At 71.7% G+C, this 57,361-nt stretch carries 51 protein-coding genes and 1 tRNA gene (1 of these 52 running past the window's edge); 20 read left to right on the top strand and 32 right to left on the bottom strand.

The annotated features are described in order from the left end of the window. The first annotated feature begins 447 nt into the window (after positions 1-447). Together EDF23_RS10630 and EDF23_RS10625 are read left to right on the top strand one after the other, a co-directional pair. Positions 448-1,014, top strand: coding sequence for a TIGR03086 family metal-binding protein (locus tag EDF23_RS10630; protein ID WP_123294035.1), 567 nt, complete (start codon positions 448-450; stop codon positions 1,012-1,014). Positions 1,015-1,160: 146 nt separating this feature from the next. Next, positions 1,161-2,087, top strand: coding sequence for an aldo/keto reductase (locus EDF23_RS10625; protein WP_243648899.1), 927 nt, complete (start codon positions 1,161-1,163; stop codon positions 2,085-2,087). Between the two features lie 94 nt (positions 2,088-2,181). Here the strand turns inward: EDF23_RS10625 and EDF23_RS10620 are convergent, their stop codons facing one another. Further along, positions 2,182-3,105 (bottom strand): oxygenase MpaB family protein, encoded by a 924-nt coding sequence (locus EDF23_RS10620; protein ID WP_123673206.1) that lies wholly within the window; start codon positions 3,103-3,105, stop codon positions 2,182-2,184. A gap of 126 nt (positions 3,106-3,231) precedes the next feature. Between EDF23_RS10620 and EDF23_RS10615 the strand changes: the two genes are divergently transcribed. Then, on the top strand, positions 3,232-4,917 hold the full coding sequence (locus tag EDF23_RS10615) for a long-chain-fatty-acid--CoA ligase (RefSeq protein WP_123294038.1): 1,686 nt from the start codon (positions 3,232-3,234) through the stop codon (positions 4,915-4,917). Positions 4,918-4,953: 36 nt separating this feature from the next. Here the strand turns inward: EDF23_RS10615 and EDF23_RS10610 are convergent, their stop codons facing one another. From EDF23_RS10610 to EDF23_RS10595, 4 genes are all read right to left on the bottom strand, one after another. Beyond that, positions 4,954-5,922, bottom strand: a complete 969-nt coding sequence (locus EDF23_RS10610) for an EamA family transporter (protein ID WP_131921627.1) — start codon at positions 5,920-5,922, stop codon at positions 4,954-4,956. Next, positions 5,919-7,820, bottom strand: coding sequence for an amino acid transporter (locus EDF23_RS10605; RefSeq protein ID WP_243648898.1), 1,902 nt, complete (start codon positions 7,818-7,820; stop codon positions 5,919-5,921). The genes EDF23_RS10610 and EDF23_RS10605 overlap by 4 nt, the downstream gene beginning before the upstream one ends. Before the next feature lie 203 nt (positions 7,821-8,023). Continuing rightward, positions 8,024-8,290: a hypothetical protein gene (locus EDF23_RS10600; protein ID WP_131921626.1), complete on the bottom strand. Its 267-nt coding sequence runs from the start codon at positions 8,288-8,290 to the stop codon at positions 8,024-8,026. 11 nt (positions 8,291-8,301) lie between these two features. Next, entirely contained in the window at positions 8,302-9,699 is a 1,398-nt protein-coding gene (locus EDF23_RS10595; protein ID WP_165901095.1) for a PspC domain-containing protein, read from the bottom strand. 114 nt (positions 9,700-9,813) lie between these two features. On the opposite strand from EDF23_RS10595, the gene EDF23_RS10590 reads away from it, so the two are divergent. Together EDF23_RS10590 and EDF23_RS10585 are read left to right on the top strand one after the other, a co-directional pair. Then, positions 9,814-11,070 carry an ATP-binding protein gene (locus tag EDF23_RS10590; RefSeq protein ID WP_131921624.1) on the top strand — a complete coding sequence of 419 codons (1,257 nt, stop codon included), beginning with the start codon at positions 9,814-9,816 and terminating at the stop codon, positions 11,068-11,070. Beyond that, positions 11,067-11,729, top strand: coding sequence for a response regulator transcription factor (locus EDF23_RS10585; protein ID WP_123294044.1), 663 nt, complete (start codon positions 11,067-11,069; stop codon positions 11,727-11,729). Before EDF23_RS10590 ends, EDF23_RS10585 begins: the two co-directional genes overlap by 4 nt. A 70-nt stretch (positions 11,730-11,799) precedes the next feature. Here the strand turns inward: EDF23_RS10585 and EDF23_RS10580 are convergent, their stop codons facing one another. The 9 genes from EDF23_RS10580 to EDF23_RS10540 form a co-directional block, all read right to left on the bottom strand. Then, positions 11,800-12,648 carry an ABC transporter permease gene (locus EDF23_RS10580; RefSeq protein ID WP_131921623.1) on the bottom strand — a complete coding sequence of 283 codons (849 nt, stop codon included), beginning with the start codon at positions 12,646-12,648 and terminating at the stop codon, positions 11,800-11,802. Further along, positions 12,645-13,646, bottom strand: coding sequence for an ATP-binding cassette domain-containing protein (locus EDF23_RS10575; protein ID WP_123294046.1), 1,002 nt, complete (start codon positions 13,644-13,646; stop codon positions 12,645-12,647). The genes EDF23_RS10580 and EDF23_RS10575 overlap by 4 nt, the downstream gene beginning before the upstream one ends. Positions 13,647-13,707: 61 nt before the next feature. Next, entirely contained in the window at positions 13,708-14,529 is an 822-nt protein-coding gene (locus tag EDF23_RS10570) for a hypothetical protein (protein ID WP_243648888.1), read from the bottom strand. 430 nt (positions 14,530-14,959) lie between these two features. Further along, positions 14,960-16,558 (bottom strand): inositol monophosphatase family protein, encoded by a 1,599-nt coding sequence (locus EDF23_RS10565; RefSeq protein WP_131921622.1) that lies wholly within the window; start codon positions 16,556-16,558, stop codon positions 14,960-14,962. Beyond that, entirely contained in the window at positions 16,555-17,631 is a 1,077-nt protein-coding gene (locus EDF23_RS10560) for an ABC transporter ATP-binding protein (protein ID WP_243648887.1), read from the bottom strand. Before EDF23_RS10560 ends, EDF23_RS10565 begins: the two co-directional genes overlap by 4 nt. A 26-nt stretch (positions 17,632-17,657) precedes the next feature. Continuing rightward, positions 17,658-18,470 carry an ABC transporter permease subunit gene (locus EDF23_RS10555; protein WP_123340755.1) on the bottom strand — a complete coding sequence of 271 codons (813 nt, stop codon included), beginning with the start codon at positions 18,468-18,470 and terminating at the stop codon, positions 17,658-17,660. Continuing rightward, positions 18,467-19,507 (bottom strand): ABC transporter permease subunit, encoded by a 1,041-nt coding sequence (locus EDF23_RS10550; protein WP_131845380.1) that lies wholly within the window; start codon positions 19,505-19,507, stop codon positions 18,467-18,469. Before EDF23_RS10550 ends, EDF23_RS10555 begins: the two co-directional genes overlap by 4 nt. Next, the gene (locus EDF23_RS10545; RefSeq protein ID WP_131921620.1) at positions 19,504-20,661 is read right to left on the bottom strand and encodes an extracellular solute-binding protein; all 1,158 of its coding nucleotides are present in this window, start codon (positions 20,659-20,661) and stop codon (positions 19,504-19,506) included. Before EDF23_RS10545 ends, EDF23_RS10550 begins: the two co-directional genes overlap by 4 nt. A 240-nt stretch (positions 20,662-20,901) precedes the next feature. Then, the gene (locus EDF23_RS10540) at positions 20,902-21,852 is read right to left on the bottom strand and encodes a hypothetical protein (RefSeq protein WP_131921619.1); all 951 of its coding nucleotides are present in this window, start codon (positions 21,850-21,852) and stop codon (positions 20,902-20,904) included. A gap of 121 nt (positions 21,853-21,973) precedes the next feature. Between EDF23_RS10540 and EDF23_RS10535 the strand changes: the two genes are divergently transcribed. Both EDF23_RS10535 and EDF23_RS10530 read left to right on the top strand, forming a co-directional pair. Continuing rightward, positions 21,974-22,396, top strand: coding sequence for a DUF3054 domain-containing protein (locus EDF23_RS10535; protein ID WP_235035981.1), 423 nt, complete (start codon positions 21,974-21,976; stop codon positions 22,394-22,396). An 11-nt stretch (positions 22,397-22,407) separates the two neighbouring features. After that, positions 22,408-23,421, top strand: coding sequence for a LacI family DNA-binding transcriptional regulator (locus EDF23_RS10530; RefSeq protein WP_131921617.1), 1,014 nt, complete (start codon positions 22,408-22,410; stop codon positions 23,419-23,421). Positions 23,422-23,532: 111 nt separating this feature from the next. On the opposite strand, the gene EDF23_RS10525 is transcribed toward EDF23_RS10530, so the two are convergent. After that, positions 23,533-24,186 (bottom strand): spermidine/putrescine ABC transporter substrate-binding protein, encoded by a 654-nt coding sequence (locus EDF23_RS10525; protein WP_123294054.1) that lies wholly within the window; start codon positions 24,184-24,186, stop codon positions 23,533-23,535. Between the two features lie 71 nt (positions 24,187-24,257). After that, complete coding sequence (locus EDF23_RS10520; RefSeq protein WP_123340804.1) at positions 24,258-25,202, bottom strand: DUF3097 domain-containing protein; 945 nt, start codon at positions 25,200-25,202, stop codon at positions 24,258-24,260. A gap of 78 nt (positions 25,203-25,280) precedes the next feature. On the opposite strand from EDF23_RS10520, the gene EDF23_RS10515 reads away from it, so the two are divergent. The 7 genes from EDF23_RS10515 to EDF23_RS10485 all read left to right on the top strand — a co-directional run bounded on the left by EDF23_RS10515 (position 25,281) and on the right by EDF23_RS10485 (position 33,529). Next, the gene (locus tag EDF23_RS10515; RefSeq protein WP_123673174.1) at positions 25,281-26,330 is read left to right on the top strand and encodes an alcohol dehydrogenase catalytic domain-containing protein; all 1,050 of its coding nucleotides are present in this window, start codon (positions 25,281-25,283) and stop codon (positions 26,328-26,330) included. Positions 26,331-26,467: 137 nt separating this feature from the next. Continuing rightward, positions 26,468-27,709 carry an ROK family transcriptional regulator gene (locus tag EDF23_RS10510; protein ID WP_131878402.1) on the top strand — a complete coding sequence of 414 codons (1,242 nt, stop codon included), beginning with the start codon at positions 26,468-26,470 and terminating at the stop codon, positions 27,707-27,709. A gap of 110 nt (positions 27,710-27,819) precedes the next feature. Beyond that, on the top strand, positions 27,820-29,178 hold the full coding sequence (locus tag EDF23_RS10505; RefSeq protein ID WP_243648886.1) for an extracellular solute-binding protein: 1,359 nt from the start codon (positions 27,820-27,822) through the stop codon (positions 29,176-29,178). Then, positions 29,178-30,221 carry a sugar ABC transporter permease gene (locus tag EDF23_RS10500; RefSeq protein ID WP_207895476.1) on the top strand — a complete coding sequence of 348 codons (1,044 nt, stop codon included), beginning with the start codon at positions 29,178-29,180 and terminating at the stop codon, positions 30,219-30,221. The genes EDF23_RS10505 and EDF23_RS10500 overlap by 1 nt, the downstream gene beginning before the upstream one ends. 25 nt (positions 30,222-30,246) lie before the next feature. Then, on the top strand, positions 30,247-31,137 hold the full coding sequence (locus EDF23_RS10495; protein WP_131921616.1) for a carbohydrate ABC transporter permease: 891 nt from the start codon (positions 30,247-30,249) through the stop codon (positions 31,135-31,137). Positions 31,138-31,145: 8 nt separating this feature from the next. Further along, positions 31,146-32,453: a 6-phospho-beta-glucosidase gene (locus EDF23_RS10490; RefSeq protein ID WP_131921615.1), complete on the top strand. Its 1,308-nt coding sequence runs from the start codon at positions 31,146-31,148 to the stop codon at positions 32,451-32,453. Then, entirely contained in the window at positions 32,441-33,529 is a 1,089-nt protein-coding gene (locus tag EDF23_RS10485) for a BadF/BadG/BcrA/BcrD ATPase family protein (RefSeq protein WP_243648885.1), read from the top strand. The genes EDF23_RS10490 and EDF23_RS10485 overlap by 13 nt, the downstream gene beginning before the upstream one ends. 186 nt (positions 33,530-33,715) lie before the next feature. Here the strand turns inward: EDF23_RS10485 and gap are convergent, their stop codons facing one another. Together gap and EDF23_RS10475 are read right to left on the bottom strand one after the other, a co-directional pair. Continuing rightward, on the bottom strand, positions 33,716-34,720 hold the full coding sequence (gene gap, locus EDF23_RS10480; protein ID WP_131921614.1) for a type I glyceraldehyde-3-phosphate dehydrogenase: 1,005 nt from the start codon (positions 34,718-34,720) through the stop codon (positions 33,716-33,718). Positions 34,721-34,831: 111 nt separating this feature from the next. Next, positions 34,832-35,782: a helix-turn-helix domain-containing protein gene (locus tag EDF23_RS10475; RefSeq protein WP_131921613.1), complete on the bottom strand. Its 951-nt coding sequence runs from the start codon at positions 35,780-35,782 to the stop codon at positions 34,832-34,834. A 93-nt stretch (positions 35,783-35,875) separates the two neighbouring features. Here EDF23_RS10475 and EDF23_RS10470 point away from each other — a divergent pair, with 93 nt between their 5' ends. Together EDF23_RS10470 and EDF23_RS10465 are read left to right on the top strand one after the other, a co-directional pair. Next, the gene (locus tag EDF23_RS10470) at positions 35,876-36,319 is read left to right on the top strand and encodes a prevent-host-death protein (RefSeq protein WP_131921612.1); all 444 of its coding nucleotides are present in this window, start codon (positions 35,876-35,878) and stop codon (positions 36,317-36,319) included. Then, the gene (locus tag EDF23_RS10465; RefSeq protein WP_185094268.1) at positions 36,312-36,758 is read left to right on the top strand and encodes a cytotoxic translational repressor of toxin-antitoxin stability system; all 447 of its coding nucleotides are present in this window, start codon (positions 36,312-36,314) and stop codon (positions 36,756-36,758) included. The genes EDF23_RS10470 and EDF23_RS10465 overlap by 8 nt, the downstream gene beginning before the upstream one ends. A 3-nt stretch (positions 36,759-36,761) precedes the next feature. On the opposite strand, the gene EDF23_RS10460 is transcribed toward EDF23_RS10465, so the two are convergent. The 9 genes from EDF23_RS10460 to mnmA form a co-directional block, all read right to left on the bottom strand. After that, complete coding sequence (locus tag EDF23_RS10460) at positions 36,762-37,484, bottom strand: methyltransferase domain-containing protein (RefSeq protein ID WP_131921611.1); 723 nt, start codon at positions 37,482-37,484, stop codon at positions 36,762-36,764. After that, positions 37,481-38,560, bottom strand: coding sequence for a 3-oxoacyl-[acyl-carrier-protein] synthase III C-terminal domain-containing protein (locus tag EDF23_RS10455; protein ID WP_131921610.1), 1,080 nt, complete (start codon positions 38,558-38,560; stop codon positions 37,481-37,483). Before EDF23_RS10455 ends, EDF23_RS10460 begins: the two co-directional genes overlap by 4 nt. Positions 38,561-38,693: 133 nt before the next feature. Further along, positions 38,694-40,199, bottom strand: coding sequence for an Asp-tRNA(Asn)/Glu-tRNA(Gln) amidotransferase subunit GatB (gene gatB, locus EDF23_RS10450; protein WP_123340738.1), 1,506 nt, complete (start codon positions 40,197-40,199; stop codon positions 38,694-38,696). Next, entirely contained in the window at positions 40,199-41,743 is a 1,545-nt protein-coding gene (gatA, locus tag EDF23_RS10445) for an Asp-tRNA(Asn)/Glu-tRNA(Gln) amidotransferase subunit GatA (protein ID WP_111085022.1), read from the bottom strand. Before gatA ends, gatB begins: the two co-directional genes overlap by 1 nt. Further along, positions 41,740-42,039 (bottom strand): Asp-tRNA(Asn)/Glu-tRNA(Gln) amidotransferase subunit GatC, encoded by a 300-nt coding sequence (gene gatC, locus EDF23_RS10440; protein ID WP_111085021.1) that lies wholly within the window; start codon positions 42,037-42,039, stop codon positions 41,740-41,742. The genes gatA and gatC overlap by 4 nt, the downstream gene beginning before the upstream one ends. Positions 42,040-42,184: 145 nt before the next feature. After that, positions 42,185-44,515: a transglycosylase domain-containing protein gene (locus tag EDF23_RS10435; RefSeq protein WP_131921609.1), complete on the bottom strand. Its 2,331-nt coding sequence runs from the start codon at positions 44,513-44,515 to the stop codon at positions 42,185-42,187. A 201-nt stretch (positions 44,516-44,716) separates the two neighbouring features. Beyond that, positions 44,717-46,084 carry an alpha/beta hydrolase gene (locus EDF23_RS10430; protein ID WP_131921608.1) on the bottom strand — a complete coding sequence of 456 codons (1,368 nt, stop codon included), beginning with the start codon at positions 46,082-46,084 and terminating at the stop codon, positions 44,717-44,719. Positions 46,085-46,266: 182 nt separating this feature from the next. Continuing rightward, positions 46,267-48,600 carry an NAD-dependent DNA ligase LigA gene (gene ligA, locus EDF23_RS10425; protein ID WP_131921607.1) on the bottom strand — a complete coding sequence of 778 codons (2,334 nt, stop codon included), beginning with the start codon at positions 48,598-48,600 and terminating at the stop codon, positions 46,267-46,269. A gap of 66 nt (positions 48,601-48,666) precedes the next feature. Next, on the bottom strand, positions 48,667-49,773 hold the full coding sequence (gene mnmA, locus EDF23_RS10420) for a tRNA 2-thiouridine(34) synthase MnmA (protein WP_131921606.1): 1,107 nt from the start codon (positions 49,771-49,773) through the stop codon (positions 48,667-48,669). Positions 49,774-49,829: 56 nt separating this feature from the next. Here mnmA and EDF23_RS10415 point away from each other — a divergent pair, with 56 nt between their 5' ends. From EDF23_RS10415 to EDF23_RS10405, 3 genes are all read left to right on the top strand, one after another. Beyond that, the gene (locus EDF23_RS10415; RefSeq protein WP_131921605.1) at positions 49,830-51,122 is read left to right on the top strand and encodes an MFS transporter; all 1,293 of its coding nucleotides are present in this window, start codon (positions 49,830-49,832) and stop codon (positions 51,120-51,122) included. A gap of 167 nt (positions 51,123-51,289) precedes the next feature. Then, a tRNA-Leu gene (locus EDF23_RS10410) sits at positions 51,290-51,370 on the top strand. Positions 51,371-51,488: 118 nt separating this feature from the next. Next, complete coding sequence (locus EDF23_RS10405) at positions 51,489-52,190, top strand: DedA family protein (protein WP_123294071.1); 702 nt, start codon at positions 51,489-51,491, stop codon at positions 52,188-52,190. A gap of 64 nt (positions 52,191-52,254) precedes the next feature. Here the strand turns inward: EDF23_RS10405 and rdgB are convergent, their stop codons facing one another. The 3 genes from rdgB to murI all read right to left on the bottom strand — a co-directional run bounded on the left by rdgB (position 52,255) and on the right by murI (position 54,487). Further along, positions 52,255-52,845 carry an RdgB/HAM1 family non-canonical purine NTP pyrophosphatase gene (gene rdgB, locus EDF23_RS10400; protein ID WP_131921604.1) on the bottom strand — a complete coding sequence of 197 codons (591 nt, stop codon included), beginning with the start codon at positions 52,843-52,845 and terminating at the stop codon, positions 52,255-52,257. Next, entirely contained in the window at positions 52,842-53,573 is a 732-nt protein-coding gene (rph, locus tag EDF23_RS10395; protein WP_111085013.1) for a ribonuclease PH, read from the bottom strand. The genes rdgB and rph overlap by 4 nt, the downstream gene beginning before the upstream one ends. A gap of 74 nt (positions 53,574-53,647) precedes the next feature. Continuing rightward, the gene (murI, locus tag EDF23_RS10390; RefSeq protein ID WP_123938935.1) at positions 53,648-54,487 is read right to left on the bottom strand and encodes a glutamate racemase; all 840 of its coding nucleotides are present in this window, start codon (positions 54,485-54,487) and stop codon (positions 53,648-53,650) included. Positions 54,488-54,603: 116 nt separating this feature from the next. On the opposite strand from murI, the gene EDF23_RS10385 reads away from it, so the two are divergent. Further along, entirely contained in the window at positions 54,604-55,893 is a 1,290-nt protein-coding gene (locus EDF23_RS10385; RefSeq protein ID WP_131845365.1) for a nicotinate phosphoribosyltransferase, read from the top strand. Positions 55,894-56,007: 114 nt separating this feature from the next. Here EDF23_RS10385 and EDF23_RS10380 read toward each other — a convergent pair whose 3' ends face one another. Both EDF23_RS10380 and EDF23_RS10375 read right to left on the bottom strand, forming a co-directional pair. Next, positions 56,008-56,268 (bottom strand): DUF3039 domain-containing protein, encoded by a 261-nt coding sequence (locus EDF23_RS10380; RefSeq protein ID WP_111033217.1) that lies wholly within the window; start codon positions 56,266-56,268, stop codon positions 56,008-56,010. Between the two features lie 61 nt (positions 56,269-56,329). Beyond that, on the bottom strand, positions 56,330-57,361 hold the 3' portion of the coding sequence (locus tag EDF23_RS10375) for an ABC transporter permease (protein WP_131921603.1). Its footprint extends 540 nt past the window's final position; only the last 1,032 of its 1,572 coding nucleotides appear in the window; the start codon falls outside the window, past its right edge; the stop codon is at positions 56,330-56,332.

Genomic DNA, 57,361 nt, shown 5'->3' with positions numbered 1-57,361 from the left:
CGCTTCGGGGGTGCGTCCGTGCCCGCCGCCCGCCGCTGCGACGCGCGCGGGTGCTCCATCGGGAGCGCAACCGGGCGAACGGGCGAAATACCGGCCTCATCTCGAACTCGACCCCGGCATTCCGCCCGCTCGCCCAGAAACCACGCGCTGGCACGCTCCTCCGGTGTCAGCGAGTGCAGTGCGCACCGACCCCGCGCGGGCGTGAACGGGCGGAAACGTCCGGTGAGCGCGCGCACGACCGCGGCATTTCGCCCGCTCGGCCGGGCTCCTCGGCGTAGCGTTGGGCAGCGGACAGGGGCACGCCCGCACGCACGGGAATCCGCACACCGGCCCCCGAGTTACAACGACACACGCACGACACGCACGACACGCACCACCCGCACCACCCGCACCACGCACCACCCGCACGAAGCACCGCACGCCAGCCCGACGAACAGGAGCACCACCATGGCCACCGACTGGATCGCGATGCAGGCCCTCGCGGCAGCCGAGTTCGGCCGCCGCGTCGCCGCCGTGACGGACTGGGACGCCGCCACCCCCGACTCCGAGTGGACCACCCGCGACCTCGTCACCCACGTGGTCGACGAGCAGCGCTGGATCCCGAAGCTCCTCACCGGGTGCGACTACGCCCAGGCCGAGGCGGACCTCGAGTCCATCGGCGACGACCTCGTGTCCGAGTGGCAGCGCTTCGCGACCGCGGCGACCGATGCCTGGCGGAACGCCCCGCAGGACACCCCCGTCCACCTCAGCACCGACGTCGTGCCAGCTGGCCAGTACCTCACCGAGCAGACCAGCGACATCACCATCCACACGTGGGACCTGGCGCGGGCGACCGGCACGGACGAGTCCCTGCCGGACGAGCTCGTGCAGGCGGTGTGGGAGTACTTCGAACCGCAGATCGAGGACCTCGCGGCCACCGGCTTGTACGCCGCCCCGGTCGACGTCGACCAGGACGCCCCACTCCAGGTCCGCCTGCTCGCCGTCACAGGCCGCGATGCCAAGGTGAGCGCATGACCAACGCAGCACCGAGCAACGCCGCACCAGGCAACGCAGCGACGAGCACCGCAGTACCAGGCAACGCAGCACCGAGCACCGCAGCGACGACCGACACCACCCGCCTCGGCGCCTCCGGCCTCGAGATCAGCACCGTGATCCTCGGCATGATGTCCTACGGCGCCCCCGACCGCGGCTCGCACGCGTGGAGCGTCGGCATCGACGAGGCCCGCCCCTTCGTCCGTCGCGCGTTCGACGCCGGCATCACCACCTTCGACACGGCGAACGTGTACTCCGACGGCTCCAGCGAGGAGATCACCGGCACGCTCCTCAAGGAGCTCGCCCCGCGCGAGGACGTCCAGGTCCTCACCAAGGTGTTCAACCGGATGCGCCCCGGTCGGAACGGCGCCGGGCTCTCCCGCGCCGCGATCATGCACGAGATCGACGCCTCGCTGACCCGACTCGGCACCGACTACGTCGACCTGTACCAGATCCACCGCTTCGACCCGGTGACCCCGATCGAGGAGACGATGGAGGCCCTGCACGACGTCGTCAAGGCCGGCAAAGCCCGCTACCTCGGCGCGAGCAGCATGTGGACGTGGCAGTTCGCGCAGATGCAGCACGTCGCCGACCTGCACGGTTGGACGCGCTTCGTCAGCATGCAGGACCAGTACAACCTGCTCGAACGCGAGGAAGAACGCGAGATGCACCCCTTCGCGCACGCGACCGGCGTCGGCGTGATCCCGTGGAGCCCCCTCGCCCGCGGCAAGGTCACCCGGCCGTGGGACGCCGAGGGCTCCGGTTCGCGCGCGAGCACCGACGAGTTCGGCAAGACGCTCTACCGCCAGGACGAGGACGCGAACCGCGCGATCGTGGGCGCCGTCGAGTCCATCGCGAGCGAACGCGGCGTGAGCATGGCGCAGATCGCCCTCGCCTGGGTCGCGGGCAAGCCCGCGGTGAGCGCGCCGATCGTCGGTGCGACGAAGGAGCACCACATCGACGACGCGGTCGCGGCCGCCGCGATCACGCTGACCGACGACGAGGTGACGCGACTCGAGTCCGCGTACACGCCCCGGGTGCCGTCCGGTTTCTGACGCACCCACGAGCGGACGGGAGGCCCGTGGCCAACTGGCCACGGGCCTCCCGTCCGTCTCCGGTCACGTCCACGACACGTGACACGCGGACGTTTCAGGCAACGGCGCCGCGCTCGCGCTCGAGGCGCGCGATGCGCACGAGCGCAGCGCGCTCGGTGCCCGTCTGGTTGCCGAGCACCCCACCGATCCCGTCGAGCACGAGTCCGGTCGCCCGGCCGACGGGCAGTTCGACGGGCCCGATCGCGGGGGCCCGCAGGCCGAGCATCGAGCGGTGGCGGGGGTCGAGCGTCGAGACGGCGCCCTGGAACAGCGCCTGGTAGCCGGGCCGCAGCATCAGCGCGAGCGGCGGGTTCTTGATGAACTTGACGACGTCGCGGGTGCGGGCCGTGACGGCCAGTTCGCCGCGGTCGAGGTACCCGTCCATCTGGGCGCGGAGCTCGGCCTCGGACTCCGGGGCGTCCTCGACGCGCATGAGCCGGCCGGCGGTGGCCCACTCGCGGACGTAGGCGTCGGCACCGCCGGGGATCGGACCGCCCCAGCGCTGCGCAGCGCGGAGGAACGCGTCGGTGAAGGCGAGGTGCACCCAGCGCGCCAGGTCGGGGTCGTTCGCCGCATAGTCGCGTGCGATGCCGTGGCCGTCGACGTACTGGCCGCGAACGCGCTCGTGCAGGCGCAGCACCCACTCGCTCGCACCACGGGCGGTCGCGGTGTCGCCGTGCGAGACCGTGTAGATCCACCGGATGGTGCCGGCGAGTCGGCCGAACGGGTCTTCGCGGTAGCGGGAGTGGTCGGCGACGCCGGCGAGAGCTCCCGGGTGCAGGGCCTGCACGAGGAGTGCGCGGACCCCGGCGACGATCGTCTGCTTGCCGCCGTGCACCGCCCACGTCGCGGAACCGGGGCCGAAGAAGCCGGCGTCGGTGCCGTCCTCGAGTTCGTCGATCCACTCCGGCTTGCTCGTCGCCCCACCGGTGAACGTGTCGTTGAGGCGGGAGCGGAAGGCGTCGGAGACGGAGGGCATGGCGTCATCGTCCGTCCGTCCCCTGGGAGCGCGCTCGGCTTCGTGCACCCCGATGGCGCCCGATGCCGCCCGATGCCGGCCGATGCTTCCCAGCGGGCGCCGGGGTGGCCCGCTAGGTTGGGACGCGTGAGCATCGACACGCCTCGTCCCTGGCTTGCCTCGTACGCCCCGGGGGTCCCGCACGACATCGAGGAACAGCACGGTTCCCTGATCGACCTGGTCGAGGAATCGGCGCGACGGTTCCCGGGCAGGGTCGCGCTCGAGTTCTTCAAGCGGACGACCAGCTACGCCGACCTGCAGGAGCAGATCCTCCGCGCGGCGAACGGTCTCCGCAAACTCGGCGTCGGTGCCGGCGACCGGGTGGCGATCGTGCTGCCGAACTGCCCGCAGCACATCGTGGCGTTCTACGCGGTCCTGCGCCTCGGCGCGATCGTGGTCGAGCACAACCCGCTGTACACGCCGCGCGAGCTCCGCCACCAGTTCGAGGACCACGGCGCCAAGGTCGCGATCGCCTGGGACAAGTCCGTCGCGACGCTGCAGGACTTCCCTGCCGACGTGAAGCTCGACGCGATCGTGTCGGTCGACCTGACCCGCGCGATGCCCCGCAGCACCCGGCTCGCCCTGGCCCTGCCGGTGGCGAAGGCCCGCGAGTCCCGCGCGAAGCTCACCACCGCGGTGCGTGGCACGACGAAGTGGGACGACCTGGTCGGCACCCGCAAGCTGTCGAAGCGGCACCCGCGCCCGTCGACGGACGACATCGCCCTGATCCAGTACACCTCGGGCACCACCGGCACGCCGAAGGGCGCGGTCCTCACGCACCGGAACCTGCTGGCCAACGCCGCGCAGGCCCGCGCCTGGGTGCCGCAGATCCGTCGGGGCGACAACGTCGTGTACGCGGTGCTGCCGATGTTCCACGCCTACGGCCTCACGCTGTGCCTGACCTTCGCGATGAGCATGGCCTCGCGGCTCGTGCTGTTCCCGACGTTCGACCCGGCGCTCGTGCTCACCGCGATCAAGAAGCACCCGCCGACGTTCCTGCCGGCCGTCCCGCCGATCTACGCCCGACTGCAGCACGCCGCCGACTCGGCGAAGGTCTCGCTCGAGGGCATCGAGATCGGCATCTCGGGGGCCATGCCGCTGTCGCAGGACATCGTCGAACCGTGGGAAGCCCGGACCGGCGGGTACCTGGTCGAGGGCTACGGGCTGTCCGAGTGCTCCCCCGTGCTGATGGCGAACCCGGTGTCCCCGGAGCGTCGCCTCGGCTCCATCGGGCTGCCGTTGTCCTCCACCGAGGCCCGCGTGGTCGACCCCGACGACAGCACGAAGGTGCTCGGCGTCGACGAACCCGGTGAACTGCAGGTCCGCGGGCCGCAGGTGTTCCGCGGCTACTGGGGCAAGGCCGAGGCCACGGACGAGGTCTTCACCCCCGACGGCTGGTTCCGCACCGGCGACATCGTGGCGATCGGCGCCGACGGCTACGTCCGGATCGTCGACCGTCTGAAGGAGCTCATCATCACGGGCGGCTTCAACGTGTCGCCGTCCGAGGTCGAGGACGCACTGCTCAAGCACCCGAGCGTCAAGGAGGTCGCGGTCGTCGGCATCACGCAGGGCGGCAACGAGCAGGTCGTCGCCGCCGTCGTGCCGAAGGACCCGTCCTCGTTCGACGCCGCGGCGCTGCGGGCGTGGGCGCGCGACCAGCTGGCGGCGTACAAGGTGCCGCGTCGCGTCGTCGTGGTCGAGGACCTGCCGCGCTCGATGATCGGCAAGGTGCTGCGGCGGAAGGTGCGGGACCAGATCCTCGCCGACGACTGACGGCTGACGACTGACGTCGTCAGTGCCCGACGCGCGTCAGCGCAGGCGTCGCCCCGGCACCGCGAGCACGGCGAGCCCGGCCACCACGAGCGCGATGCCGAGCCATCCCGTCGCGCCGAGGTGCTCCCCGACGACGAGCACGGCGAGCACCGCTGCGACCACGGGCTCGAGCAACGACACCAGGGTCGCGACCGAGGCACCGACGGACCGCAACCCCACGGCGTACAGCGAGTGCCCGAGGACCGTCGGCACCAGGGCCAGGTACAGGAACACCGGCCAGTTGCCGCCCTCGCCGACGTACGGTGCGCCGCCGAGGGCCACCAGCACGACGAGCGGCACGGCAGCGATGCCGAACACGGCGCCGACGAGCCCGCGGCCGTTCGGCAGCCCCGCCGCGACGGCTTCGACCCCGGGCCCGCCGGGCACCGACACCGCCCCGGCCGCCGCGTGCAGTCCCCGCGCCACCGCCCACGAGTACAGCGCGTACGTGAGTCCGGCGAGCAGTGCACTGGCGATCCCGAGCGCGAGCGCACCACCGCCGCCGTCGCGCTCCGACCGCGCCAGGGTCACGACGACCATTCCGGCCACGCTCACCAGCGTGGCGACGATCCACCTGCCGGTGACGGGCCTCCTGTCCGACACCCACTCGACGAGCCCGGCGAACACGGGTGACGATCCGATCGCGATGGTGGTGCCGAGGGCGACGCCCGCGTCGGCGAGGGCCGCGTAGAAGGCGACCGCGTAGACGACGAGCGCCCCTGCGCCGAGCAGCGCCCACCCCCGCGTGCGGCGTTCGGCGACGGCGCGGAGCGTGCCACGTCCGGCGACGGCGGCGAGCACGAGTCCACCGATCCCGAAGGTGACGGCGCCGAAGACGAAGGCGGGGACGCCCGGGGCGAAGTGCGTCGCGGTGCCGGTGGTCCCCCAGACCGCGGCGGCGACGACCACCGCGGCGAGCCCACCGGCGGGCGTCGGGACCCGGCGCGCGCTGGCGGGACCGGTCACGAGACGTGGATGGACGGCCGGCGGTGGACGTCCGGTTCGGCTTCGCGCAGGACCTCGCGCGTGACGGGCGCGACGTCACCGGCACCGGTGAACACGAACCGCAGGGCGTTCCGGATCGGGCTGCCCTCGTTCCACTCGAAGTAGATGCTCGGGACGACCCCGGCGGTGTCGCGGATCGCGAGCAGGGTCGAGGCGATGGTGTTCGGCACGTTGCCGGACCGGACCCGGAGCACACGGTGTCCGTGCACGACGTGCCCCTCGACCAGCAGGTCCTCTTCGAAGTCGGACGAGTCGGCGGGCAGCACCTCGAGGAACATCGTCGGGACGCGCGCCGGGATGCCGGAGTCGCGCCGTTCCTCGCGCCCCTTCGCACGGTACGCCTCGGCGGTGCCGGCACCCGGCTCGTTCGCGATGATGCAGACCGCGCTGAACTGGTCGGCGTCCGCCTCGACGAACTGCCGGGCCGTGGCGTCCAGCTCGATCGACGACGCGCGGAGCTCGAACGACCGGCGCACCCGCGAGACGAGCGACACCACGACGATGGCGATGATGAAGATCGCCGCGATCCGGACGCCGTCGGGCCGCTCGATGACGTTCGCAACCGTCGTGTAGACGAACACGACCGAGATGACGCCGAACGCGATGGTGCGCTTCTTCTGCTGCCGGCGACGAGCCGACAGGGTGACCGCGACCGCGGCGCTCGTGATCAGGACGAGCACGCCGGTGGCGTAGGCCCCGCCCTGGGCGTCGACGTTCGCCCGGAACACGATCGTGATCAGGAAGGCGATGAGCGTGAAGATGATGACGAGCGGCCGGGTCGCCCGCGCCCACTGCGGCGCCATGCCGTAGCGGGGCAGGAACCGCGGCACCAGGTTGAGCAGGCCGGCCATCGCGCTCGCGCCGGCGAACCACAGGATCGCGACCGTCGAGAAGTCGTAGATCGAGCCGAACACCCCACCGAGGTACTGGTGCGCCAGGAAGGCCAGGGCCCGCCCGTTCGCACCGCCGCCCGGCTGGAACTCGTGCTGCGGGATGAGGAACGTCGTCGCGATCGACGAGGTGATCAGGAACGAGCTCATGATCACGGCCGCGACGGTCAGGAGCCGCTTCGTGCCACGGATCCGACCCTCGGGCCGGGCACTCGTGTCGTCCGACGCGTCACCGCGCACCTGCGGCATCACCGCGACGCCGGTCTCGAACCCGGACAGGCCGAGCGCGAGCTTCGGGAACACGACGAGCGCGATGCCGACCATGACGAGGGGGTTGCTGTGCTGCGCGGTGAGCCCCGACCACCAGTCGCTGGCGACCATCGGGTGCTCGAAGACGTGCCAGAGCGCGACCACCACGACGACGGCGTTCAGCGCGAGGAACACCGCGACGAGGCCGACCGCGATGCCGATCGCCTCCTTGAAGCCGCGGAGGAACACGACGCCGAGCAACAACAGCAGCGCGAGGGTGAGCGGGACGGGGATCTCGGTGAACCAGTGCGGCGTGTACGGGTTCTCGGCGATGTGCGCCGTGGCGTCCGCCGCCGACAGCGTCATCGTGATCATGAAGTCGGTGACGGCGAACCCGAGCAGGACGAGCACCAGGAGCTTGCCGGCCCACCACGGCAGGAGCTTCTCGAGCATCATGATCGACCCGGCGCCGCGGAAGCTGTCGCTCGCGACCCGGCGGTACACCGGCAGCGCGCCGAACAGCGTGACGAGCACGAGCACGATCGTGGCGATCGGCGACAGCAGACCGGCGGCGAGCGCCGCGATCGCCGGCTGGTACCCGAGGGTCGAGAAGTAGTCGACGCCGGTCAGGCACATGACCCGCCACCACGGGTGGGTCTTCTCGACCTCGACCTGGTGCGGACCCTGGTGGGACGCCCCTTGGTGGGCGCCCTGCAGCATCCAGCGACGCAGTCGGGTGCTGCGGTCGAGGGGTGGCTCCGTGGCGTCGCGCTGGGCGGCCCGCTCGGCGTCTGTCGCGGTCACGTGGACGATGCTAAGCCGTCCGGGTGACGCACGCGCGCACCCGGGCGGCCCCTGTGGACAACCCGGTCCGGCTGCCGCCGGACAACCCGGTCCGGCTCCCGCCGGACAACCCGGTCCGGCTACCGCGCGGGCCGGGTGAACACCGCCACCAGCCCCGCCACCACCAGCAGGGCCCCGGCCGCCAGGCAGGCCGCCAGCAACAGGGTGGTCGGGTCGACCGAGAACACCGGGATCGCGCTCACGGCCATCGCGACCGCGAACACGAGCAGCACCACACCCCAGAAGATCGTGCCGAAGCGTGCACCACGGCGCGCCCGCGCGGGTTCCGGGGCCGGTACCGGCGCCGCAGGTGGGAACGTCTGGGTCGTCTCGTCGTCGTTCGTCATCGTCTCGTCCTTCACTCGTTGACGGTCAGCGCACGGGGCACGTCGGCGGCGCCCCCGAGGATCCACAGGTGCACGGTCGTCGTCCCGCCCGCGTCGGCACCGGCGGACCGTGCCGCCCGGTTCTCGACGGTGGTCGTGCTGAACAGCCCACCGCTGCCGTCGTCGCCATCGTCGCCGTCGGTGTCGACGCCGTACCCGACTCCGCTCACCTCGACCCGGACCGGCACGTCGGTCGGCAGCAGCACCTCGGCCCCGCCGGCGCCGAGCCACAGGTTCACGTCCCCGCCGGCGTCGGTCTCGTCGAGGCCGCGCAGGTCGAGGGTCGGCCCGCCGACGAGCATCGCGTAGTTCCGTTCCGACCCGGCGGCGACGCTGTCGACCCGCCAGGTGGTCCCGCCGATCAGCGAGACCTGCGTGCCGGCGGGCAGCACCCCGGTGACGACCAGGGCGACGACCCCGATCGTCGAGAACAGGCCGAGGGCACCGTCGTCGCGTCCCCGGATCCCGGCGACGATGGTCGCGATCGCCAGCACGGCGACCGCCGCGGCGATGCCGAGCACCGCCACCGGCCAGGCCTCCGCCTGCGCCCAGACCGCGACGCCGGCCCCGGCGACGAGCGCCAGCCCGAGCGACACGGCGACGTACGCCGCGCTCGACCGTCGCTCGGCGCGGGTCGCGCGCCACGCGGCCGCCCGCTCCCGTTCGGCGCGCATCCGCTCGTCGTGTCGCCGCTGTCGGTCCTGCGGGGTGCCGGGGGCGTTCCACTGCCAGGAGGCCCGGCCCGCGTCCGACGCATCCCCCGCGTCCGCCGTCCACGCGGCTCCACCGGCCGGGCGCGGGTCGTCGGGGCTCGTCCAGAAGTCGCGCCGTGTCCCCGCTGCCGCGGCGGCGTCAGCGTCGGGCGTCGGCCCGTCGGTGCGACGACGCGCGACGACCACGGCCAGCCAGACGATCCCGCCGACGAGCGCGATGCTCCACGCCGTGCGCAGGGTCGCCTCGAGCCAGCCGGGCATCCCCCACGCCGAGGGCACGCCCTGCCACCAGATCCCCTGGACCGCGGGCACGAAGGTCAGCACCACGAAGACGCCGATCCCGATGAGCGCCGGGTCGAGCACGCCGCGGATCATCCGCTCGACGTGGATCCGTCCTGTGGTGTCCGGCAGCAGCGCCCACCCGACGGCGTACGCCAGGAAGACCGGACCGCCGAGCAGGGCGACGACGATCGCCACGCCGCGGACGACGAGCGGGTCGAGTCCGGTACGTCGGGCCACGGCACCGCAGACGCCGGCGAGCCAGCGGTCGTCGGTGCGGGCGACGTCGAGTCCGCGGATCCAGTCGAAGAACCGGGCCGTCGAGTCGGCGGTGCCGGCAGCCGGGCCGGGAGCCGTGTCGTGCTGGTGATCGGTCATGGCCTCCAGCATCCCGGCCCGCGGTGGCGGACACCATCGGGGTTCCCCCTGACCGGTCCCTGATCCCTGCCCCGATCCCTGCTGGTGCAGGCGCCCGAGTGCCAGGATTGGCCCATGGCCACCGCTCGGATGACCCGCCCGACCCCCAGGGTCCTCGGCGGTGTCTGCAGCGGGTTCGCGACGCACACCGGTCTGCCACTCGGGGCCGTCCGGGCGGCGACGGCGGTCCTGGCCGTGTGCGGTGGGGCCGGGCTCCTGCTCTACGCGTGGCTGTGGGCCACCACCCCGAGCGCGACGGTGGCCGCGACGTCACCGCTCAAGGCCGTGCTCACGGCGCCCCGCGCGAACGGCGACGCCGACGCCGACGCCGACGCCGACGGCGACGCGACCGTGACCGTGAGCCGTCGAGCACCCGTCGTGGAGATCCTGCTCGGACTCGCACTGCTCGCCGCCGGGGGCGCGATCGTCGCTGTGCGCCTCGGCGCCCAGGTCCCGCTCGAGGTCGTAGTGCCCGGCGTCGTGGTCGCCACCGGTGCTGCCCTGGCCTGGCGGCAGTTCGACGCCCTGCGCACCGTCCGGGCCGCGGCGTCGTCGACCCTGGTCGTCCGGGCGCTCGGTGCACTGGTGCTCGTCGTGCTCGGCATCCTGCTGTTCTTCACCACGAGCGACCGGCCGAACGTGTGGACGGTGCTCAGCGCAGCGGTCGCGGTGCTGCTCGGCGTCGCCGTGGTCGTCGCGCCCTGGGTCGTCCGGCTCGTCCGGGACCTCGCCGACGAGCGCGCGGCACGGGTCCGCGACCTCGAGCGCGCCGAACTCGCCGCGCACCTGCACGACTCGGTGCTGCAGACGCTCGCGCTCATCCAGCAGAAGGCCGAGCCCGGCTCCGATGCCGCACGGCTCGCCCGGGCGCAGGAACGCGAACTGCGGTCGTGGTTGTTCGCCGAGCAGACCGAGCCGGCCCGTGACCTCGGCGCCGAACTGCGCGACGCCGCCGCCGACATCGAGGCCGAGTACCCGGTCCGCATCGACGTCATCGCGGTCGGCCCGTCGCGCACCGACCTGCCCGACGGTGTCGTCGCCGCTGCCCGCGAGGCGATGCTCAACGCCGCCCGGCACGCCGGCGGCACGATCAGCGTGTACGCCGAGACCGCGCAGGACGTCGTCGAGGTCAGCATCCGCGACCGTGGGCCGGGCTTCGACCCCGACGCCGTGCCCGAGGGACGGTACGGCGTGCGCGAGTCGATCACCGGGCGGCTGCACCGGCTCGGCGGCCGGGCGACCATCGCCCCGGGGCCCGGTCGCACCGGGACCGAGGTCCGGCTCCGGCTGCCGCTCGCGCCCACCGCCCCCCACCACGAGGAGGACGCATGACCGAGCCCGACCTGCTCACCGTCGCCATCGTCGACGACCACTCCATCTTCCGAGCCGGCGTGCGCGCCGGACTGCCACCGGGCCTCCAGGTCGTGGGTGAAGCCGCCACCGTCGACGAAGCCGTGACGCTCGTGGCGACCACCGCACCCCGTGTCGTCCTGCTCGACGTCCACCTGCCCGGCGGAGCCGGCGGTGGCGGCGCCGAGGTGATCACGCAGTCCGCTGCCGAGCACCCGGGCACGCTGTTCCTCGCGCTGAGCGTGTCCGACGCGGCCGACGACGTCGTGCGGGTGATCCGGGCCGGGGCCCGCGGGTACATCACGAAGAGTTCGTCGAGCGCCGAGGTGGCCGAGGCCGTCCGACGGGTGGCGGAGGGCGACGCGGTGTTCTCGCCCCGCCTGGCCGGCTTCGTGCTCGACGCCTTCGGTGCGGTGAGCGGCGAGACCGCGCAGCACGACGCGGAACTCGACCGGTTGTCGGCGCGCGAGCAGGAGGTGATGCGCCTCATCGCGCGTGGGTACGCCTACAAGGAGGTGGCGGCGGAGCTCTTCATCTCGGTGAAGACCGTCGAGACCCACGTGTCGAGCGTGCTGCGGAAGCTGCAGCTGTCGAACCGGCACGAGCTGACGGCGTGGGCGCTGCAGCGCAAGCTGCTCTGAGCGCCCACGCGGTCACTTCGCGCTGATCCTGGCTGTGGATGGTGCAGTCTTGTTCACCGCCCCGACGGTCTCACTTCGCGCTGATGCGGGTGTACTTGTTGACCGCCCACGGCACGAACACGACGAGCATCACGGCGATCCCGATCAGCACCGTCACGATCGGGTGCTGCATCGTCCAGATGTCCGGCACCGGCGCCGACCCGACGTTGCCGAAGAGTTCACGGGCCGCCTGCACGAGCGACGACACCGGGTTCCACTCCGCGAACACCCGCAGCACCAGGGGCAGCGTGTCGCTCGGCACGAAGGCGTTCGAGATGAACGTCAGCGGGAACAGGATCATGAACGAGGCGTTGTTGATGACCTCCGGCGTCTTGACGCTCATGCCGAGCAGCGCCACCACCCAGCTGAACGCGTAGCTGAACAGCAGCAGCAGGGCGATGCCGGCCAGGAACTCGAGCGGCGACGAGTTCACCCGCCACCCGACGGCCAACCCGGTGAGCATCATGATCGCCATCGAGATCGAGTTGAGCACGAGGTCGGAGTTGGTCCGGCCGACGAGCACCGCGGACGCCGACATCGGCATCGTGCGGAACCGGTCGATCAGGCCTTCCTTCAGGTCCTGCGCCATCGCCGACCCCGAGAAGGTCGCCCCGAAGACGACGGTCTGCGCGAAGATCCCCGCCATCAGGAACTGCGTGTAGTCGGTGCCCTCGACCGCGATCGCGCCGCCGTAGACCTGGCTGAAGAGCAGGACGAACATGATCGGCTGGAGCACGGCGAAGACGAGCATGTCCGGCGACCGCTTGATCTTGATGAGGTTCCGCTTGGTGACGGTCCAGCCGTCCTCGAACCAGATGGCGACCGGCGAGGTGACGACGACGGGCAGCTGCCGACCCGGCGCGATGGTGGTGGCGGTCATCGGGCCGTCTCCTTCTGCTTGGTGGCGGCGGCTTCGTCGGCCTCGTCCTCCGTCGCGGCGTGGCCGGTGAGCCGCAGGAACACGTCGTCGAGCGTCGGTCGGCGCATGCCCGCGTCGTGCAGCTCGATACCGGCGTCGCCGAGGTCGGCGAGCACCCGCTGCAGCGCGGTGGGGCCGGCCTCGACCGCGATGGCGTGGGTGCGGCCGTCACCAGAGGCCTCGACGTCGCCGACACCGTAGCGCCGCAGGACGGTCGTCACGGCGTCACCGTCGGTCTCGTCCACCAGGGTCACGACCACCCGGTGGCCGCCGACCTGCGCCTTGAGGTGGTCGGCGGTGCCCTCGGCGATGACCCGGCCGTCGTCGATGACCGCGATGTCGTCGGCCAGCCGGTCGGCTTCTTCGAGGTACTGCGTGGTGAGCAGGACCGTGGCGCCCTCGGCCACCAGGTCCTCGATGATGCCCCAGAGCGCCAGCCGGCTGCGGGGGTCGAGGCCCGTGGTCGGCTCGTCGAGGAACAGCACGCGCGGGTTCATCACGAGGGCCCCGGCGAGGTCGATCCGTCGCCGCATGCCACCGGAGAAGCCCTTCACCGGGCGGTCCCCGGCCTCGGCCAGGTCGAACACGTCGATGAGCTCACGGGCACGCTCCCGCGACGTCTTCCGGCCCAGGTGGTAGAGCCGCCCGATCATCTCGAGGTTCTCGAAGCCGGTCAGGTTCTCGTCGACCGCGGCGTACTGCCCGGACACCCCGATGGACCGCCGGGTGGCCTGCGGGTCGGCGATCACGTCGATGCCGTCGATCGTAGCCGTCCCGGAGTCCGGGGTGATGAGGGTGGTGAGCACCTTCACGGTCGTGGTCTTGCCCGCGCCGTTCGGCCCGAGCAGCGCCTTCACGGTGCCCTGCGGCACGGACAGGTCGAGTCCGGCCAGTGCGTGCACCGGCCCGGACTTCGACCGGTAGGTCTTGGTCAGCCCGGAGGCTTCGATGATGGCCATGTCGCTCCCTTGTCGACCACGGAGAATATCAGTGGGTCGGTGGGAACTCGTGACCGGTCACTCAGATGCCGAAGTCACCACCGAAGTCACTGGAGCCACCGCCGAAGTCGGATCCGCTGTCACCCCAGCCCGCACTCTCGAACCCGCCGCCGTCGGACGCGCCACCGTCGGACGCACCGCCGTCACCGGAGTCGGCTCCAGTGTCCTCCGAACCACCGTCACCCGCAGCGTCAGTACCGCCATCGAACGATCCGGGGTCCGGCAGGAAGGCGCTCATGATCGCCGAACCGATGACGTAGCCGGCCACGGTGCCGAGGACCGAGGCACCGATCATGCTGCCGAACGACGGTCCGCCGCGCTGCCCACCGAAGCGGCCACCGCCGCCGACGCCACCGAGCGAGCGCTCCATGAAGCCCGGTTGGCGGATCTCGGACCGCGTCGCCGACTGCGCGAGCGAGCGGGGGTCGTCGCCGCGCGGGGCCTCGCCGGGAGGCGCCGTGCGGGTGAACTCGTCGTAGACCATGCGGCGCTGTTCGTCGGTCAGCTTCGCGAACGCCTCGGCGTGCACCTCTTCGATGCGCTCGGGCGGCGCCGTGCGGAGCAGGTAGCGGTACCGCTCCACCGCGCGCTCGTCGTCGGTCGCCGCGCCCTGCTGCTGCGCGGGTGCACCGCCCCACTGCGGCACGCCGTACTGGCCGCCCTGCTGCTGCCCGGCCGGCACCCCCGTCGGCGCGGGCTGGTGGTACGACTGCTGGCCGTACCGGTAGCCCTGCTGCTGCGGTTGCTGCGGCTGCCCCCACTGGTTCTGCTGCGCGTCGTACTGCTGCGCGTCACCGGTGCGGTCGCGGTCCGGACGTCCGAGCAGGCGGTCGAGGAATCCCATGGTCGATGCTCCTTCGGGTGCACGGGTGATCCGGTCGGACCGCCCGTGGCCTGCCACCCTATGGAGCGCGGTCGGCCGCTGACTGAGCGCCCGCTCAGAGTCAGCCGTGCGCCGCCGCGCCCGCAGGCGCACCGTGCGCACCTGCACGACCCGTGCCGGGTTGGCAGCACCGTGCGCGCCTACAGCACCGCACCCAGCGGCCGACCCCGCACCAGAACGCGGACCCCGCACCGTGCGCACCACTCACCCGACGGGAGGGCCGTACCCGACCCGCCCCGCGCCTCCAGTCCGCACCGTGCGCACCTGCACGACCCGTGCCGGGTTGGCAGCACCGTGCGCGCCTACAGCACAGCACCCAGCGGCCAACCCCGCACCAGAACGCGGACCCCGCACCGTGCGCCGGCCACACCTGCCGCGCGCACGCGCCGGCTCAGCCCGCCGCGGCGCCCGCGGCGAGCGCGGCCGTCCACACCCCGTGCAGCTCGTCGGCGGCCCCGGGGTGCGCCACCAGGAACGGCTCGCCCACGGGCGGGAAGCCCTCGACCGGGCCGGAGCGGGTCAGCACGATCCCGCCGGCCTCGTGCACGAGCAGCACGGCGGCCCCGTGGTCGACCGGGTTGAACGCCGACACGCACCCGCCGATCCCCCGCCCGGCCGCGACCTGCGCGATGGTCAACGTGCCGGAGCCCTGCACCCGCAGCGTGCACGACCGGTCGGCCAGGGCGTCGAGGAACGCGCCGAACCCGGGCCACGGCCGGTGTCCGTCGAGCTCGGTGCCGACGACCGCACCGGCGAGCGGTCGCGGGGTGTCGTCCAGCTGCAGCGGACGGTCGCGCAGGGTGGCACCGCGTCCGCGCCGCGCCTCGAGGACCTCGCCCCGCCACGGGTCGGCCACGACGCCGACGAGCGGGCGTCCACCGCGGGTCAGGCAGAGCGACATCGACGTCCAGGGCACGCCGTTCGCCAGGTTCGTGGTGCCGTCGACGGGGTCCAGGTACCAGCGGTGGCGGTCGCCGGGTGCGTCGCCGTACTCCTCTCCGGTGAACCCGTGCGTCGGGAACGCCATCCGGACGCGGGACCGGACGTGCTGTTCGACCAGCCGGTCCACGTCGGTGACGAGGTCTGCGGGGTTCGCCTTGGTCCGTACCTCGCTGACGGGGTGCTCGCGGGTGAAGGCGATGACCTCGTGCGCGATGCGGTGCGCCAGGGCCTGGGCGCGCGAGGCGACCTCGGTCTCGGTCGGTTCGCGGTCCCGTTCCGGCCAGCCGTCCCGCTCCGCCGACGACAGCGCGGCGCCGATCGCACCGACGTCGTTCGTGGTGATCGAGTCGACGCCGAGCCGTGCCGCCCAGAGCGCCGGTTCGGACTCGTCGACGGTCCACACGGCGACCCGCAGCCCCAGGGCGTGCGCGGCCTCGATCGTCCGCGGGGTGAGGAACGCGATGTCGAGGTTCAGGGTGGACGGCGTCAACGCCTCCAGGTCGGCCGGAGTGGGCGGGTCGAGCGACTCCCACGCGAGCCAGACGTCGGCGTCGGGCAGCACCGAGCGGACCGCGGCCATCGCCGCCGGCGCTCCGCACCACGCCACGGTGGTGGACGCGGTGGACCCCGCGACGGTGCGGGCGGCGACGAGTCCGTCGGCCGCGTCCGTCAGGTCGACCAGCAGCACCGAGTGGCAGCCGTCGAGCCGTTCGAGGGCGGCGTCGAGCCGCGGGATCCGGTCGAGGCCGTTGCCGAGCCGGGCGACGTCGCACCAGGCGACGTCGGACACCCGGCGGGCGTCACCCCACATCCGGCCGAGGGTCTCGTCGTGCAGCAGGACGGCGACGTCGTCGGCCGTGCGACGGACGTCCACCTCGATGACCTCGGCGCCGAGCGCCTCGGCGACCGCGATGGCGGGCAGGGTGTTCTCGCGCCGGACGCGCGGCGCACCGCGGTGGGCGACGAGCCGTGGCGGACGCACGCCGGGCCTCCCGGTCGGGCTGGTGGCGACCACCTGGTCGGCGGGCGCCGACACCGGGGCGCTCATCGGGTGCCCTCGAGCAGGGCACCGTCGCGGTACACGAGCACCTCACCGAGGCGGACCCCGGTCTCGGTGCCGACCGTCGGGGGTGCTCCGGTGACGAACGCGCGGAGCTCGGCGCCGTCGGCGGCCAGCACCACCTCGGCGAAGTGCCCGCGCATCAGCACGCGGGCGACGGTCGCACGGATCGGCGAGTCGTCGGTGAGCACCACCTGCTCGGGTCGGATCAGGACCGTGTCCGCCACGGTCGGGCTGACCGACGTGCCGGCCAGGAACCGGCCGGTGACGGGGCTCGTCGACCCGATGAACGACGCGACGAACCCGGTGGCGGGGCGGGCGTACAGCTCGGTGGGCGTCGCGATCTGCTCGATGCGTCCGTCGTGCATGACGGCGATCCGGTCCGAGATGCTGAGCGCCTCGTCCTGGTCGTGCGTGACGATGACGGTCGTGATGCCGAGGCGCTGCTGGATGCGCCGGATCTCGTCGCGGACGCTCACCCGGAGCTTCGCGTCGAGGTTCGACAGCGGCTCGTCGAGGAGCAGCACGTCGGGCTCCTGCACGATCGCCCGCGCCAGGGCGACCCGCTGCTGCTCACCGCCCGAGATCGCGGTCGGTTTCGACCCGGCGTGGTGGCTCAGACCGACGAGGTCGAGCGCCTCCCGCACCCGCTCCGCCACCCGCTGCTTCGGCACGCGTCTGGTCCGCAGCGGGAACGCCACGTTCTGCGTCACCGTCATGTGCGGCCACAGTGCGTAGTTCTGGAACACCATCGCGCTCGGCCGACGCTCCGGACCGATCGACGTGACGTCGCGGTCCCCCATCGTCACGACGCCGCCGTCGGCGGGCAGGAACCCCGCCACCATCCGGAGCGTCGTCGTCTTGCCGCACCCGGACGGGCCGAGCAGCGAGACGAGCTCGCCCTTCGCGACGTCGAGGTCGATGCCCGCGACGACGTCGCGTCCGCCGAGCGTCTTGCGCAGTCCGCGGATGGTGAGTCCGCCGGTGCGGGACCGGTCGGTCGTGCTGCCGTCGGCCTGGAGGCCCGGTGCGCGTTCCGCGACGAGCGTTGCGTCCGTCATCTGGTCGCCTTTCGTGCTGGTGGTGGTCATCGGATCTGGAAGCCGTCCGCCAGGCGGCCGCCCATGATGTGCTTCCGGGCGAGCAGCAGCAGGACCACGGACGGGATGCTCAAAGCGATCGCGAACACCGCCGAGACCTGCCGTGGGGAGTTCAGGACGAGCGAGTACATCGCCGTCGGCATCGTCATGTACGTCGGGGCGCCGACCAGGTACGTGCCCTGCGCCTCGTCGAACGACGCGAGGAAGGACATCACCATCGCGACGAGGATCCCCGGCCACGCGATCGGGAACGTCACCCGCCAGAAGGTCCGCCAGCGGCTCGCTCCGGCGTCGCGTGCTGCCTCCTCGAGGGACCGCGGCACGGCCGAGAACGCGGCGGCGGGCAGCCACGTCATGAACACCACGCACCCGAGGACGTGCACGATGAGGATGCCCGTGACCGTGTTCATGAGGTTCAGCGCGGTGAACATGGCCGACATCGTGACGAAGAGGCCCATCTTCGGGAACGCGTTCGTGGCGAACAGCCCGACCAGGACGAGCCGTCGCCCAGGGAACTCGATGCGGCTGATCGCCCACGCGGCCGGCAGGCAGACCACGGCGGCGATGAGGACCGTCAGCGGGGCGAGGACGAGCGAGTTCTGGACGGCGACCGCAAGGCTCCGGTCCTCGAACACGGTGCCCCACCACTGCAGCGTCCAGCCGTCCGGCAACAGGTTCGGGTACGTCCAGGTCGTGGCGAAGGCACGAGCCGCCAGCCAGAGGAGCGGACCGAGCACGAAGACGGCCAGCACGACAGCGGTCGCCCAGACGAGGGTGTTCCCGGTGAGTCGCTTGATCACGGCTGCTCCTGCTTCTGCTGCTGCTTCCGCAGCTCGCCGGCGTTCGCCCGGACCGTCGAGCGCAGGTAGAACACGCTCGCGGCCGCGGCGAAGGCGAACACGATGAACGCCATCGCCGTCGACTGCTGCGGGCGGTTGTAGGCCTGGAAGTACTTCGAGATGTCGACACCGAGCATCGTCGGGGCGTTCGGACCGGTGAAGTACGGCACCGTGAACGACCCGAGGACCCCGATGACGGTGAACGTCGTCGCGATGACGAGCGGGGTCGCCGCCATCGGCAGGAGCACCTGCCAGACCACACGCCAGGTGCTCGCGCCGGCGTCCTTCGCGGCCTCGACCAGGGCGTCCGGGGTCCCCTGCAGCGCGCCGGCGATCATCAGCACGGCGAACGGCAGGCTCGTCCAGACGCTGCCGAACACCACGGCGACGAGGGTGTAGCCCCACACCGGGACGTCGAGGCCGAACTGGGCACCGAGGCTGCGGAGGAAGCCCTGCGCATCGGTGAACGTCAGGACCGACCAGCTCGCGATGACCACCGGCACGAAGAGCGGGACGACTGCCAGGACGCTGAGGCTCTTGCCGAGGAAGCCACCGCGGAGCCGGAGGATCACGGCCACCGCCACGGCGAGCGCCACGGTCAGGCCGGTCGACAGCGCGGTGACCCCGAGCGTCGCGACGAGGTCGCGCAGGAACGTGGCGTTGCCGAGCAGGGTGCCGTACACGGCGAACGAGAAGCCGCGCACGGTGTCGCCGCCGATGTCCGCGAGTGCCTGGTTCAGGCCGCCGGTGAACCCGAGGCTGAACAGCGCGGCGTTTACCACCGGTACGCCGACGAACAGGACCACGACGAGGACGGGCGCCGCGACGAGGGCGAGGCCCTGCCACCGCCGACGGCGGTCGAGCCGTTCCTGGACGGACAGCCGACCTGCGGTGTCCGCCGTGCCGTGGGCAGGCGACGGGACGGGCGGGAGGCCCGTGGCGGAGTCGCCACGGGCCTCCCGGTCGGTCGCCGGGCCGTCCTGGACGGTCTGGGTCACTGCGGGACCTTCGCGTCCCACGCGGCGTTCATGTCGGCGGCGAAGTCGCTCTGGAACCCGAGGCGGAGCTGCGAGGGGTTCGCGTCGGCGAACTGCTCCGCGACCGACGCCGGCAGGCTGTCGAGCGGGATGACCGGGTAGCCGGAGACGGCGCTCGCGACGAGCTGCTGCCCCTTGGAGCTCAGCACGAAGTCGGCGAGCTGTTCGGCGGCGGCCTTCTTGGCCTTCGGCTCGGTCTTCGGGATGCCGAGGAAGCTGGCGCTGCCGGTGAACGACGGGTCGGTGATCTGGATCGCCTTGACGGTCTTCGGGATCACGCCGGTCTTCTGCGAGGTGATGAACTGGTCGCTCCACACCGGCGCCATCGCGATCTGGCCGCTGCCGAGCAGCTGCACGACCTGGTCGTTGCCGTTCGGGTAGACACCCTTCTGGTACGTCGAGGGGCCGAGGTCCTTGAGCGCTGCGAAGCCCTTGTCCCACTTCGACTCGAGCGACTTGTCGTACGTCGTCTGCATCGTCGCCTGCTCATCCGCGGTCAGGTACTTCGCGAGCACCGTGGCGACGCACGAGCCGCCGGAGCCGCCGGACGACGGGGAGTTGTACGCGAACTGACCGGGGTTGGCCTTGATCCAGGCGAGGAGGTCGTCGAGGGTCTCCGGCGGGTCCGTCACCTTGCTCGAGTCGTAGGCGAGCAGGACGCTCGAGGCGCGGTACGGGATCGCGCTGTCGCCGCCCTGCTGCTTCGTGGCCTCGGGGACGTCCTTCAGGTTCGGGATCGTGCTGTCGCTGACCGTGCTGAGCAGTCCGGCCTTGCCCGCGGTGCTGACGAAGCCGGCGTCGACGAGGTCGTACGCGACGGACTTGCCGGCCTTGACCGCGGTGGCCAGGTTCGCCTGGGTCTGCGCGTCGTGCTCGCCGTGCAGGTCGATGCTCGTGCTGACGTGGATCTTCGGGTTCGCCTTCTCGAAGGCGGGGATGAGCGACTTGTCCCAGAGGTCCTGGACGTTCGTGTCGCCGCTGATGAACACGGTGAGGTTCGTGGTGCCGCCGCTCGTGTCCGCGGCGTTCGAGGCGTTGGCGCTCTGGACGCAGCCGGACAGTGCGACGGTCGCGGCCGCCGCGATGGCGAGGCCGGCGAGGACTCGGGTCTTCACGTCGATGATCTCCCTGTTCCGTGGGGTGGGGTCGTGCGGGGTGGGGTGGCGCGGCCGCGTGGGAACGTTCCCGCGCCGAGGTCGAGTGTGGCGCTGCCGGGTGAACGCCGGGTGCCGCGGGCGTCGCCGCCGGGTGAACTCCGGGGGCCGCGGCCGGCGCAGCGCCTGCTCTGGTGCGAGGTTGATCACCCCGTGCGCCGCAACAACCTCGCACCGAGTGGCGAACTTCGCACGGCGCGCTCAGCGTCGCATCCGAACGCCTGCCCGCCGCAGCTTCGCGCGCAACGTCGCCTCGTCCCAGAGATCAGCCCATCGCAACCGCACGACGTGCCGGACGCCGGGCATGGACCGCAGCCGGTCCTCCCGGTACTTCTCGGCGATGACCACGTCCTCCGCCGAACGCCCGTTCCGCATCGTCGGGTCCCGGTACTTCACCTCGCCGTCGAACTCGACCACGACGCCGGCCGAGGGGAACCAGAAGTCCACCACGATGTCCGGTTGCCCGGACGACCGGAAACGGTGCTGCAGGACGGGCTCCTCCGTGCCGAACTGATCGAACCGGGTGCGCGCGATCGACTCACCCGGCGAGTCCGACGCGGAGTCGGCGAAGTCCACCGCACGGAGCGCGCGACGGCGCCCCTTGGGGCCACGTCGCGCGATCGTGTCGCGCACGGCTGCTCGGGGAAGACCCCGACGGAGCAGGTCGTCAAGCGCCACGACGGCGTCCATGAACGGGAGCGTGAGGGCCACGTCGGCAGCGATCCGAACAGGTCCGCTCAGCTGCAGGCCTTCCGGCGTGCTGATCCGGTTCGGGTCTGGTACCGGGTCGAGGTCGGCGTGGACGACGAAGGAAGCATTCGTGGTCCGCCGATCACTCCCGACCGAGGTCACGTGCACTCGATCGGGCGGCGGCGACACCGTCGGCACACCGAGTACGACCGCCGCCGAGACGTGTGAGACGACCTGGTCGGGTCCGATGCGATCGGCGGACGCACCGACGCGGACCAGGTGCTGTTCCGCTGGCCGGAGGGCTGCCCAAGCGGCAGCGTCGACGAACTTCCCCCGCCCGATGCGGACGAGCTCCTGCGCGTCCGCCCGCCTCCTGATCACCTCGGACTCGGCTGGATGGTGCGCCGAGGTCCGGAGGACGGTGACGGCGGGAAGTGGGGCGAGGGCGATCTGACGGTTCACCCCGACGATGGTGATGGTCGGGGAACGGGAGCCGTCGGGACGGCGGCGGATCTGTGGACAAGACGAGGGCGACGCCCGCCTGTGGAGAGGCCGGAGCCGTCCGGGCTGCGAGACTGTCCGGGTGAACACACGCACCTGGGGTTGGCTCGCAGCCGTCATCGACGTCGTCCTCATCGTCGTCTTCGCGCTCATCGGCCGCTCCTCCCACGGCGAGGGCAACACCGCACTGGGGATCTGGACCACCGTCTACCCGTTCCTGGCGGGCTGGGCGATCGGGTACGTGACGAGCGGAGCCTGGGCCCGCCCGCTGCGCTTCTGGCCGACCGGCGTCGTCGTCTGGATCCTCACGGTGTTCGTCGGCATGGCGATCCGCGTCGCCACGGGTCAGGGCGACGTCGACGGCAACCCGCTGCCGATCTCCTTCGTCATCGTCGCCACGATCGTGCTCGGGGTGTTCCTGCTCGGTTGGCGCGCGATCGCCCGCGGGGTGCTGCGCTTCACCGCGTCGCGGTCCCGGCAGGACGCCGCCGCGACCGAGGCGTGAACGGCAGCCGCGTGAACGGCAGCCGCGGGTCCCAGCCGACCATCCTCGACGTCGCCGCACGAGCAGGCGTCTCGAAGTCGGCCGTGAGTCGGGTCCTCTCCGGCACCGGACGGTTCTCCGACGAGACTCGCGAGCGGGTCGAGCGCGCCGCAGCCGAGCTCGGGTACGTCGCCAACGCCATGGCACGCGGGCTCGTCAGCGGTCGGACGCACACCATCGGCATGCTCGTCCGCGATGCGTCGTCGATGGTCTACACCGCACTGCACGCCGTGATGGAGCGACGCGCGTCCGAGCTCGGCTACCGCGTCGTCACCACCACGGGTGTCGGCCGTGTCGAGGACGAGAAGTCCGCACTCGCCGCACTCGTGTCGATGCGGGTGGACGGCCTCGTGGTCTGCAGCGGCTTGATGCCGTCGGCCGACATCGCCGAGTTCGCCCCGCGGATCGCCACCGTGGTCGCCGGTCGGCCCGAACTCCACCCGGCACTGTCCAGCGTGTACTGCGACGAGGTGGACGGTGGCGCGACCATCGCCGACGCCGTCGCCGACGCCGGCCACAGCACGGTCGCCGTACTCACCGTCCCGCTCGACAACGCGATCACGCAGCACGCCCGCTCGACGGCGATGGTCGAACGGCTCCGCGCGCGTGGTGTCCGGGTCATCGACATCGACGCCAGCTTCGTGCGACCACCGGACGACCTCGCCGCTGATCTGGTCGACGCGATGCACGAGTCGGACGTGACCGCGGTGATGTGCCCGACGGACCGGCTCATGCTCGACGTGTGCGAGGCGCTCGCCCGCGGCGGTGTCCGGGTCCCGCACGATCTGTCGGTCACCGGGTTCGACGGCGTGTACCCCCTCGCGAGCGACTGGATCGGGTTCACGACGCTCGAGCAGCCGATCGAACGCATCGGCCGCGAGGCGATCGACCTCGTCATCGGCCGGATCGACGACCCGACGCGTGCTGTCGAGCACCGCTCGCTCCGGGGCACGGTCGTGCCCGGCCGCACCCTGCTCCCCCGCTGAGTGACGGACCGCGCACGGTGCGAGGTTGACCACTCGGTGCAGCGCAACAAGCGCGCACGGCGTGGTCAACCTCGCACCGGGCGAAGCCCGCGCCCGCGCGCGCCGCCACGGCTAGAACAGCCCGCTGCGCGGACCCTCGTCCGGACCGTCGAACCCGCGGAACATGTCGGACACGAGCGCCTCGATCTGCGGTTCGACCAGGCGCTCCACCGCCTCGGCGATGCGCGGCCGGTGGTCGATGAGCGCCAGGCACACCGCCGTCCCGGTCGAGCGAGCGCACTCGTCGGACAGCTCGATCTCGTGTCGGAGCGCCGCCTTCGCCTCGTCCGACAGCGGCTCGCGTGGTGTCTGCTCCCCCGCGCCCGTCCCCGCCAGCTCCCCGAGCGTGAAGAGGAACGGCGAACCCGGCGAGGGCTCGGGATCGACGTCGAGGCCCTGGAACTCGGGCGACAGCCCCTCCGCCGGCTGGTAGCCGGCGTGCCGCTTCCGCGCCGCCGCACGCTCGAGCTCGCGCTGCAGCAGCGGCAGGTTCTTGGCGGTGTAGTCGTCGACGGCGTCCTCGACGATGGTCGAGATCCGGCCGATGAGCGCGTGCTGGACGGCGTGCGGGACGTCCTGCCCGAAGCCGGCGGCACTCGCGATCGGGGATCCGGTGCACTTCCGGCAGATGCGGGTGCGCGGGCGGGCGGTGCCGATCTGCCAGCGCGGCAGCCAGCGCAGCCAGACGTCGACAGCGCTGCGCACGCGTCCGTCGATGCCGTCCATGCCCCAACGATACGGAGCGGAGGCGCGGATCACCCGCTCATTCCGCGCGCCTGCCCAGAACGGCCGGGTTCTCAGGCCTTCGGTTCCGTCACGAAGTCGATGAGCTCCTCGACACGGCCGAGCAGCTGCGGCTCGAGATCGGCGAAGGTGCGCACCTGCCCGAGGATCCGCTGCCACGCCCGCGCGATGTCGGCCTGCTCGGCGTTCGGCCACCCGAGCGCCTGGCAGATCCCCTTCTTCCACTCGATCGACCGCGGGATCGTCGGCCAGGCCTGCAGTCCGACGCGGGCGGGCTTCACGGACTGCCAGACGTCGACGAACGGGTGCCCGACGACGAGCACGTGCGCGCCCCACTTGCCGCGCATCACTGCCTCGGCGAAGCGGGACTCCTTCGACCCGGGCACCAGGTGGTCGACGAGCACGCCGACGCGTCGGTCTCGCGAGGGCTGGAACTCATCGAGCACCGAAGCGAGGTTGTCGACGCCGGAGAGCTCCTCGACGACGACGCCCTCGACGCGCAGGTCGGTTCCCCAGACCTTCTCGACGAGCTCAGCGTCGTGCTTGCCCTCGACCATGATGCGCGAGGGCAGAGCCACCCGGGCACGCTGCGACTCCACCGCGAAGGATCCGGACGCGGTGCGGAGGCGACCGCCGTCGGACGCCTGCCGCACGGCGGGCGCGGCCCCGGGCCTCCAGTCCGAGTGAACGGAACCCAGCGAACCCGGCGAGCCGGCAGCAGCTGCGGCAGACCGGCCGACCGGCGCCTGCGGGCGGCCCAGTGTGACGAGCTCGCCCTCGAGCAGGAACTGCCCGGTGAAGGGGAAGGAACGGGTGCGGCCCTTCCAGTCCTCGAGTGCGATGTTGCCCGCCTCGAGTCCGACGACGGCACCGGCCCACCCGGAGTCCGGGTCCTCGAGCACCATGTCGCGTTCGAGCGGCACCTGCCGCACCTTCTTCACCCCGCGGGAGCGCCAGTCTCCCGAGAGCACGTCCCCGCCGTACCGGTCGTCGTCCACCCGCACGAGGGTACTGTCGACGTCGGCCCGGACGACGTCGACCGCGCCGACACCCACCATCTCGACGGAAGGCCTCCCGTGCGCGCAGCGATCATCCACGCCCCGAACGACATCCGCGTCGAGGAGCGCGACCGTCCCTCGGTGCTCACCCCGAAGGACGTCGTCGTCAAGGTCGTCGCCGCGTGCGTGTGCGGCTCGGACCTGTGGCCGTACCGCGGCGTCACGAAGACGAAGGAGCCCCGGCCGATCGGGCACGAACTCGTCGGCGAGGTCGTCGCCGTCGGCGACGCGGTCACCGACCTGCACGAGGGCGACTTCGTGATCTCCCCCTTCACCATGAACGACGGCACCTGCCAGGCCTGCCGCCACGGGATGACCAGCGGCTGCGACCACCTGTCCGGCTTCGGCGGGAAGGACGCGTACGGCGACCCGGTCGGCGGCGCGCAGGCCGAGTACGTCCGCATCCCGGACGCGTCGGCGACCCTCGTCGCGGTGCCCGGCCCCGTCGACCCGGCGCTCGTGCCGTCGCTGCTGACCCTGTCCGACGTCTTCTCCACCGGGCACCACGCCGCGGTGTCGGCGGCGGTCGGTCCGGGCAAGACCGTCGTGGTGGTCGGCGACGGCGCGGTCGGCCTGTCCGCCGTGCTCGCGTCGAAGCGACTCGGCGCCGAGCGCATCATCGCAATGAGCCGGCACGCCGATCGCCAGGCGCTGGCACGCGAGTTCGGCGCGACGGACATCGTGTCCGAGCGCGGCGAGGAGGGCGTCGCGGCGATCCGCGAGCTGCTCGGCGGCGACCTGGCTGACTGCGCGGTCGAGGCCGTCGGCACCGAGGAGAGCATGGACCAGGCGCTGCACTCGGTGCGCGCGGGCGGCAACCTCGGCTTCGTCGGGGTCCCGCACGGCGTGCCGACCATCGGGACGCGCTACCTCTTCGACACGAACATCGCCGTCGCGGGCGGGATGGCGCCGGCACGGAAGTACATCCCGGAGCTGCTGCCCGACGTGCTGTCCGGAGCGATCGACCCCGGGCGCGTGTTCGACCTCGAGCTGCCGCTCGACGAGGCCGCCGAGGCGTACCGGGCGATGGACGAGCGTCGGGCGATCAAGGTGCTGCTGCGGCCGTAGGCGCCGGTCGCTCGCGGGCACCCGGCCGGCGTCCGGCGCACCTCCGTCGGGGCGGCACGTTTCGCGCAGCAGAACGCGTGTTTCGAATCGGTAAACAAACCTTTCAGTAAAGAAGGTTGTCCGTTACAGTCCTCGACATGACCACACGAGGACGCACCCCCGGCCAGCCCGGTCTGCTGCGCGTCCTGAACGACCGGGCGGCCCTCGAGCTGCTGCTCGACGACGGCCCGCTCACCCGCAACGAGATCGCGCAGCGCACCGGGCTCAGCAAGCCCACCGCCGCTGAGATCATCCGTCGGCTCGAGTCGACTGCGCTCATCCGCCAGGCCGGCACGGACACGCATGCCGGGCGCCGCGGGCCGAGCGCCGTCGTGTACGAAGCGATCACCGACCGCGACCTCGGTGTCGCGGTGGACGTCCAGCTCGTCGACGTCCGGTCGACCGTGGTGGACGCCGCCGGTCGCACGTTCCCGGTCGCCACGCACCGGATGTCCGAGGCCGAGGTGCGCTCCCCCGGCGCCGACATCGTCGCCGCCGCGATCTCCCGCGCAGCCGCCGCGGCCGGTGTGGACCCCGAGCTCGTCACCGCCGTCGCGGTGGGTGTGCAGGCGAGTGTCGACCACGCCACCGACACCCTCATCTTCACCGACGGACTGCCCGGCTGGCCCCGCGAGCAGGTCAGCGCGACCCTCTCCGCCGAGCTCGGGGTCCACGTCGTCGTCGAGAACGACGCCAACCTCGCCGCCATCGCCGAACGCAACATGGGGGCCGGTCGAGCACCCGGGTCGTTCGCGCTCTTCTGGATGGCCGAGGGCCTCGGCATGGCCCTCGACCTGCACGGTCACCTGCACACCGGCGCCTCCGGTGCCGCGGGGGAGATCGGCTACCTCAGCGTGCCCGCCGACGCACGCTCCATCGACCCGACGGCCACGATCGTCGCGGACCTCATCTCCGAGTCCGCGATCATCGCCCTGGCCGCCGAGCACGGGATCACGGCACCGGACGGCACCGCAGCCGACTGGCGCCAGGTGCTCCCGCAACTGCCCGGCCTGCCCGAGCAGCACCCCTTCACCGTCGCCCTCGGCGAGCGCGTCGGGCACAACGTGCTCCCCGCCCTCGCCGTGGCCGATCCCGAGACGGTCGTCCTGCACGGCCCGACCGGGATCGCCGGTGGCCCCGCCCTGGCCGCCGCCGTGACCGCCTGGCTCCGGACCCGCTCGCGCTGGTCCACCGCCGTGGTCGCGCCCGGCGTCCCCGACACCCCCGTCCTGCACGGTGCGCGGCACGTCCTCATCGACGTCGTCCGCACCGCGCTCGCGGACCGGCTCGAGCGCATCAGTGACGATGCCCCGACGCCGGACCCCGTCGAGCGCCCCTGAACGTTCCACCCGCACCACTCGAGGCACCATCACCCAGCCCTGTCACAGGGCTCTTCGTCGCGCCCGGAATCCTCGGCGCGCCGGAGCGAGACCAGAGAGCGAGTACCGCCTTGTCCCTCCCCGAACCGAACGTCCCGCGCCGCCGGGTGTTCCGCCGCATCGCCACCGCCACGGCCGTCGCCGCCGTCGGCGCACTCGTCGTCGCCGGCTGCAGCTCCGGCAGCAGCGCCGACTCGATCGAGAAGAGCGCCCCGAAGGAGCTCAAGGGCACCGTGTCCCTGTGGCACTTCTTCACCGGCCGTGAAGCCGGCGTCGTGAAGACCGCCGTCGAGGGCTTCGAGAAGGCCAACCCCGACGTCACCGTCGACATCCACGCCGGTCAGGACGACGAGAAGCTGCAGAAGGCGATCTCGTCCGGCCAGAACATCGACGTGGGTCTGTCGTACTCGACCGCCATCGTCGGCAGCTTCTGCTCCTCGGGTGCCTTCCGCGATCTGTCGCCGTACATCAAGCGCGACAAGGTCGACCTGTCCGACATCCCGAAGGCGGTGCAGTCCTACACGCAGTACAAGGGCACGCGCTGCACCCTGCCGGCCCTCGCCGACGTCAGCGCCCTGATGTACAACAAGCCGCTGCTCGAGAAGGCGGGCATCACGACTCCGCCGAAGACCCTGGACGAGCTGAAGACCGACGCACTGAAGCTGACGACGTACAACGCCGACGGCTCCATCAAGCAGCTCGGCTTCAACCCGCTCATCGACTTCTACGAGAACTCGCCCGAGCACTGGGCGCCGATGGTCGACGGCTCGTGGCTCGACAAGGACGGCAACAGCGTGATCGGCACGTCCGACGCGTGGAAGAAGCTCATCACCTGGCAGAAGGGCTTCGTCGACGAGATCGGCTACGACAAGCTCAAGGCCTTCACGTCCGGCCTCGGGCAGGAGTTCGCGGCCGACAACGCGTTCCAGACCGGGCAGGTCGCGATGCAGATCGACGGCGAGTACCGCACGGCGTTCCTCAAGGACCAGAAGCCGGACCTCGACTACGGCACGTCCCCGACCCCGGTGATGGACGGCCTCGGCAACTACGGCTCGACGTACATCGCGGGCAACGTCGCGGGCATCGCGAAGGGGTCCAAGAACCCCGAGCTGTCGTGGGCGCTCCTGAAGTACCTGTCCACCAACACCGACGCGCAGGTCACGATGGGCAACGGTCTGAAGAACATCCCGACGCTCACCTCGGCGCTGGAGTCCCCCGACCTCGAGGTCGACGAGAACTACAAGACCTTCGTCGACGTCGCGGGCAACGAGGACACGATGACCTCGCCGGGCACCGCGGACGGTGCCGCCTACATCGGCACCTTCACGAAGTTCTGGCAGGCCTACCAGCAGAACGGCGGCGACCTCGACGCGAAGCTGAAGAAGCTGGACTCCGACATCGACAACGCGAACCAGCTGGCTGGTCCGTGATGAGCCTCACCACCAAGACGACCGGCCGGGAGGCGCGGCTCGCCCGCGCCGCCCGGCCCACGGGCCCGACGGGGTCCGGTCCGGTGCCCCCGACGGCTCCGCGACGTCGGCCCCGCTCCGCAGAGTCCCGGCGCCGCCTCGTCGCCCTGACGATGCTCGCGCCGGCCCTTGCGGGCCTGGTGATCTTCTTCGCCTACCCGCTCGTCGCGTCGATCTTCTACTCGTTCACGCGCTACAACCAGCTGCAGGAGCCCGAGTTCGTCGGGCTGCTGAACTACAAGTTCCTGTTCACCCAGGACCCGCAGATCGGGCCCGCGGTCGTGAACACGCTGTGGTTCGTCGTCATCCTGGTACCGGTCCGGATCGTGTGCGGACTCCTGGTCGCCGGGCTGCTCAGCCGGGCCAAGACGGCCACCGGGTTCTGGCGGACGCTGTTCTACCTGCCCGCCCTCGTCCCGCCGGTCGCGAGCGTCGTGGCGTTCGTCTTCCTCTTCAACCCGGGCACCGGGCCGGTGAACCAGATCCTCCGGGTCTTCGGCATCGACGGCCCGCTGTGGTTCAACGACCCGGCGTGGTCGAAGCCGTCGCTCGTGATCCTGGGCGTCTGGGTGATGGGCGACATCATGATCATCTTCCTGGCGTCGCTGCTCGACGTGCCGCGCGACCTGTACGAGGCCGCGTCGCTCGACGGTGCGAACGGCGTCCAGCAGGTCCGGCACATCACCCTGCCGACGATCGCCCCGGTGATCGGGTTCGCCGCCGTGACGGGGGTGATCGCCGCGCTGCAGTACTTCACCGAGGCGGCCGTCGCCTCGGGCGTCGCGAGCGGCAAGGCGACGATCGGTGGCGGGACCGCCGCCCAGCTCGGCTACCCGGGCACCTCGCTGCTCACGTACACCGAGCTGCTCTACCAGCACGGGTTCGCGAACTTCCAGTTCGGCTACGCGTCCGCCATGGCCGTGGTCCTGTTCGTGATCACCGCGGTGGTGCTCGTCTTCACGATGCGTCGAATTTCTGTATTCAGGCCGGAGGCCGACCAATGAACACTGCCCGGCCGGAGGAGTCCTGATGACCGCCGTCTCCCAGTCCCCGCTCGCCCGGGCGCCACGGGGTCCAGCTCCCCGCACCGGCAGGCCGCGTGGCCGCACGCTCGTGTGGATCGCCGAGCACGCCGCCCTGGTGGCCCTCGGCGTCCTGACCATCGCCCCGATCGTGTTCGTGGTCCTGACCTCGCTGATGTCGAGCAACCAGGCCCTCACGGCGTCGATCGTGCCCCGGCCGTTCGACTTCTCGAACTACGCGCGGGTGTTCACCGAGCTGCCGCTCACGCAGTGGTTCGGCAACTCGTCGATGTACGCCGTCCTCGCCACCGCGTTCATGCTCCTCAGCTCGGTGCCGGCGGCCTACGCGCTCGCCCAGATCAAGTTCAGGGGCGCGAACCTGATCTTCACGGTGATCATCGTCGCGATGCTCCTGCCGCCGCAGGTCACCGCGGTGCCGGTCTACGTGATGTGGTCGCACCTGCACCTGACCGGCACCCTGTGGCCGCTCATCCTGCCGAACCTCCTCGGCGACGCCTTCAGCATCTTCCTGCTCCGCCAGTTCTTCATGACCATCCCGAAGGAGTACGGCGACGCCGCCCGCATGGACGGCTGCAGCGAGTGGGGCGTGCTCTGGCGCGTGGTCGTCCCGATGGCCCGCCCGGGCATCGCGTCGGCGGCGATCTTCATGTTCTTCCACTCGTGGAACGACTACTACGGCCCGCTCCTGTACGCGTCCGAGAACCAGGCCGCCTGGCCGGTGGCGTACGGGCTCGCCACGTTCCGCGGGCAGCACGGCACCGACTGGTCGATGACGATGGCGATGACCGTCGTCGTCATGGTCCCCGTCGTCATCATCTTCTTCTTCGCACAGAAGGCATTCGTCGAGGGCATCGCGCTCACCGGCGTGAAGGGATAGCAGCTCCAGTGAAACTCACAGTCGTCGGTGGCGGATCCACCTACACCCCCGAACTCGTGGACGGCTTCGCCCGGCTCCGCGACCAGCTCCCCATCGACGAGCTCTGGCTCGTCGACCCCGACCCGGTGCGCCGCGAACTCGTCGGCGGTGTCGCCAAGCGGATGTTCGCGCACGCCGGACACCCCGGCACGATCCACGTCACCGACGACGTCGTCGCCGGGGTCACCGACGCCGATGCCGTCATGTTCCAGCTCCGCATCGGCGGGCAGGCCGCACGGCAGCAGGACGAGACGTGGCCGCACGAAGCGTGCTGCATCGGGCAGGAGACCACCGGTCCGGGCGGGTTCGCGAAGGCGCTCCGCACCGTGCCCGTGGTCCTCGAGTACGCCGAACTCGTCCGGAAGCACGCCAAGCCGGACGCCTGGATCGTCGACTTCACCAACCCCGTCGGCATCGTCACCCGCGCCCTGCTCGAGGCCGGACACCGCGCCGTCGGACTGTGCAACGTCGCGATCGGGTTCCAGCGCCGCTTCGCGAAGGAGTTCGGCGTTGCCCCCGACCACGTCCGGCTCGACCACGTCGGCCTGAACCACCTGACGTGGGAGCGCGGCGTGCACGTCACGGGCGCGGACGGCGTCGAGCGCGACGTCATGGCGGACCTGCTCGCCGAGTCGGACGGCGTCCTCGGCCGGACGGCGGAGAGCGTGCACATGCACCCGGACCTCCTCCGTCTGCAGCACGCGATCCCCTCGTACTACCTGCGGTACTTCTACTCGCACGACATCGTGCTGCAGGAGCAGCTGCACGAGCCCACCCGTGCCGAGGCCGTCATGGAGACCGAGCGGGCCCTGCTCGCGAAGTACGCCGACGAGTCCGTCGTGACGAAGCCCGCCGAACTCGAGCAGCGCGGCGGCGCCTACTACTCCGAGGCGGCGATCGACGTGCTGTCCTCGATCCTGGGCGACCGCGGCGACGTGCAGGTCCTGAACGTGCGGAACGACGGCACGTTCCCGTTCCTGCCGGACGACCACGTCATCGAGGTGCCGTCGCGCGTCACCCGCCAGGCGATCACGCCGTTGCCGGTCTCCCCGCTCGACCCGGACATGGTCGGTCTCGTGTCGCACGTCGCCGGGTACGAGCGGCTCGCGCTCGACGCCGCGGTGCACGGCGGCCGCGACCGGGTGCTCCGTGCGATGTGGGCGCACCCGCTCGTGGGGCAGGTGGACAAGGCGGAGCAGCTCACCGACCTGCTCCTGGCCGCGAACGCGGAACACATCCCGTGGGCGCGATCGGAGCAGGTGACGTGGGCGGGCTGAGCCGGACCGGCGAGGCGGGCCCGGCCCGAGCCTCCCGTCCGCCCGCGCCGGTCCCACCGGACGCGACCGACGTCGTGCTCGCCGTCGACGGCGGCGGGAGCAAGACCGACGTCGTCGCGATCACACTCGACGGGACCATCGTCGGGCACGCACGCGGTCCGGGGTCGAACCCGCAGACGCGGGGCTGGGACCTCGCCGGCCCGATCCTCGACGACGTCCGAGCGCGGGTCGTCAGCGAGCTGGGCGACCGGCGCATCCGGACGACGCACGTGTACCTGGCCGGGCTCGACCTGCACGACGAGCTCGTCGCGGCGACCGCGGCCCTCGCGCACTGGGCCGAGGACGGCGGCGAACCACACGTCCTGGACAACGACCTGTTCGCCCTGCTGCGGGCCGGCACCCTGTCCCCCGACGCAGCGGCCGTGGTGTGCGGCACCGGGATCAACGCCCTCGCGGTGCGGGCCGACGGCACGACCGCACGGTTCCCGGCCATCGGGGACGTCTCCGGCGACTGGGGTGGCGGCGCGTGGCTCGGCAACCGGGCGCTCTGGCACGCGGCTCGGGCCGACGACGGTCGCGGCCCGGCGACGGCGTTGGTCGGCGCGGTGCCGGCGGCGGTGGGCCTGCGCAGCGTCCGCGAGGTCACCGAGGCCATCCACTTCGGCCGCTTGGACCAGCGCGTGTTCAACCGGCTCTGCCCGGTGCTGTTCGACGTGGCCGGAGCCGGCGACGCGGTGGCCCGGGGCGTCGTGGAGCGGCAGGCGGAGGAGATCGTCCTGCTCGCCGCGGTCGCGCTCGAGCGGTTGGGCCTCGGAGGTTCGGTGGCCGACCCGGTGCCCGTCGTGCTCGGGGGCGGGGTGCTCGCTGCTCGGCACCCGTTGCTCGTGGACGGTGTCGTCGACGGGCTCGCTGCCCGGGTCCCCGGAGCGGTGCCGACCTGGGTGACCGATCCCCCGGTGCTCGGCGCGGGGCTGGCGGCGCTGGAGTCGGTCGGTGCCGACGACGCGGCGCTCGAGCGGTACCGCGAGGCCGTGCGCTCCCGTGCCTTCGCGAGCACGACCGCGCTGATCCGCTGACGCGCGCGCGGGCGCGGGCGCGGCGGGCGCGCGGCGCGCCCGCCCGCCCGCCGCGAGATTTCGCGCTCAGCGACAGCTCACGGCCGCCCGGTCCCGTGAACTGTCGCACAGCCCGAAACGTGACCACGACCGGACCGGAGGCGCGGCGCCAGCCCGCGCCGCGCCTCCAGTCCGACCGGCCGCGGCCTACGCCCGCGCCAGCATCCCGAGCGTGTCGACCACGCGGTTCGAGAAGCCCCACTCGTTGTCGTACCAGGCGACGACCTTCACGTGCCGGCCCTCGTCGACGCGGGTGAGCAGCGAGTCGAAGATGCTCGACTCCGGCCGCCCGGTGATGTCCGTCGACACGAGCGGGTCCACCGTGAACGCCAGGACCCCGGCGAGCGGACCGGCAGCCGCGGCGCGGTATGCCTCGTTCACCTCGTCCACGGTCACGTCCCGCGACACGACGGTGTTCAGCTCGACGATCGACCCGACGGGCACCGGCACGCGGATGGCGTCACCGGACAGCTTGCCCTCCAGGCGGGGCAGCACCAGCCCGATGGCCTTGGCAGCCCCGGTCGTCGTCGGCACGATGTTCACGCCGGCAGCGCGGGCCCGACGCAGATCACGGTGCGGCCCGTCCTGCAGGTTCTGCTCCTGCGTGTACGCGTGCACGGTGGTCATGAACCCGTGTTCGATCCCCGCCAGGTCGTCGAGCACCGACGCCAGGGGTGCGAGCGCGTTGGTCGTGCACGATGCGTTCGAGATCACCGTGTGCACGGCCGGGTTGAACGTGTCCGAGTTCACGCCGTACGCGATGGTGGCGTCCGCTCCGGTGGCCGGCGCACTGATGAGGACCCGTCGGGCGCCGGCGGTCAGGTGCCCGGCTGCCGCGTCGCGTGCGGTGAAGCGTCCGGTGGACTCGAGGACGACCTCGACGCCGAGTTCGGCCCAGGGCAGGTCCGCCGGCGACGTCGATGCGAGCACGCGGACGCGGCGGCCGTCGATGACGAGCGTGTCGCCGTCGACCTCGACGGTGCCGTCGAACGGCCCGAGGGCGGAGTCGTAGCGGAACAGGTGCGCGAGTGTGTCGGGGGCGGTCAGGTCGTTCACGGCGACGACCTCGAGGTCGTCACCGCCCCGTGCGAGCAGGGCGCGGAGCGTGTTGCGGCCGATGCGGCCGAAGCCGTTGATGGCGATGCGGGTCATGTGGAGTTCCTTTCGTTCCGTGGTCCATGCTCACGGGCCGGGAGGCACGGCTCCAGTGGCAGGGAAGCCAGCGTCCGAAAGGATGTCGCCACCACCGCCGCGTCGGCGCGGTCAGTCCTGGAACGTCCGGCGGTACTCGGTGGGCGAGGTCCCGAGGATCCGCCGGAAGTGCGTCCGCAGGTTCGCGTCGGAACCGAGGCCCGCTCGTTCGGCCACCTGGTCGACGCCGAGGTCGGACTGCTCCAGGAGCTCCCGGGCGAGGTCGACGCGCGCCCGCAGCACCCACTGCATCGGCGTGTACCCGGTGTCCTCCACGAACCGGCGTGAGAACGTCCGGGTCGACACCGTGGCATTGCGCGCGAGCGCTTCGAGCGTGAGCGGCTCGGCGAGGTGCCGGAGCGCCCACTCCCGGGTGTCGGCGAACACGTCGCCGAGCGGTTCGGGCACGCTCCGCGGCACGTACTGCGCCTGGCCGCCGCTGCGGTACGGGGCGCTGACGAGCCGTCGGGCGACGTGGTTCGACAGCGCCACGCCGTGGTCCTGTCGGACGATGTGCAGGCACAGGTCGATCCCGCTCGCGGCGCCGGCACTGGTCAGCACCGAGCCCGCGTCGACGAACAGCACGTCCTCGTCGACGTCCACCTCGGGGTACCGCTCACGGAGCACCCGCGTGTAGTGCCAGTGCGTCGTCGCGCGGCGGCCGTCGAGCAGCCCGGCTGCCGCGAGCGCGAACGCTCCGGTGGAGATCGCCGCGATGCGGACGCCGCGCTCGTGGGCCCGCGCGAGTGCCGCGACGACGTCGGCCGGCGGCGCCGAGTCCGACGGGCGGCGGTAGCCGGGCACGAAGACGGTCTCCGCCCAGTCCAGTGCCTCCAGCCCGTGGTCGACCGCGTAGGCCAACCCGTCGCCGCCGGTGATCCGACCGACCCGGGGGCCGCAGACCCGCACCTCGTAGGGCATGCTCGGCCGGTTCGAGAACACCTGCGCGGGGATCCCGACGTCGAGCGGTTTCGCGCCGTCGAGGACCAGGACCGCGACGCGGTGCAGTGGGGTCCGGGCCATACCGGCGACGCTAGCCGAACACGTCACCCTCGCGTTCTCCACAGATCTGTCAGCCCCCTCCCCTAGGATCAGCACACCACGTACGCTCCGTACGTGCCGTACTCACCGGAGGCCCTCGTGCCCATCGCAGCCGACTACCCCACGTACTCGCGTGCCCGCGAGCACTTCAAGGACATGCTCGACGCCACCGCGACCGGCCGCACCGTGACGGTCGCCCGCGACGGCGCCGTCTCCGCGATGCTGCCCGTCGACCGGCTTCGCGACTACTTCTTCCGGACCGTCTCCCCGCGGGTCAGTGTCTTCCGCGAGGCCGGCGCGGTCATCGCCCTCATGGAGGGGCGCCCGTTCGTCGCCCAGGGAACGGACGTCGACGACGCACTCGACGACCTCGCCCTGTCGCTGCGGGAGTACGCGGTCGACTGGGAAGACCGTCTCCAGCACGCCCCGAACCACCACGACGCGTGGGCGCTCGTCCAGCTGGTCAAGCTGTCCACGGACGCCGAACTGCGCGACTGGTTGGAGCGCGGCGGTGAGTAGCCCGAGGCACCCTGCTCCGAACCGCGAGCACCACGACACGTTCTGCACGACCGAGCGCTGGACACTGGTGCGCGGCGCCACCGGTCAGCCCGTCCGGCACCATCGCACCTACGAGCTCGTGCTCTGGGACGCACGCGTCCTGCGCACCCGGATCTCGAAGCCCGTCGACCGGTCGACCTACGGTGCGCGCATGTGGGCGCACGTCCTGCGCCACCAGCTGCAGGTCGATGCACCGGCCTTCTGGCGCTGCGTCGACGACGGCACGCTGCCGGACCGGGGCAGCCCCGTGCACCAGGCGCCCGCGAACGCCCTCCCGCTGTACCTCGTGCGGGCACTCCACGACCTCGGTGTGCCCGAGTCGGAGATCCTCGATCTCGGACCCGCCGGCGCTGCCGAACTCCACGCCGAGCTCCTGCGCCGGGCGGCCGAGCCGTCCTGACCGTCAGGCGTCGCGGACGGCCAGCACCCGGTGCGGCGATGCCCGTTCCGCTCGCCACCCGCTCGGCAACGAGTCCCGCAGTTCCGCCAGCGTGAAGGACCGGCGGATCGACCGCAGGCCGTCGACCCGGACGAAGGTCCCCGCGGACACCAGCGGCGACGCCAGCGCGTACGCCCGGTAGGCCTCGCGTGACCGACGGATGTCCGAGTGCACGCTGCGACCCGACGCGAGCGCCTCCGAGTCCGCCAGGAACCCGTTCCGCTCGTCGTCGCCCAGGTGGTGCAGGACGTGGTTCGACACCACGACGTCGAACCGCTCGCCCGCCGTCACCAGGTCACCGCTCGACTGCTGCCGGAAGGTGACACCCCGCGGTGCCCGTCGGTTCGCCGCGTCGATCGCCCGCGGGTCCGGGTCGACCCCGACGACCTCGACGTCGAACCCGTCGCTCGCCGCCCACCGCACGACGGCCCGGGCCAGGTCGCCGCCGCCGCACCCGAGGTCGAGGACCCGGGCGCGGCCGTGCACCGGCAGAGCCGGTACGACGTGGGTCCGCCACGCCGAACGCCAGCCGCTCACCAGGGCGTTGACGAGCGCGAAGCGCCGGAAGGTCCGCGCGAGCGCGCGCGGGTCGCAGTCCGGGTCGTCCATGAGTTCGGTCAGGTCGACCGCGCGCGTGCGCAGGTCGAGGACCGGGAGGCCCGTGGAGCCGCCGTCGGGACGGCTCACGTGCGCACCATGGTCAGTCGCGCACTCTCGACCGTGAGACCGGGGCCGAAGGCGAGCGCCACGACGGCAGCACCGTCCGGGATCCCGGCGTCGAGGGCCTCGCGGAGCACGAACAGCACGGTCGCGCTCGACATGTTCCCGTGGTCGCGCAGCACCGTCCGGCTCGCCGCGATCGCCGTGTCCGGCAGGTCGAGCGCCTGCTGCGTGCGGTCGAGGATCGCGCGGCCACCGGGGTGCACGGCCCACACCGGCACGTCGGCGGCGGGACCGTCGAGCAGCGACGCGACGGCTTCGGCGACGCTCGTGCCGACGAGCTTGGGCACGGCGGTGCTCAGGACCATCTCGAAGCCCTCGTCGCCGATGTTCCAGGCCATCTCGCCGGCGCTCTCGGGCACGACGGCGGTGGCGAACGCGTCGAGGCGCAGGCCGGGGCCGTCGGCGGTGACCACGACGGCGGCGGCACCGTCCCCGAAGACGCTGTTCGCGACGATCTGGTCCGGGTCGTCGCTCGCGCGGACGTGCAGGGTGCAGAGCTCGGCGCAGACGACCAGCACGACCGCGGCCGGGTCGGCCTCGGCGAACGCGGCCGCGATCCGGAGCGCCGGGAACGCCGCGCAGCACCCCATGAACCCGATGTGGTGGCGGAAGACGTCACGGCGCAGGCGGAGCTCGGTCACGATGTCCAGGTCCGGGCCGGGCTGCGTGAAGCCGGTGCACGACACCGTGACGACGTGCGTGACCGCGGCCGCGTCGACGTCTGCGCGGGCCAACGCGTCACGAGCAGCCTCGACGAAGAGCGGCGGCGCGAGCTCGCGGTAGCGGTCGTTGCGGGTGCCCGTCGAGGGCGAGTGCAGCGCGCCGTCCGTGTCGCGGAACGCGCCCGCTGGACGGCTCCGGTCGAGTTCGGCCAGCACGGTGTGCCGGTGCTCGACCGCCGAGGCGTCGAAGGCTGCGGGGACGAGCCGCCGGCCGAGACGACCGAGCTCGGGCTGCGCAGCGAAGAGGTCTCGCACGGCAGCCTGCTCGAGCGTCGTCTCCGGGACGGCGGTTCCGATGGCGCGGATCGTTGCGGACACGACTCATCCTGTCACCGGGTCGCTGACGCGTCCCCAGGTTCTCCCACACCGCGGAACGGACACAGCACCGTGGTTTCCCACGGTGCTGTGTCCGGAACCTGGTTCCGCGGAACGGAACTGCACGGAACGGCGACTACGCCTGCTGCGCGCGCTCCAGCACCAGCTCACGGACGCGGGCGGCGTCCGCCTGGCCCTTCATGGCCTTCATGACGGCACCGATGATGGCGCCGGCGGCCTGGACCTTGCCGTCCTTGATCTTCGCGAGCACGTCCGGCTGGCCGGCGAGTGCCTCGTCGACCGCGGCGGTGAGCGCCGAGTCGTCGGACACGACCTTGAGCCCACGGGCCTCGACGACCTGGGCCGGCGAGCCCTCGCCGGCGATGACGCCCTCGAGCACCTGGCGTGCCAGGCGGTCGGTCAGGTCGCCGGACTCGACGAGCGCGATGACCTCGGCGACGTGCTGCGGCGACACGAGGTCGCCGGGCTCGGCGTCCTGCGCGTTCGCGACACGGCTGATCTCGCCGGTCCACCACTTGCGGGCCGCCTGCGGCGCAGCGCCGGCGGCGACGGTGCCCTCGACCTGGTCGAGCAGCCCACCGTTCACGACGTCCTGGAACTCCAGGTCGGCGAAGCCCCAGTCGCCCTTGAGGCGACGGCGGCGAGCCACCGGTGCCTCGGGCAGGGACGCACGGAGCTCCTCGACGACCGCGGGGTCCGGCACGACCGGCAGCAGGTCGGGCTCGGGGAAGTAGCGGTAGTCGTCGGCGTCCGACTTCGGACGGCCGGCCGAGGTCCGGCCGGTGTCCTCGTGCCAGTGGCGGGTCTCCTGCGTGATCGAGCCGCCGTCGGCCAGGATCGCGGCCTGGCGCTGGATCTCGTAGCGGATCGCACGCTCGACGGCACGGAACGAGTTGACGTTCTTCGTCTCGGTGCGGGTGCCGAGCTTCTCCTGGCCACGGGGGCGCAGCGAGATGTTGGCGTCGCAGCGCAGGTTGCCACGCTCCATGCGGGCTTCGGAGACACCGAGTGCGCGCACGAGGTCGCGGATGACCTGCACGTACGCGGCACCGAGCTCGGGGGCACGGTGCTCGGCACCGAAGATCGGCTTCGTGACGATCTCGACGAGCGGCACACCGGCGCGGTTGTAGTCGACGAGCGAGTACTCGGCACCCTGGATGCGGCCGGTGGCACCACCGACGTGCGTCAGCTTGCCGGCGTCCTCTTCCATGTGGGCGCGTTCGATCGGGATGTTGAAGATCGTGCCGTCGGCCAGTTCGACCTCGACCTCGCCCTCGAACGCGATCGGCTCGTCGAACTGCGAGACCTGGTAGTTCTTGGGGTTGTCCGGGTAGAAGTAGTTCTTCCGGGCGAACCGCGACGACTCGGCGATCGAGCAGCCGAGCGCAAGGCCGAGCTGGATCGAGTACCGGACGGCCTGCGCGTTGACGACGGGCAGCGACCCGGGCAGGCCGAGGTCGACCGGCGTCACGTTCGTGTTCGGCTCGCCACCGAAGAAGTTCGGCGCGTCCGAGAACATCTTGGTCTTCGTCGCGAGTTCGACGTGCACCTCGAAGCCGAGCACCGGCTCGTAGCGCTCCAGTGCCTCGTCGAAGTCCATGAGCGCGTCCTTCTGCGCCATCAGATCACACCTTCCTGCGCAGCCGACTGCTGACTCTGGTCGAGGTCCGGGATCCGGTCGATGAGCGGGGCTCCCCACTGCTGTTCGAGCAGACGCTCGAGCGCCGCACCGTAGCGGTACAGGCGGGCGTCCTCGCGCTGCGGGGCCATCAGCTGGACGCCGACGGGCAGGCCGTCCTCGGGTGCGAGGCCGTTCGGGATGCTCATGCCGGGCACGCCCGCCAGGTTCGCCGGGATCGTGGTGAGGTCGTTGAGGTACATCGCGAGCGGGTCGTCGATGCGCTCACCGATCGGGAACGCGGTCGTCGGGGCCGACGGGCTGATGAGCAGGTCGACCTGGTCGAACGCGGCCTGGAAGTCGCGCTGCACGAGCGTGCGGACCTTCTGCGCCGAGCCGTAGTAGGCGTCGTAGTACCCGGCGCTCAGGGCGTAGGTGCCGAGGATGATGCGACGCTTCACCTCGGGACCGAACCCGGCTTCGCGCGTGGCGGCCATGACGTCCTCGACCGTCGCACCGTTCTCCGGCGTGACGCGCAGGCCGAAGCGCACCGAGTCGAACTTCGCCAGGTTCGACGAGGCCTCGGCCGGCAGGATCAGGTAGTAGGCGCTGATCGCGTAGGCGAAGGACGGGGCGTCGATCTCGACGACGACCGCACCGGCCGACTCGAGCAGCGCGACGGTCTCCTGGAAGCGCTGCGTGACGCCGGCCTGGAAGCCGTCGCCACCGGCGAGCTCCTTCACCACGCCGACGCGCAGGCCGCGCAGCGTGTCCGCCTGCAGTCCTTCGCGGGCGGCGGCGGCCATCGAGGGCCAGGCGTCGGGGATCGAGGTGGAGTCGCGCGGGTCGTGCCCGCCGATGACGTCGTGCAGGAGCGCGGCGTCGAGGACGGTGCGGGCGACCGGGCCGATCTGGTCGAGGCTGGACGCCAGGGCGATCGCGCCGTAGCGGCTGACCCCGCCGTAGGTCGGCTTCACACCGACGGTGCCGGTGACCGCGCCGGGCTGACGGATCGAGCCGCCGGTGTCGGAGCCGAGGGCGATGGGTGCCTCGTGCGCGGCGACGGCAGCGGCCGAGCCACCGCCGGACCCGCCGGGGATGCGGTCGAGGTCCCACGGGTTGTGGGTCGGTCCGTACGCCGAGAACTCGGTGGTCGAGCCCATCGCGAACTCGTCCATGTTGGTCTTGCCGAGCGGCACGAGGCCGGCGGCGCGGAGCTTCGCGACCGGGGTGGCGTCGTACGGCGGCATCCAGCCTTCGAGGATCTTCGAGCCCGAGGTGGTCGGCATGTCCTGCGTGCACAGGACGTCCTTGATCGCGATCGGGACACCGGCGAGGGGCCCGAGGTCGTCGCCGGCCGAGCGACGCGAGTCGATCGACTTCGCGACGGCGATGGCGTTCTGGTTGACGTGCAGGAAGGCGTGCACGTCGCCGTCGACGGCGGCGATGCGGTCGAGGTGGGCCTGCGTGGCCTCGACGCTCGAGACGTCGCGCGCCACGAGGGCGTCGGCGAGCGCCGCGGCGCTCATCCGCGTGATGTCGGTCACTGTTCTTCTCCCAGGATGGCGGTCACTCGGAACCGTTCGCCGTCGGAGTCCGGCGCTCCGGAGAGCGCCTGCTCCTGCGTCAGCGTCTGGCCGACGACGTCGGGTCGGGTGACGTTGCCGAGCGGCACGGGGTGGCTCGTCAGCGGGACGTCGTCGGTCGCGACCTCGGCGACCTTGGCGACGCTCTCGACGATGTGCGACAGCTCCCCGGTCAGCTTCTCGATCTCGTCGGGCGTGAGTGCGATACGTGCGAGGTTCGCCAGGTGCGCGACCTGCTCGCTCGTGATGTCAGGCATGGTGCTCCGTCGATCGGTTCGTGGACGTCCGACAGTCTATTGGCTGCGGTCGATCACGCAGGCGCGGCTGTGGACGGCTGCCTGGAGGCCCGTCACCGGTCCGGCGGACCGGTGACGGGCCTCCAGGCGGCGTGGACCCGAGCCGTCACTTCCCGTTCTGGTCACCCGCTGCCGGAGCCGCCGTGGCGGCGGGCGCCGCCGGTTCCGCCGGTGCCGCAGGAGCAGCCGGTGCAGCGGGTGCAGCGGTCTGCGTCGGCGTGGTCGGCGTCGACTGGTCGGCCGGCGACGCACCGGATCCCGACGACGCCGAGGACTGCGACTGCGACGACTGCGACGAGTGGCTCGCCTGCCCGATCATCGCCTGGCTCGGCGTGGGCAGGGCGTCCCCGCCGACCGTCTGGTCCAGGTACGCCATCATCGACTTCCCGACCCCGAACTTCGCGCTGTACCCGGTGGTGCCCTGCAGGAACGGCCAGTTCGCCAGGCTCACGCTCCCCTGCACGTTCCCGATCCAGGTGGCGTTCGTGTACTTCGTCGACGACGCGACGAGCCAGTTCTGCACGTCGCCGTCGGTGGTGCCGGTCTTCGCGAACTTCGGCACGCTGTCGCCGGGGTTCGCACTGGCGGCGGTGCCGGAGCCCGACAGCACGCCCTGGAGCGCGTAGTCGACGGTGCCGGCGACGTCCGCCGAGACCCCCTGCGTGCAGGACGACGGCGTCGGGGTGATCTTCGTGCCGTCGGACTCGGTGACCGAGTCGATCGCGGTCGGCGTGCAGACGACGCCGCCGTTCGCGAAGCCGGCGTAGGCCTCGGCCAGGTCGATCGGCGACAGCTCGTTGACGCCGAGGATCGACGAGGGGGTCTGCCCGAGGGCACCGCCGTCGGCGCGGTGGATCCCCATCGACTGCGCGAGCTGCGCGATCTTGCAGAGGTCGAGCTGCTTGCCCATCGCGCCGAAGGCGGTGTTGATCGACTCGACGGTGGCGGCCTGCACGGTCATCGACGCCGGCACGGACTCGGCGTTCGCGACCGGCCACGTCCCGCCGCTGACGTTCTGGCAGGAGTTCGTGAACTCCGAGTTCTGGAACGTGTGCTCGGTGGTCGACACCGACTCGGAGAGCGTGTGGCCGGTCGCGAGCCACTCGGCCAGGGTGAACACCTTGTAGGTGGAGCCGGTCTGGAACCCGCCGGAGTTGCCGTAGCCGGAGTCCGCGCTGTAGTCCACCGCGGTCGACCCCGCTGCGGCGTTGTCGCCCTGCGTGTACGACGTGTTCTGCACCATCGACATGATGCGTCCGGTGCCGGGCTCGACGGTGACGTTGGAACCGCCGACGTCGACGCCCGCCATCGTGGCGGGCACGTAGGTCGACAGTGCGGTCTGCGCCTGGCCCTGCAGGTCGAGGTCGAGCGAGGTGTGGATCTGCAGGCCCTTGGTGTCGAGCGTCGCGATGCGCGCCGCGGCGGTCTTGCCGAACGCCGGGTCCTGCAGCACCTGGTCGCGGACGTAGTCGCAGAAGTAGCCGGCGTCGTAGTTCGTCGCCGCGGTCGAGCAGCCGTTCGCGGTCTCGGTGATCTTCGGCGTGACCGGGGTCGCGATGGCCTTCGTCATCTCGGCCTTCGTGATCGACCCGTGCGCCTGCATGCGGCGGAGGACGTAGTCGCGTCGTTCCTTGGTGAGCGCGTAGCCGTTCGCCTGCCCGTTCGCCTTGTCACCGGGCACGTCGATGCGCAGGTTCGAGGGGTTGTTGAGGATCGCCACGAGCGTGGCCGACTGCACGAGCGACAGGTCCTTCGCGTGCACGCCGAAGTAGTACTCGGCACCGGCCTCGGCGCCGTACACCCGACCGCCGAGCCCGACGATGTTCAGGTACCCGGTCAGGATGTCGTCCTTCGAGTACTTCTTGTTCACCGCGATCGCGTACCGCATCTCCTGCAGCTTCCGCTGCGGGGTGACGCCGGCTGCGTCCTCGTAGCAGGCCTCCACCTTCTTCGCCGTGGCGGCCTGGTCCTTGCCGGTGAGCTCCTCGCACTGCTGCACGAGGACGTTCTTGACGTACTGCTGCGTGATGCTCGATCCGCCCTGGACGTCGCCGCCGACGACGGTCGCGGCGACTCCGCGCAGCGTGCCGAGGACGTCGATGCCGCCCTCGTCGTAGTAGCGGGGGTCCTCGGTGTCGATGGCGGCCTGCTTGAGCGTGTCCGCCATCTGGTCGGCCGCGACGTTCGTCCGGTTCTCGGCGTAGAACGACGCGATCTTGACCTGCTTGCCGCCCTTCGTCGCGTACACCGACGACACCTGCTGCGGCGTCTGCACGTCGAGGTAACTCGGCAGGTCCTCGAAGAACGCGACCGCACCCGAGGTGCCCTCACCCGCGACGGCGACCGCGGGCGTCACCGCGACGGCGACGAGCATGCCGGCGAGCACGGACATCACCACGAACATCAGGAGAGCACCAGGCCATCGCACCACACGCATGCCCCGAACCGTAGGGAGGCGGGCTGTACTGGTTCTGCCGTGGAACCGACTGAGGCTGCGCCGTCGCTCAGGTTGCCGCTCAGGCAACACCTGTCGCGGGTCGCGATCCGCGCGGGGTCGCGGATCCGGCCGGGAGGCCCGGTGCGGCCCCGGCACGTCGGCCGCCGGTCACGATCCGGTCACGCCCAGGGCCTCGCCCCGTCAGTCGCGGGGCTGCAGGTCCTGCGGACGGACCAGGTACATGTCGACCGACGCACCGACGACACCGTCGTCACCGGTGCTGCCGCGTCGGACCTGCTCGCGGACGAGGTCACCGCGGCCGATCCCGATCAGGGCGACGTCGTGCAGCGATGCGGTCCCCGGCTTGAGGTAGTCGTTGTGCCCGACCGGACGACGGAACAGGTCGCCGGCGGCCAGCGCGTCGGCACCGCCGGCCAGGTTCATCACGGTGGCGCCGAACGACGAACCGCCCGGGTCCGTGCCGTAGTACCCGGACCCGGCGATCGGGTCGCTGTGCGCGACACCGACGAACACCTCGTCCGAGGCGACGTCCAGGTCCGCCGCCGACCGGACGTCACTGCCCGGTGACCCGAGCACGGTGAGGGTGTCGGCGCTCATCCGTCCGGAGGCGAGCGCCATGAGCGCCGTCGTCGACCCGTACGAGTGCGCCACGATGTTCAGCCGGGGCTGGTCGCCGTCGCGGATCTGCCGCAGGCCGTCGACGGTGCGCTCGAGTCGCTGCGCCCCGGAGTCGGCGAGGCTGAGCGACATGATGTTCGACAGGTCGGGCGTGCGGTAGCCCATCCACGCAACGACGGCGACGCCCGTCCCGTCGCCGGAGCCACCGGCCGCCAGCGGCGCGAGGGTCGCTTGTTCGCTCGCCAGGTCGTTGGCGGTGTTCGTGAAGTCGGCCATCTGCCCGGTCACGGTGAAGAACATCCCGGGGACGATGACGGTGACGTCCGCCGCGGTGTCGAGGTCACCGATGCTGATCGCCGCTCGCCCCGCCGCTCGGGTGTCGAGCGTGATGAGGAACCGCTGCGGGTCACCGGGTTCGCGCCGCAACGAGTCCCGCACCTGTCCGAGCATCGCGGCGTGCGCGGCTCCGGTGTCGGGGTCGGCGAGTCCCGTGGTCAGGGTCGACCGGTTCGCGCGGTCGCGGACGGCGTACGGCACGCCCTCGAGGTTGCCGATGATCGACGGCGCGTGGACCAGGAGCGTGCCCTGTTCGTCGGCGCCGAGTCCCGCCCACCACTGCGCGACGACGGCCGCCGCGGGCGGGTCGTCCTGCGCGGTCGCCACGACACGGCGGTCGTCGGCGGCGCGGCGCAGGTCACCGGCGCCGAGGACCCCGAGGTCGTCGAGGAACGCCCGACCGTGCGCGTCGGCGACGGTGTCGACGTCGATCTGTCCCCCGGTCATGACCGGCTGGGGCACCGCGTGGCGCTCGGAGACGAGCGCGACCGTCACGGTGGCCGTGGCGGCATGGGTCGAAGGCGCGACGGGGGCCTCGATCACTCCGAGCGAGTGCATCGAGGCGGTGAGCAGAGCCGCGGCGATGAGCAGCAATCGGGTCTCCCCCTGGAAGGCCGTCCCGCCGTCTCCCTGCAGACGACGGGTGATGCTCTGTCGAGTGTAAGGAGAATGCCCGAGGATCGGTCATGCGCGATGCAACTTGTCCCCCGAACTGGGTGCGTCGCACGGCGCGCCGCAGTGTGCGGCCACATCGCGGTCGTGCTCGTCGCCCCGGCTCAGCCCTCGGGCGCGGGCACCTCTGGCTCGGGGAGCGCGCTCGGCCCCTCGGTCACGAGCAGGTGGAACTGCTCGGCGTCGATGATCCGGAGCCCCAGCTGCTCGGCCTTCGTGAGCTTCGACCCGGCCCCGGGGCCCGCGGCCACGAAGTCGGTCTTCTTGCTGACGCTCGACGCCGCCTTGCCGCCGGCGGTGATGATCGCCTCGAGCGCGCCCTCTCGCGTATACCCCTCGAGGGACCCGGTCGCCACGACCGTGACGCCGCTCAGGACACCGCCCTCGATCGCCGCGCCCCCGGGGCCGGGGTGGTCCGGCGTGGTGAACTGCACGCCCGCCGACGTCCAGCGGTCGATGATCTCGCGGTGCCAGTCGACCTCGAACCACGCGAGCAGGGCGTCGGCGATGATCCCGCCGACCCCGTCGACCGCCGCCAGTTCCTCGCGCGAGGCGCTGCGGATCCGGTCGAGCGACCCGAAGTGGTTCGCGAGCGCCCGCGCCGCGACCGGTCCGACGTGGCGGATGCTCAGCCCGACCATGATGCGCCAGAGCGGCTTCGTCTTCGCCGCGTCGATGTTCGCGAGCATCTCGAACGCGTTCTTCGACGGGTAGCGGCTCGGCTCACCGGTGTAGTCGGCCCCACGGGCGTCGGCGTCGAACGGCGGGTCGGTCTTCTTGCGCGCCCGGCTGAACGGGGTCACGCGCTTCGGGGCACCGGCGTCGTCGACCTTCTCCATGCCGGTCTCGGCGTCGCGGACGATCACCTCGATCGGGACGATGTCCTGCATCGTCAGGTCGAACAGCCCGGCCTCGGTCACGAGCGGCGGGGTCTCCGGGTGCATCGGTTGCGTGAGCGCTGCGGCTGCGACCTCGCCGAGGCCCTCGATGTCGAGCGAACCGCGCGATGCGATGTGCTCGACACGACCGCGGACCTGCGCGGGGCAGCTCTTCGCGTTCGGGCAGCGGAGGTCGATGTCGCCTTCCTTCGCGGGGGCGAGCTCGGTGCCGCACTCCGGGCAGTGCGTCGGCATCACGAACTCGCGCTCCGTGCCGTCGCGCAGGTCGACGACCGGCCCCAGGACCTCGGGGATGACGTCGCCGGCCTTCCGCAGCACGACGGTGTCGCCGATCAGGACGCCCTTCGCCTTGACCACCTGCTGGTTGTGCAGGGTGGCCTGGCGGACGACCGACCCGGCGACCTCGGCCGGGGCCATCACCGCGAACGGAGTCGCACGCCCGGTCCGCCCGACGCTGACGACGATGTCGACGAGCTTGGTGTGGACTTCTTCCGGCGGGTACTTGTACGCGATCGCCCACCGGGGTGCACGAGACGTCGAGCCGAGTTCTTCGTGGAGGGCGAGGTCGTCGACCTTGATGACGACGCCGTCGATCTGGTGCTCGACCGAGGCGCGGCGGTCACCCGTGGAGCGGACGAAGGCGTTCACCTCGTCGATGGTGTCGAAGACCCGGTAGTGGCTGCTCGTCGGCAGGCCCCAGGTCTCGAGCAACTCGTAGACCTCGGACTGCGAGCGGACGTCGGTCTCCTGCTCGAGCTCGCGCACGGGCCACGCGCCGATGCCGTGCACGAGCATCCGCAAGCGCCGGAGCCGGTCGACCATGAGTGCGCGCTTCGCCTCGGACTTGCCCTCTTCCTTCTGGCGGAGGGACCCGGCGGCGGCGTTGCGCGGGTTGGCGAAGACGCGCTCCCCCGCCTCGCGCTGGTTCGCGTTGAGCTCGTCGAACTCGGCGACCGGGAAGAAGATCTCGCCGCGGACCTCGACCAGCGGCGGGTGGCCCGTCCCCGACAGCCGGTCCGGGATCGTGCCCATCGTCCGGACGTTGCCGGTGACGTCCTCGCCCACGACACCGTCACCACGGGTCGCCGCCGACACCAACCGGCCGTGCTCGTAGCGCAGGTTGATCGCGAGGCCGTCGATCTTCAGCTCGGTCAGGAACCGGACACGCTCGGCACCGGCGTCGCGCTGCACCTTGACGGCCCACTCGGTGAGCTCGTCCGGGCTGAACACGTTGTCGAGCGAGAGCATCCGCTCGGCGTGCTCGACCGGCGCGAACTGCGTGGTCTGCGCCTGCCCCCCGACGGTCTGGGTCGGGCTGTCCTCGGTCAGGAGCTCCGGGAACCGCTGCTCGATCGCGGCGAGCCGTCGGACCAGCACGTCGTAGTCGGCATCGGCTTCCGGTGATCCGTTGTCGCCCTGGTAGTACGCCTGTCGCAGCTCGTTGATGCGGGCCCGCAGCCGGTCGACCTCGCGCCCAGCCTGGGCGGCGTCGAGCCCGTCGGGGTCGATGGTCTCGAACGTGGCGTCGGTCTCGCTCATGCCATCAGTTCTACCGTGTGCCACCGACGGCGCGTGCAGCGGACCCACCGCCCGGGAGCGGCGGTCTCAGGCGTCGACCGGGACGGCGCTGACGGTGCTGTCGATCGTGCACTGTCCGAGCACCCGGGTGCCGACGTAGACCACGGCCGTCTGCCCGGGGGCGACCCCGTGCAGCGGCTCGTCGACGTCGATCACGAGCACGCCGTCCTGCACCCGCGCGGTCGCCGGCACCGGGTCGGCGTGCGCCCGGATCTGCACGTCGCACGCGAACGGCGTCTGCGGGTCGGCGGGTGCCGTGCCGGCCCACGTGAAGCGGGAGCCCGACATCGACGACACGGCCAGGGCCTCCTTCGGGCCGACCACGACAGTGTTGTCCTTCGGGCGGATCTCGAGCACGAACCGCGGCTTGCCGTCGGCGGCGGGGCGCCCGAGCGACAGTCCGCGGCGCTGCCCGACCGTGTAGCCGTGCGCGCCGTCGTGGGAACCGACCACGGTGCCGTCGCGCTCCACGACGTCGCCGGTCTCGCTGCCGACACGGTCGGCGAGCCAGCCGCGGGTGTCGCCGTCCGGGATGAAGCAGATGTCGTAGGAGTCGGGCTTTTGCGCGACGGTCAGCCCACGCTCGGCGGCCTCGGCCCGGACCTCGTCCTTCGACGGGGTCGCCCCGAGCGGGAACATCGCGTGCTGCAGCTGCTCGGCGGTCAGGACCCCGAGCACGTAGGACTGGTCCTTCGCCCACGCGGCCGACCGGTGGAGTTCGCGGGAGCCGTCCGGGCCGGTGACGATCGAGGCGTAGTGCCCGGTCGCGACGGCGTCGAAGCCCAGGGCCAGCGCCTTCTCGAGCAGCGCCGCGAACTTGATCCGCTCGTTGCACCGCATGCAGGGGTTCGGGGTGCGGCCGGCCTGGTACTCGGCGACGAAGTCGTCGACGACGTCCTCCTTGAACCGGGCCGAGAAGTCCCACACGTAGTAGGGGATGCCGAGGGCGGACGCGGCGCGCTGGGCGTCCATCGAGTCCTCGATCGTGCAGCACCCGCGACTGCCGGTGCGGAGCGTGCCCGGCATCCGGCTCAACGCCAGGTGCACGCCGACCACGTCGTGCCCGGCGTCGACCGCCCGGGCAGCAGCCACCGCCGAGTCGACCCCACCGCTCATCGCCGCCAGAACACGCATGCCTCCAGGGTAACCCGCCGACGAACCCGTACCGCTGGCGTACCGTTGGTCGAGCGATGGCCACGACGGGGAACGACTCATTCGACTTCCGGTCCGTCCTGTTGTCCGGGTTCCTGCCCGCGGCACTGTTCGCCATCGGCGAGGGCGCGATCATCCCGATCATCCCGATCGCCGCGGACTCCCTCGGCGCGACCCTGGCGTTCGCGGGCTTCGTCGCGTCGCTGATCCTGGTCGGCGAACTCATCGGCGACGTGCCGTCCGGCATCGTCGTCGCGCGGATCGGCGAGCGGAACGCGATGATCGGCGCCGCCCTGGTGTCGGTCGGTGGCCTGGTCGTCTGCACGACCGCGGCGAACGCGTGGGTGCTCGCGCTCGGGGTGTTCCTGGTCGGCGTCTCGACCGCGGTGTTCGCCCTGGCGCGGCACGCGTACATGACCACCGCGATCCCCGTCCGCATCCGGGCCCGGGCGCTGTCGAGCCTGGGCGGGGTGTTCCGCTTCGGGTACTTCGTCGGGCCGTTCCTCGCCGCCGGTGTGCTCCACCTGACCGGCACCACCGCGAGCGCCTTCTGGATCCACGTCGTGTGCTGCCTGGCGGCGGCGACCGTGCTCCTGGTGCTGCGCGACCCGGCGACGGGCGCACGCGGTCTGCGGTTGCCGCCACGGGCCTCCCGGTCGGGGTCGGACGCGACCGGCGTGACCGAGCCGTCCACCGACACCGGAGCGGTCTTCGTCGGCAAGGAGGCGCACGGCCTCTTCCGCACCCTGCGCACGAACCGGGCCGTGCTGCTGCGGCTCGGCAGCGGCGCCGCGCTCATCGGCGCGATGCGCGCCGGACGCCAGGTGATCCTGCCGCTGTGGGCGGTCAGTGTCGGGCTGAACGACTCGACGGCCGCACTGATCATCGGCATCGCCGGTGCCGTCGACTTCGCGCTGTTCTACACGAGCGGCCAGATCATGGACCGCTGGGGACGGTTGGCGAGCGCACTCCCCTGCATGCTCGGGCTGAGCATCAGCTACTTCCTGCTCGCCTGGAGCGGGCACCTCGACGCGCGGGTCGGCTGGTTCGTGGGGATCGCGATGGGGATGTCGCTCGCCAACGGCGTCGGCTCCGGCATCCTCATGACGCTCGGTGCCGACCTCGCCCCGCGCGACGACCCGGCGCCGTTCCTCGGGGCCTGGCGCTTCACCGGCGACTTCGGGTCCGCTGCTGCGCCGCTCGTGATCTCCGGGGTGACGGCCGTCGCGACGATCGCGGTGGCCAGCGGCGTGATGGGCGTGCTCGGCCTGATCGGTGCCGGTGTGCTGCTGCGGTACGTGCCGCGGTACCTGCCGCGCCAGCTCCGCTGACGCGCGCCGCGCGCTGCGCGCAGCCGTTTCCCACGACTCGGTGCGAGGTTGCCCACTCGGTGCGCGCTTTCTGCGCCGCACGGAGTGATCAACCTCGCACCACCGACGTCCGCCGACGTCCACCGACGTCGGCCGACCAGGGACCGCTCGGTAGACTGCCGCTGCTCGCGGGAGTGGTGGAATCGGTAGACACGCAGGATTTAGGTTCCTGTGCCCCAGGCGTGAGGGTTCGAGTCCCTCCTTCCGCACCGACCGTTGCGTGCTCGCGCATCTCATACCACCGAGGGACGTTCCGGTCACGCGCGGACGGTACCCTCGTCGTGCGGGTGACCCTCCCGTCACCGCATCTGCACGACCGGAAGAGACATGCACTCCGTCGCACTCGCCCTGATCCCATGGCTGGATCCGCAGTACATCCTCGACCACTTCGGGGCGGTCGCAGTGCTCGTCGTCTGTGCGATCGTCTTCGCCGAGACCGGTCTGCTGATCGGCTTCATCTTCCCGGGTGACAGCCTGCTCGTCATCACCGGCCTGTTCGCGTTCGACCGCGGCGGCGAGATCGGCGGCATCCCGATCTGGGTCGCGGCCCTGATGATCGGCGCTGCCGCGTTCCTCGGTGGGGAGCTCGGCTACTACATCGGAAAGAAGGCCGGCCCGCCGATCTTCGAGCGCAAGGAGAGCGGTCTGTTCTCCAAGGCGAACGTCGAGCGGACCAACGCGTTCTTCCACCGGTTCGGCCCGCTCGCGGTGATCCTGGCGCGCTTCGTGCCGGTCGTCCGCACCTTCGCGCCGATCGCCGCCGGCGTCGGCCGCATGGACTACAAGAAGTACTCGCTCTACAACGCGATCGGCGCCGTCGTCTGGGGCGTCGGCGTGACGTTCCTCGGGTACTTCATCGGGCACATCCCGTTCGTCGCCCACATCGTGCGCGAGTACATCGACATCATCCTGCTCGCCGCCGTCCTGGTCACCGTCGTGCCGATGGCGCTGACGTACATCCGGAATGCCCGCAAGGCGAAGAAGCGAGAGCACCAGGCCGAGTCGACGGCCGTCGACCCGCAGCTGTAGCCGGACCGAACACGACGGGCCCACACCGTCCGGTGTGGGCCCGTCGTCGTCGCAGGTGGGCAGTTCAGAGCCCGAAGTGCTCCCGCACGACCGGCGCGATGCCCCGGAACGCCTTGCTGCGGTGCGACAGCGCGTTCTTCTCGTCGCGGGTGAGCTCGGCCGACGACCGGTCGGCGTCGTCCGGCCGGAACACCGGGTCGTAGCCGTGGCCGCCGTTGCCGACCGGCGCGGTCAGCACCTCGCCGTTCCACACCGCCTCGACCACGTGCTCGAACCCGTCGGGCGTGACGAACGCGGCCGCGCACACGAAGGCGGCGGTCCGCTCCACGACGCCGTCGAGGTTCTGCAGCAGCAGCGCGATGTTGTCGGCGTCCGACCGGGTGCCCGCGTACCGCGCCGAGTGGATGCCCGGGGCGCCGTCGAGCGCGTCGACCGCGATGCCGGAGTCGTCGGCGAGCGCCGGCAGCCCGGTGTGGGCGACCGCGGCACGGGCCTTGATCAGGGCGTTCGCGGCGTAGGTGTCGCCGTCCTCGACCGGCTCGGGGCCGTCGTACCCGACCAGCTCGACACCCTCGCCCAGCGCCGACCCGAGGATCTCGCGGAGCTCGACGACCTTGCCCTGGTTGTGGGTGGCCAGGACGACGGTGCCGGTCACGCCAGCCCCAGCACGGTCTTCTGGATCGCCGCGAGCGACTGGTTGCCGGCCAGCCCCAGGTCGAGCAGGACGTTCAGCTCGTCGCGGTCGAACGGCGCGTGCTCGGCGGTCCCCTGCACCTCGATGAACTTGCCCGACCCGGTCGTGACGATGTTCATGTCGGTGTCGGCGGCGGAGTCCTCGGTGTACGCCAGGTCGAGCATCGGCTCGCCCGTGACGATGCCGACCGAGATCGCCTGCACGCTGTCGGTGAGCGGGGTGGCCTTCTTGCCGATGAAGCCCTTGCCGCGGCCCCACTCGATCGCGTCGACCATCGCCACGTAGGCGCCGGTGATCGACGCCGTGCGGGTGCCGCCGTCGGCCTGCAGCACGTCGCAGTCGATGACCAGGGTGTTCTCCCCGAGGGCCTTCGTGTCGACCACGGCGCGGAGCGAACGCCCGATCAGCCGGGAGATCTCGTGGGTGCGGCCACCGACCTTGCCCTTGATCGACTCGCGCTGCATGCGCTCGTTCGTCGACCGCGGCAGCATCGAGTACTCGGCGGTGACCCAGCCGGTGCCCTTGCCGGCGAGCCAACGGGGCACGCCGTTCGTGAACGAGGCGGTGCAGAGCACCTTGGTGTTGCCGAACGAGATGAGCGCGCTGCCCTCGGCCTGCGTGCTCCACCCCCGCTCGATGGTGACGGGACGGTGTTCCTCGGCCTGGCGGCCGTCGATGCGGGTGGTCATGGTGTCCTTTCGGTCCGGCCTGGAGGCGCGGTGCGGGTCATCGGGGCGGGCGGCGGCTGGCGGCTGGTCGCCGCTCAGGCCCGCCCACGGGGCAGCGTGATGGCGCCGGTCTCGAGGTGGCCGACGCGGACGATCTCGGGGCCGAGGAACCGGCGGGCGAGCCGCAGGAACCCGTCCTCGTCGTCGCCGGTCGACTCGAACGAGTACGTCGGGGCGGTGGTGGAGGTGCGTTCGAGGCCGTGCTCGACGAGCCGGCGGTACACGTCGTTGGCGGTCTCCTCGGCACTCGACACCAGGGTGACGTCCGGGCCCATCACGTACTGGATGGCGGCGGACATCAGCGGGTAGTGGGTGCAGCCGAGCACGAGGGTGTCGACGTCGGCGGCGCGGATCGGGTCGAGGTAGCCGGCGGCGACCTCGCGCAGCTCCGGTGACGAGGTGTCCCCCGCCTCGACGAACTCGACGAACCGCGGGCACGCCGCCAGGGTCAGGCTGACGTCGGAGGCCACCGCGAAGGCGTCCTCGTAGGCGCGCGAGGTGATGGTGCCGACCGTGCCGATGACGCCGATGCGCCCGGTCCGGGTCTGCTTCACGGCGGCGCGGGCGGCGGGCTGGATGACCTCGACCACCGGGATGCCGTACGCCTGCTCGTACCGTTCGCGGGCGTCGCGGAGCACGGCAGACGACGCGGTGTTGCAGGCGATGACGAGGGCCTTGACGCCGAGTTCGACCAGGTCGTCCATGACCTCGAGCGCGTAGCGGCGGACGTCGGCGATGGGCTTCGGGCCGTACGGCGAGTGCACGGTGTCGCCGACGTACCGGATGCTCTCGCGCGGCAGCTGGTCGATGATCGCGCGGGCCACCGTGAGCCCGCCGACCCCGCTGTCGAAGACTCCGATCGGTGCATCCGTCACGGTGACCAGCGTACCGACGCGCGCTGCGGACGTCGGGACCGACCGCCTGCGCGCCGCGGGCCGGGCGCCCGAGGCGATCCGGGCCTCCAGGAGGTCACGTCACTAGTGTCGACAGCGTGACCAGCGCGCTCCTGACGGACCAGTACGAACTCACCATGGTCGACGCGGCCCTGAAGGACGGGACCGCCCACCGGCGGTGCGTCTTCGAGGTGTTCGCCCGGCGACTGCCCGACGGTCGTCGCTACGGCGTCGCGGCCGGCCTCGGCCGGTTCCTGACCGCCCTCGGCGACTTCCGCTTCGGCGACGACGAGATCGGGTTCCTGCGCGACCGCGGGGTCATCGACGAGGGCACCGCAGCCTTCCTCGCCGACTACCGGTTCACCGGGGACGTCCGGGCCTACCGCGAGGGCGAGGTCTACTTCCCCAACTCCCCGATCCTGCAGGTCGAGGGCACGTTCGCCGAGGCCGTCGTGCTCGAGACGCTCGCCCTGTCGGTCTTCAACGCCGACTCCGCCATCGCCTCGGCCGCCGCGCGCATGGTCTCCGCCGCCGACGGGCGTCCGCTCGCCGAGATGGGCTCCCGCCGCACCGGCGAGTGGAACGCCGTCGCCGCAGCAAGGGCCGCGTACATCGCCGGGTTCGGCGCGACGAGCAACCTCGAGGCCGGCCGCACCTGGGGCATCCCGACGATGGGCACCGCGGCGCACGCGTTCACCCTGCTGCACGACTCCGAGGAAGCGGCGTTCCGGTCGCAGCTCGACGCCCTCGGCAACGGCACGACGCTGCTCGTCGACACCTACGACATCGAGCAGGCCGTCGAGACCGCCGTCCGACTGACCGACGGCAAGCTCGGCGGTGTCCGCATCGACAGCGGCGACCTGCCCTCGGTCGTCGCGGCCGTCCGGGCGCAGCTCGACCGGCTCGGCGCGACCGACACGAAGATCACGGTCACGAACGACCTGGACGAGTACACGATCGCGGCCCTCCGTGCGGCCCCGGTCGACTCGTACGGCGTCGGCACCTCGGTGGTCTCCGGCTCGGGGCACCCGGCCGCCGGCATGGTCTTCAAGCTCGTGGCGCACCAGTCCGCCGACGGCGACGACTGGGTCGCCGTGGCGAAGAAGTCAGCGGACAAGGCCTCGATCGGCGGGCGCAAGGAAGCCGGCCGACGCCTGCGCAACGGTGTCGCCACCGCCGAGGTCGTGCTCACCGCCGGACAGGTCGGCCCTGACGAGCGCCCCCTGCTCGTGCCCGTGGTCACCGGCGGCGTGGTCGATCCGGCGTTCCTCGGAGCACAGGGCGTCGAGGCCGCGCGGGCGCACCACAAGCGGGCGAAGGCCGAGCTGCCGGCGGACGCCGCGCGCATCGGTCGCGGCGACCCCGCGATCCCCACCCTGGTGATCTAGCGCGCTGCTGCGCGCCGCAGCGCCGCAGCGCCGCTGCGCATCGCTTGGTGAGCAGAAATGGTCGGGTCCCCGAAGGCGACCCGACCATTTCTGCTCACGATGCGCAGGCTGCGCCTACTCGGACTTCATCTTCTCGTAGATGGCCTTGCAGTCCGGGCACACCGGGAACTTCTCCGGGTCGCGGCCCGGGATCCACTTCTTGCCGCACAGCGCCTTGACCGGCTTGCCGGACAGGGCGGACTGCAGGATCTTGTCCTTCTTGACGTAGTGCGAGAACCGCTCGTGGTCGCCGGGTTCGATCGCTTCGTCTTCGAGGAGCTTCTCGAGCTCCCGGTCCATCACGTCGAGGCCGCCGCCTGGTTCCGTCATGCTCATGGGTCCAGGGTACGACGGTCTGCGCACGTTGGTCTGCGCACCTTGCGCTCGTTCCGGAACGCTAGTTGCGCTGCGCCGCTGCCAGCAGGTCCGGGCCGCGCCGGTCGAACAGCTGCCCGCCCGCGAAGATCCCGATGACGAGCACGACCACGCCGATCCCGATGCCCACCGCGAGCGTCAGCATCGACCACGGCTCAGCGCCTCGGACGAAGGCCAGCACCGCGAGCCACGCCGCCGGGACGGTGCAGACCACGATGCCGATCACCATCATCGACTGCGCGACCGTCGCCGTCACACCCGCGGCCTGCGGCTGCTGGAACGGGTGGTCCCCCGGCCGCACGGTCGGGTAGGGCAGCAGCACGGACACGACGCTCGACAGCCCGAGTCCGGACAGCAGGGCGCTGGCGCTCACGCCGATCAGCAGCGGAAACACCGTCCAGTCGTCGAACAACCAGGCGGACACCGCCGAGCCGGCCACGATCGCCGGCGCACCGACGACGAGCACCGGGACGACACGGCCGAGACGGTCGCTCCACCCGGGAGCCCCGGAGGCGACGTGCAACCACACCGCGGTGTTGTCGTACGAGACGTCGTTGTGCGGCAGGAACCCGGCGATCAGCGCCATGAGCGGCAACGGCACGAGCGCGGTCCAGTGCCACGGCACCCCGGCGACCCCGAGCGGGATGACGACGAGCGGGACGAACAGGATGATCAGGTACGAGGTGCGGTACCGCGGGTCGCGCACCCAGTAGGTCAGGGCGCGGGCGGCGACGGCGGCGACCGGAGTCGAGCCGAGCCGGTCGAACCAGCCGAGCCCCTGGTAGCGCCGGGTCCGGGTGCGACCGTCGACGGTGTCGAGCGCCCGACCGACGAGCGCCCACCACGCCCAGGCCAGCAGGGCGACGACGGCGATCGCGACGAGCAGCTTGAGGAACCCGGTGCCGACGTGGCCGCTGGCGACCTCGGCGGGCACGGCCCAGGCAGCGCCCCACGGCGTCCACCCCGCGACGTCCGCGACGCGTTGCATCTCGGTGCCCTCGGGGTCGAGCCAGTCGACGCGGAGCAGCAGCGAGACCGCCGGGATCGCGAGCAC

Source organism: Curtobacterium sp. PhB128, from assembly GCF_004340725.1.
GTDB lineage: Bacteria > Actinomycetota > Actinomycetes > Actinomycetales > Microbacteriaceae > Curtobacterium.
The sequence above is the reverse complement of the archived record's forward strand: the minus strand, read 5'-3'. Positions and strand labels throughout refer to the sequence as shown.

What these genes read in the sequence shown, in the direction of transcription:
- EDF23_RS10630 (WP_123294035.1), top strand. Translation starts at nt 448, where the DNA reads ATGGCCACCGACTGGATCGCGATGCAGGCCCTCGCGGCAGCCGAGTTC.
- EDF23_RS10625 (WP_243648899.1), top strand. Translation starts at nt 1,161, where the DNA reads ATGATGTCCTACGGCGCCCCCGACCGCGGCTCGCACGCGTGGAGCGTC.
- EDF23_RS10620 (WP_123673206.1), bottom strand. Translation starts at nt 3,105, where the DNA reads ATGCCCTCCGTCTCCGACGCCTTCCGCTCCCGCCTCAACGACACGTTC.
- EDF23_RS10605 (WP_243648898.1), bottom strand. Translation starts at nt 7,820, where the DNA reads ATGCTGCAGGGCGCCCACCAAGGGGCGTCCCACCAGGGTCCGCACCAG.
- EDF23_RS10600 (WP_131921626.1), bottom strand. Translation starts at nt 8,290, where the DNA reads ATGACGAACGACGACGAGACGACCCAGACGTTCCCACCTGCGGCGCCG.
- EDF23_RS10595 (WP_165901095.1), bottom strand. Translation starts at nt 9,699, where the DNA reads ATGACCGATCACCAGCACGACACGGCTCCCGGCCCGGCTGCCGGCACC.
- EDF23_RS10590 (WP_131921624.1), top strand. Translation starts at nt 9,814, where the DNA reads ATGGCCACCGCTCGGATGACCCGCCCGACCCCCAGGGTCCTCGGCGGT.
- EDF23_RS10585 (WP_123294044.1), top strand. Translation starts at nt 11,067, where the DNA reads ATGACCGAGCCCGACCTGCTCACCGTCGCCATCGTCGACGACCACTCC.
- EDF23_RS10580 (WP_131921623.1), bottom strand. Translation starts at nt 12,648, where the DNA reads ATGACCGCCACCACCATCGCGCCGGGTCGGCAGCTGCCCGTCGTCGTC.
- EDF23_RS10575 (WP_123294046.1), bottom strand. Translation starts at nt 13,646, where the DNA reads ATGGCCATCATCGAAGCCTCCGGGCTGACCAAGACCTACCGGTCGAAG.
- EDF23_RS10570 (WP_243648888.1), bottom strand. Translation starts at nt 14,529, where the DNA reads ATGGGATTCCTCGACCGCCTGCTCGGACGTCCGGACCGCGACCGCACC.
- EDF23_RS10565 (WP_131921622.1), bottom strand. Translation starts at nt 16,558, where the DNA reads ATGAGCGCCCCGGTGTCGGCGCCCGCCGACCAGGTGGTCGCCACCAGC.
- EDF23_RS10560 (WP_243648887.1), bottom strand. Translation starts at nt 17,631, where the DNA reads ATGACGGACGCAACGCTCGTCGCGGAACGCGCACCGGGCCTCCAGGCC.
- EDF23_RS10525 (WP_123294054.1), bottom strand. Translation starts at nt 24,186, where the DNA reads ATGGACGGCATCGACGGACGCGTGCGCAGCGCTGTCGACGTCTGGCTG.
- EDF23_RS10510 (WP_131878402.1), top strand. Translation starts at nt 26,468, where the DNA reads ATGACCACACGAGGACGCACCCCCGGCCAGCCCGGTCTGCTGCGCGTC.
- EDF23_RS10500 (WP_207895476.1), top strand. Translation starts at nt 29,178, where the DNA reads ATGAGCCTCACCACCAAGACGACCGGCCGGGAGGCGCGGCTCGCCCGC.
- EDF23_RS10495 (WP_131921616.1), top strand. Translation starts at nt 30,247, where the DNA reads ATGACCGCCGTCTCCCAGTCCCCGCTCGCCCGGGCGCCACGGGGTCCA.
- gap (WP_131921614.1), bottom strand. Translation starts at nt 34,720, where the DNA reads ATGACCCGCATCGCCATCAACGGCTTCGGCCGCATCGGCCGCAACACG.
- EDF23_RS10475 (WP_131921613.1), bottom strand. Translation starts at nt 35,782, where the DNA reads ATGGCCCGGACCCCACTGCACCGCGTCGCGGTCCTGGTCCTCGACGGC.
- gatB (WP_123340738.1), bottom strand. Translation starts at nt 40,199, where the DNA reads ATGGCGCAGAAGGACGCGCTCATGGACTTCGACGAGGCACTGGAGCGC.
- gatC (WP_111085021.1), bottom strand. Translation starts at nt 42,039, where the DNA reads ATGCCTGACATCACGAGCGAGCAGGTCGCGCACCTGGCGAACCTCGCA.
- EDF23_RS10435 (WP_131921609.1), bottom strand. Translation starts at nt 44,515, where the DNA reads ATGCGTGTGGTGCGATGGCCTGGTGCTCTCCTGATGTTCGTGGTGATG.
- ligA (WP_131921607.1), bottom strand. Translation starts at nt 48,600, where the DNA reads ATGAGCGAGACCGACGCCACGTTCGAGACCATCGACCCCGACGGGCTC.
- mnmA (WP_131921606.1), bottom strand. Translation starts at nt 49,773, where the DNA reads ATGCGTGTTCTGGCGGCGATGAGCGGTGGGGTCGACTCGGCGGTGGCT.
- EDF23_RS10415 (WP_131921605.1), top strand. Translation starts at nt 49,830, where the DNA reads ATGGCCACGACGGGGAACGACTCATTCGACTTCCGGTCCGTCCTGTTG.
- EDF23_RS10405 (WP_123294071.1), top strand. Translation starts at nt 51,489, where the DNA reads ATGCACTCCGTCGCACTCGCCCTGATCCCATGGCTGGATCCGCAGTAC.
- rph (WP_111085013.1), bottom strand. Translation starts at nt 53,573, where the DNA reads ATGACCACCCGCATCGACGGCCGCCAGGCCGAGGAACACCGTCCCGTC.
- EDF23_RS10380 (WP_111033217.1), bottom strand. Translation starts at nt 56,268, where the DNA reads ATGAGCATGACGGAACCAGGCGGCGGCCTCGACGTGATGGACCGGGAG.